Origin of the sequence: Streptomyces sp. NPDC046900, assembly GCF_040644975.1 — a bacterium.
Taxonomy (GTDB): domain Bacteria; phylum Actinomycetota; class Actinomycetes; order Streptomycetales; family Streptomycetaceae; genus Streptomyces.
Genome location: NZ_JBEYXD010000033.1, coordinates 1 through 57,671, shown reverse-complemented (window position 1 = coordinate 57,671; position 57,671 = coordinate 1). Strand labels below are relative to the sequence as shown.

Sequence of the window (57,671 nt, the reverse complement as noted above, 5' to 3'; positions counted from 1 at the left end):
GACGGCAGAACGGGGGTCCCATGCGCGAGGCTCTGACAGCCGCGGCGACCCGCCGCGTGGCTCGCCCGGCTCCGCTGCGCCAGGCGGTCTACGACGCCCTGACCGAACTGATCATCAACGGTTCGCTCAAGCCGGGACAGCATCTCGTCGAGGCCGAACTCGCCGAACACCTCGGCGTCAGCCGCCAGCCCGTTCGCGAAGCCCTTCAGCGCCTGCAGACCAGCGGCTGGGTCGATCTGCGCCCCGCGCAGGGCGCCTTCGTCCACTCCCCCACCCCTGAAGAAGCCACCGAGCTCCTCAGCGTCCGCTCGGTGCTGGAGACCCACTCCGCCGAACTCGCCGCCCAGCACGCGAAGCCCAAGGACGTCGAGCAGCTCTGGGCACTGCAGCAGGCCGGCGTCGACGCCCTCGCCGAGGACGACGTCGAACGGCTCGTCGCGGCCAACACCGCCCTGCACGCCCACATCACCTCCGTAGCCGGCAACTCCGTGCTCACCGAGTTGATCGCGCAGGTCGGCCAGAAGGTGCGGTGGTACTACACCCCCATCGCCAAGCCCCGCGGCAAGGACGCGTGGAACGAGCACGCCCAGCTCATCCAGGCCATCGCCGACGGCGATCCCGACCGCGCCTGCCAGATCATGCGGCAGCACACCCGCCGTACCGTCGCCGAGTACCGGAACGCGATCGCCGCGGAGACGGACCAGAGCTGACGGGCCGCCAGACGGACGGCTTCCACCCACCCGCGTCCCGCCGAGCGGCCCGGTCCCGGCCGGTCGACAAGTCGGCGTCCCTGCGTCAGGCAAGAGAATCCGTGGCGAGACGAGCGGGCCCGAAGGAGCTGCCGACCGCCACCGGGCCGGTGACTGCGGCGCCCACGGCGGTCTGCAACTCGAGCAGCCACGGCTCGACGATGTCCTGCACGATGTCGAACCCTTCGCCGTCCGGCCCGAGCATCGCATCGGCGGGGATCAGCACCGGGTCGGCGAAGACGGTGGAGGTCCCGCTGCCGTACGGGCCCGCCCCGACCGGACGCGCCGGGACGAACAGGTCGGCGGCGTGCGCGGGGACCACCCACAGGGTCAGCCCGTCCCGCGCGGCGAGCGGCCGTGAGGACCAGATGTAGCTGTCCGCCTCTCCGGCCGCGACCACGTCGTGCTTGCGGGCGCGCAGGGCGACCACGCCACCGGAGCGGGTCGCGGAGGCGTCAGGGGCTCCCGACTGAAGCCGCGTTCGGCGACCTTCGGCCGCGGGCTCGTCCAGAGCGAGGCTGCTGAGGTGGCGCCCGGCGGCGATCTCGCCTCGGAGCCAGCGACTGCCGTACGCCTCGACGACGGCGGCGGCCGCGTAGTGGGACCGGAGCACGGTGGCGGTCGCCGGACAGGCGCGGGCCACCCGCGTCACCACGTCGGCGGCGTCCGCGAGCCCACGCCCACCGCCCCCGAGGTCGGTGGAGACGGTGAGTCCCAGAAGTCCCGCCTGCCCCAGGGCCGTCAGCGAACTGCGCGGGAACCTGCCCTGCGCCCGGACCCTCTCGGCGGAGGGGGCGATGACGGCGTCCAGGAGACGGGAGAGAGTGCTGCGATACGACACGGGGACCCCCTCTGGGAGAAGATTGCATACAGTATGCCGAAGTGTGCTGTGGATGCACCAGAGGGGAACCGGAGCTATTTGTTCGTGGCCTCTCGCGCAGCTCGTGGGCGAGAGGCCCGGCACAGCTGACGCCTGATCAGGACCGTGCGCCGACCTCCCGCAGCGCTCCGGTCTTCACGTCGAAGACGAAGCCGCGTACGTCGTCCGTGTGCAGCAGGAACGGCGACGTGCGCACCCGCTGCATCGACTGCCGTATGTCCTGGTCGACGTCGCGGAAGGCCTCGACCGCCCAGGCGGGCCGCTGGCCGACCTCCATCTCCAGGTCGTGCCGGAAATCCTCGGTCAGGGACTCGAGGCCGCAGCCGGTGTGGTGGATCAGGACGACACTGCGGGTGCCGAGCGCCCGCTGACTGATCGTGAGGGAACGGATCGTGTCGTCGGTGACGACGCCGCCCGCGTTGCGGATGGTGTGGCAGTCGCCCAGTTCGAGGCCGAGCGCGGCGTGCAGATCGAGCCGGGCGTCCATGCAGGCCACCACGGCGACGCCGAGGACCGGCCGGGCACCCATGCCCGGGTCGGCGAATCCGGCGGCGTAGCCCTTATTGGACCGCACGAGGCGGTCGATGACCGTCTCGTCGCCGGCGGGGCCGGTGGTGGGCTGGGCGGGACGGGATGCTGGTACGAGCATGCTGGCCACCTCAATCCGCTGCGAAATCCGAAGAACCGCTGACCGCCGGGGAGGCGGTCGTGTGTATACGGTATTCAGTAGCCAGTGTTTCGCCAACAGTGATGCAGGCGCTGTGTGGGCGCGCCGACAGTGGTGCGCCCACACAGCGCCCGCCTGGCCGGGACGCGCGCGACCCCAAGCCGCGGGCCGCGTTCCTCAGCCCCGGCTGCCGACGAACAGGCTCTGCACGCTGCGGCCGATCGGACCGCGTTCGTCATGGAGTGCGGCTTCGGCCATGCCTATCCCGTCCTCATCGATGCTGGTGCGGGCGTCGAGACAGACCCATTCGCCGATGGGGTGGCGGTGCAGGTGGACTGTCAGGTCGGGGTTGATGAACACCTGCGACGCGAAGTCGAGCACGTTGCTCAGCCCGTTGCCGGAGTCCGCCGCCACCAGGACGCGGTCCAGCGGCGTGATCGCCTCCCCCGCCACCAACGGGACCCGCATACGCATCCAGCAGGTCGCCGGCCCGAGCGCGAGGAAGGAACCCGCCGCGAACCGCGTCTCCATGGCCGTGTGGTAGCCGATGTCCCACGGCACCGGGAAGAACGCCTCGGGACTGGACTCCTCAGGGGCGCGGACGACAGGAACGTCCTTCGTCGGGGTCACGGAACCGGGAGCGGTCCGGATGCGCAGTGCCCTCGCCCGCATCACCTCGTCCCCGCCGTCCGGGGTCAGGGACGCCTCGACCAGTTCCACGCTCCGGCCCTCCCTGAGGACCCGCGTGGTCACCGACAGCGGGCGCAAGGGCACCGGCCGCAGGATCTCGAAGGTGATCCGGGCCAGGCGCATGTCTTCGCGGGACCCGGGGCGGGACTGGACAGCCCTCCCGAGCAGTGCGGCGGGCGGCCCCGCGTGCTGGCTGTGCTCGTCCCAGGGGCCCCGGGCGCACGCGGTGGGGACGAAGCGATCCTCCGCCACCCGTTCGAAGAATGCCTCGACGTCACTGACGGGCATGGCCACGGCTTCCCTTCCTTCCGGCAGGCGAGGCCGTCATGTTACCCGTCGGTACTGTGCAGGTCCCGGCGGCGGGACCTCTGCTCCACAACTGCGCGTCTCAGCTCCTGACGGCCCGCTCCCACTGCTGGAGGACCGTCTGCTGCGACTTCTCCAGCTGCGCGTCCGTGGGGAACTGCGGCGTCCCCTCGACCGTCGGCAGCCTCGCGGCGGCGGCCGTGTCCAGGGTGCCGCTGCGCCGCATGGCGTCCATCAGCACGGGGCGGGCGTATCCGGCGAGCCGGAGATTCTGGCCTTCGGTGCTGAAGAGGTACTCCAGCCACAGCCGGGCGGCCGCGGGGTGCGGGGCGTCCTTGTTGATCGCCTCCGCGTAGTACAGGGCGAAGGTGGCGTCCAAGGGGATCGAGACCCGCCAGTCGATGCCCTTGTCCCGGAACTGATCGGCGTAACCGAGGTTGAGGAAGTCCCATCCGACACCGATGGGCGTCCGACGCGTCTCGACCCCGGTCGACGTGGCCTCGGCGGGGTTGAAGTTGCCCCTCTTGTGGAGGTCGCCGAAGAAGTCGACACCTGGCTCGATGTCGCCGAACGACCCCTTGTTCGCGAGGGCGGCCGCATAGACGTCGGCGAAGCCGGAACCGGCCCGGGTGGGATCGCCGGAGAGCGCGACCTTGCCCCTGTACTCGGGCTTCACCAGATCGGCGAAGGTACGGGGGCACGTCCGGATCCGGTTGGCGTCGCAGCCGATGGAGACGTAGCCCCCGTAGTTGTTGGTCCAGCGGGCCTGCGGGTCCTTCTGGTTGGCGGGGATCGAGTCGTACGCGGCGACCTTGTACCGCGCGAGCAGGTTGTCCCTCGCTGCCGCCCGCGCGAAGGTGTCCCCCAAGTCCAGCACGTCCGGGGCGTCCGGCCGGCCCTTGGACTTCTTCATCGCGTCGATCTCGTCCTGGCTGTGGCCCTCCGGAATGGCGACCGTGACCCTGATTCCGTACTTCTTCTCGAAACCGTCGATCAGACCGCCGTTGTTGGCCCAGTTCCGGGCAAGGGTGATCCCGTTGAGCGCGCCCTCGCGCTTCGCGGCGGCGACCAGCGCGTTCATGCCTCCCATGTCCGCGGCGGAGGTGGCCGCCGACGGCTTCCTCGGCACGGCGTGCGGAGGGCCACCGCAGGCACTCAGGCCCAGGGCCACGAGCGCGAGACCACCGATGACGGCCACTGCTCGAACAGAACGTGCGGCCACGACAGCTGGAGCAGTGGCGGGGTCGTGAGACCGATCGGTTATCGGTGCGGGGTCCACGTCCATGGGGCGTTCTCTCCGGTGTCCCCCCGGCATCTCTGCAGGTCAGTGTTAGTGGACGGACACGGAAGGAGGAGCGGAGGGCCTCAATTCCTGACTCCTTCCTAACGCGGTCCTGACGTAGTCCTTATGCAGGCCCGAGCGCACAGAGGAGCAGAAGGAGAAGCACTCCTACGTGGACGGGGTGGCGATGCAGGCCGCTCTCGCGTCCCCCGAGGCAGCCGGAGCGGAGACTCACTGAGGACGAGCCGCGCCCAACGACGAAGGTCCTGGCAGGCGGTGACACGGCCAGGAGCCGCCGCGCTCCCGACGCCGAACCCGCAGCTGCGCGGTGGGCAGCGCCACGGCCGAAAGGTGGACGAGCACGCGACGCCCCGGGGCGCCGTCGGTGGCATGACACCTGCTCGCGGCGTAGCGTCGCCCTCATCATGGGGCTCTTGAAGCGGCTCAGGCAGGACGGACTCGAGCTCCTCGCGCTGGACTCCCTGAGCGCAAGCCCCGACCAGTGAGACTCGCCCTGCTGATCATCTCCAGATCCCGTCCAGGGCGAGGGCGGCGTCGGCAAGCCCCCGATCACGAGGGGGCTCCGTGGCCGGGCACGGGCCGAGACCTCGGAAGGAGGATCCGGCATGCATCTCGCCTCCAACGTGGTCCGCAGCGCCCGCGTTCACCCCGATCGCCCCGTGCTGCGTCTCGGTGACGACACCACCTCCTATCGCACGCTCGACCAGAGCACCGCCCGTATGGCCGGACTGCTTCGCGACCGCGGCGTGAAACCTGGCGATCGAGTCGCGATCATGCTCCCCAACACCCCCGAGTTCGCGATCGTCTACTACGGCATACTCCGGGCCGGCGGCATCGTCGTTCCGATGAACCCCCTGCTCAAGTCCCGGGAGGTCGCCTACTACCTCGGCGACTCGGGTGCCCGGCTGCTGTTCGCCTGGCACACCTCCGCCGACGAGGCGAGGGCCGGTGCGCAGCAGACCGGGGCCGAAGCGGTCACCGTCGATCCCGCCGGATTCGACCACCTGCTTGCCTCGGGCACCCCCGCCGAGGACCTCACCGACCGGGAGAACGACACGGCGGTGATTCTCTACACCTCGGGGACGACCGGTCAGCCGAAGGGGGCCGAGCTGACCCACGCCAACCTGACCCGCAACTGCGACATCGTGGCCACCGAGCTGCTCCTGCTCACCCCCGACGACGTGATTTTCGGTGGGTTGCCGCTCTTCCACGCGTTCGGGCAGACCTGCACTCTCAACGCCGCCGTCGCCTCCGGTGCGTGCGTCACGCTGCTGCCGCGCTTCGACGCCGAGAAGGCACTGGGCATCCTCGCCGGGCACGGAGTGACGGCCTTCGTCGGGGTGCCGACGATATTCAGCAGGCTGTTGCGACAGCCCGGCCGGGACGCCTACGACGTCTCCCGGCTGCGGTACTGCTTCTCCGGCGGCGCGGCGATGCCGGCCCAGGTGCTGCGCGACTTCCAGGCCGCGTTCGACTGCGTCGTGCTCGAAGGGTACGGACTGTCCGAGACCTCGCCCGTCGCCTCGCTCAACAACCCGGAGGCCGGGCCCAAGCCCGGTTCGGTCGGCACTCCGATCCGGGGCGTCCAGATGCGGGTGGTCGACAACAACGACCAGGAGGTACCACTCGGGGAATCGGGCGAGATCGCGATTCGCGGGCACAACGTGATGAAGCGGTACTGGCAACGCCCCGAGGAGACCGCCGCCGCGGTCCGGGACGGCTGGTTCCACACAGGCGACATCGGCCGGGTCGACCAGGACGGATATTTCTGGATCGTCGGCCGGAAGAAGGACATCATCATTCGTGGCGGCTACAACGTGTACCCGCGCGAGGTCGAAGCCGTCCTGTACCAGCATCCGGCGGTGGCCGATGCCGCGGTGGTCGGTCTGCCCAGTCCTGATCTCGGTGAGGAGGTCGGCGCGGCGGTCGTCCTCAAGCCGGGCGCCCGGGCCACACCGGACGAGCTGCGTGATTACGTCAAGCGGCAGGTCGCCGCGTACAAGTATCCGCGGAAGGTATGGATCGCGGACACCCTGCCGAAAGGGCCCACAGGCAAGATCCTCAAGCGGGAGATCGTTCCGCCGGCCGAGCCGGACGGGCGGTGAGCCGGCGTCGCGGGGAGAGGCACCGGGCCGGTGGACCGGCAGTGGTTCGCCGCGTCGTCCGCACGGCTCGCCCGCGCGGCGGCCGGCGGCCGCGAGGGCCCGGAATTGTTTGGGGCCCTCACACGCTGATGTAGGCAGAAGTACGGGTTGCCGATCGTGCGCGAGCCGGGCAGCCCGAGTGACCGAGGCGAAAGATATTGGAGGGGCCGAAATGGCAGCGCAGACGCAGAGGGCCGTGCTGGCGGGCGGATGCTTCTGGGGGATGCAGGACCTCGTCCGCCGGCTCCCGGGCGTGACGGCGACCCGGGTCGGTTACACCGGCGGGGACGTGCCGAACGCGACGTACCGTAACCACGGGACGCACGCCGAGGCCATCGAGATCCTTTTCGACCCCGAGAAGACCGACTACCGCGCGATCTTGGAGTTCTTCTTCCAGATCCACGACCCGAGCACCAAGAACCGCCAGGGCAACGACATCGGTCTCAGCTACCGCTCGGCGATCTACTACGTGGACGACGAGCAGAAGCGGGTCGCCGAGGACACCATCGCGGACGTGGACGCCTCCGGACTGTGGCCGGGCAAGGTCGTCACCGAGGTCGAGCCGGTCGGCCCCTTCTGGGAGGCCGAGCCCGAGCACCAGGACTACCTGGAGCGTTACCCGGAGGGCTACACCTGCCACTTCCCGCGCCCGGGATGGCGACTGCCCGCTCGCACGGAGAGCTGACCGCGCGAGCCGGCCGGGGCGCCGAGGGCTCGTCCCTCGGCCCTGGGTCCCTGGATGAACGCGCTCCCGTGTGGAAGCTGCTTCGCCGACCACGCGGGGTCTTGAACGCGGGCGCCCGGTCGGGTGCCCGTGCACAGCTGATGATCGCCTCGGGCTCAAGGCGCGACAGGTCGTGCCCTGTCCCCAGGGTCTCTGTGAGCCGGCGCCCGGTCGGGCGCCGGCCACCCGCGCATGCCAGGCACGGCAGACGCCTCGTTTCGGACCATGGCGTACGACATCGCGCAGGCCGGTGTCGATGTGAGGGACGGGGCCCACGTCGAGGAGTGGCCACGAGCGGCGGAGCCGGCCGAGAAGTGCGCGTACCGCTCAGCCGGCCGAAGGCCGTGTGGCCGCGTCGCCTCGCACGCCCGACGCAGCGCCGAACCCCGAGGGCATCCGGGGCAGGCGCTCCAGGGGCGTGAGGTCGACCTGGCGCGCGGTGGCCACCAGCGCGCGCACCGTCACCGACTCGGGCTCCCGACGGCAGGTCACGAGGCCGATCTCGACTGCTCGCGAGGGCTCGGCCATGGGGACCGCACGCACCCCGGGCGGCACACCGAGTGCGTGGACGAAGGCCAGCGGGACGATCCCGGCCCAGCGCCCGGGGACCACGTGGGCGATCAGCGAGGCGAACGAGTCGGTCTCCACCCTTGCCACCGGTTCGGCCCCGACGTCGGCGAAGAGGGCGTCGAGGGTACGCCTGCCTCGCATGGCAGGCGTGAGCAGACACAGCGGAAGCGCCGCCGCCTCGGCCCAGGACACCGTCCCGACGCCGATCGGGGCCCAGGACGCATCGCTGAGCAGGACGTACTTCTCCTGGTACAGCGACACCACCTGGAACGCGGCTCGTACCTCGTCGTCCAGGTAGGTCAGGGCCGCGTCGACGGAGAAGTCCCTGAGCCTCGTCAGAATCTCTCTCGACGTCAGGTCCGCCATGACATGCGCGGTGAGCAGCGGGTGCCGGGTGCACAGCGGATCCACCAGGCGCGGTACGGCGGTGGCGGCGCTGGGCACGGTGGCTATCCGGATCCGGCCGTCGAGGCCCGTCCGCATCGCGGCGACCTCGTCCTGCAGAGCATCCCGGTCGGCCAGGATCTGACGCGCCCAGACGACGACGCGTTCACCCTCGGCGGTCAGGCCGTCGAAGCGGCGTCCCCGTTGGATGAGCGGGACCTCAAGTTCCTCTTCCAGCTTGCGGATGGCCTCGGACAGGGAGGGCTGGGACACCCCGCAACTCTGTGCGGCGTGGGCGAAGTGCCGCTCCCGCGCAAGAGCGACCAGGTATTCGAGCTGCCGGAAGAGCACGGGCTGAACACCTCTCGCCATGTGAGATCCCGGTCGGGCTCATTGTGGCATCTCAGTCCGGCGGCCGATCGACGCATGCGCAGCACCCGTCGGCGCGCGGTCACCCGGCCCATGCCGCCGGCTCCAGACGCACCACGATGCCCTTGGAAGTGGGGCAGTTGCTGATGTCGGCGACGCTGTCCAGGGGGACCAGCACATTGGTCTCCGGGTAGTAGGCGGCGGCCGAACCGCGGGAGGTGGGGTAGGGCACCAGCCGGAACGACTCGGCCCGGCGCTCGCACCCGTCGTGCCACACACTGACCAGGTCCACCATCTGCATTCCGCTCAGGCCCAGTGCGCTGATGTCCTCGGGATGGACCAGGACCACCCGGCGGCCGTTGTGGATACCGCGGTAGCGGTCGTTCATCGCGTACGGGATGGTGTTCCACTGGTCGTGCGACCGCATGGACTGCAAGATGAGATACCCCTCGGGCGGCCGCGGCATCTCGAAGTCGTTGCAGGTGAAGACGGCCTTGCCGGTCGGGGTGCGGAAGGTCAGTGAGTTGACCGGGTTGGGCAGCTGGAAGCCGTCGGGCCCGGCGACGCGCTCGTTGAAGTCCTCGAATCCCGGGATGACACGCGAGATGCGGTCCCGGACGGTGCCGTAGTCCGCCTCGAAGTCCTCCCAGGGGATCTCCGGGGAGTGGCCGAGGGTGCTGCGGGCCAGCCTCGAGATGATCGCCACTTCGCTCAGCAGGTCGTCGGAGGCCGGGGCGAGCCGTCCTCGGGAGGCATGGACCATGCTCATAGAGTCCTCGACCGTGATGAACTGCTCACCGCCGGCCTGGATGTCGCGATCACTGCGGCCCAGGGTGGGCAGGATCAGCGCGGTCTCGCCGCAGACGGTGTGGGAGCGGTTGAGCTTGGTGGAGATGTGGGCCGTCAGCCGGCACCGGCGCATGGCCTGTTCGGTCACCTCGCTGTCCGGGGTTGCCCGGACGAAGTTGCCGGCCACGCCCAGGAAGAACGTCGCTTTGCCGTCGCGCATGGCACGAATGGCGTTGACGGAGTCGTAGCCGTGCTTCGTGGGCGGGGTGAAGCCGAACTCCCGTCCCAGCACGTCGAGGAAGGTCTGCGGCATCTGCTCCCACACCCCCATGGTGCGGTCGCCCTGGACGTTGCTGTGACCGCGCACGGGACACACACCGGCTCCGGGTTTGCCGAGGTTGCCGCGCAGCATGAGGAAGTTGACGATCTCACGGATGGTGGGCACGCCGTGCTTCTGCTGGGTGACGCCCATCGCCCAGCAGACGATGACGCTCTTGGCCTTCAGCACCCGTTCGTGGACTTCCTCGATCTCCTCGCGGGTGAGACCGGTGGCCGCGAGCACATCCTCCCAGGAGGTCTTGCGCGCGTGCTCGGCGAAGGCTTCGAAGCCGCTGCAGTTCTTCTCGATGAAGTCGTGGTCCAGTACGGCGCCAGGGGCGGCGTCCTCGGCCTCGAGCAGCAGCGAGTTGAGGGCCTGGAAGAGGGCAAGGTCGCCGCCGGCGCGGATGTGGAGGAACTGGTCCGCGATGACCGTGCCCCGGCCGACCACACCGCGGGGCCGCTGCGGGTGCTTGAACCGCATCAGCCCGGCTTCGGGAAGCGTGTTGACGGCGACGACGCTCCCGCCGTTGCGCTTGGTCTCCTCCAGGGCCGACAGCATGCGCGGGTGGTTCGTACCGGGGTTCTGACCGACGACGAAGATCAGATCGGCCTGGTGGATGTCGTCCAGACTCACGCTGCCCTTGCCGATGCCGAGGGTCTCCATCAGCGCCGAACCGCTGGACTCGTGGCACATGTTGCTGCAGTCCGGCAGGTTGTTGGTGCCGTAGGCGCGAGCGAAGAGCTGGAGCAGGAAGGCCGCCTCGTTGTTGAGCCGGCCGGAGGTGTAGAACAGCGCCTCGTCCGGAGAGCCCAGGCCGCGCAGCTCCTCGGCCATCAGGGAGAGGGCGGCGTCCCACTCGATGGGCTCGTAGTGTTCCGATCCGGGCCGCTTGACCATCGGCTCGGTCAGCCGGCCCTGCTGGTTGAGCCAGTAGTCGGACTTACGGCCCAGTTCCTCGACGGTGTACTGCTCGAAGAACTCACGCCGCACGCGCCGCGAGGTCGCCTCGTCGTTGATGTGCTTGGCGCCGTTCTCGCAGTACTCGTTCATGTGCCGCTTGCCGGGCTCCGGCCAGGCGCAGCCGGGGCAGTCGATGCCCTTGGCCTGGTTGATGTTCAGCAGGGTCAGCATCGTCCTGCGGGGCGACGTCTGGCTCAGCGAGTACTGCAGGGCGTGGGCGACCGCGGGGACGCCGGTCGCCCAGGTCTTGGGCGGCGTGATCTCCAAGCGATCGTCAGTGGGGTCTTCCAAAGCACCCATGATGCGGCCTGCCTTTCCTGCTTCCGACGCCGCAGAAACCGACGTGAATGCATTTCTCCGGAGAAACTAAACCCGCTCCGGAAACACCGTCAAAGAGGCCTTCCCTTTCCCCTGATAGGCGCCGCCGATGAAGCCGCATTTCGTCCGTGAAGCCGCGTAGACCTCACCACCGCACGCTTTCTTGACTTTCTCGCCGGAAAGACTCCAGGCTCTTTGTTCATGGAGAGCCGCTCACCGATTTCCGCCGCACCGCACGCCGCAGCCACCGCTCCGGACGGGCACGGCGGCGCACGCCGCGTCGACAGGTTCGACCGGGTCCACCGATCTGCGGCTCTCCATGACCGACCGGTGCAACCCCCGGTGGAGGTGCTCCCGCTTCCCCGATGAGCCCCGCCCCAGCCGCGTCCGGCCCCGCCGGGCAGGCCTCGGGCGGCGACATCGGGCAGCCCGGCAGGCGAGGAGACATGCACCGCGAACGGGACAACCATGCCGGCAGGTAATGGAAGCGAGGACGACCAGGGCAGCGACCTGCGGTCTCCGTCACACCGCGTCCACCGCAAGCGGCCGGCTTTCGGCAAAAGGTGCACGTCAAAGACGTTCAATTCCCTGGTTTTATGGATCGCAAGAAACTGAGGCATTGGACTCATGTCTGGTTCCCGCCGACTCTGGTCACATCGGACGACGGAGACCAGAGGAAGCCGATCATGGCAACGAAGTGGAACGGCGCGGAGCGACAGCTGGAGACGAAGGCCCGGGGGCGTGCCGTGCTGGCCGATCCCCGCCTGAACCGGGGAACCGCGTTCACTCAGGAGGAGCGGCGGGAGCTGGGCCTGGTGGGCTTGATTCCGCCGCAGGTGCTGACCCAGGACCAGCAGGCGGCCCGCGCCTACCAGCAGTACGAGGCGCAGCCGACCGACCTGGCCAAGAACGTCTACCTCACGGCACTGCACGACCGTAACCAGGTGCTCTTCCACCGGCTGCTCAGCGACCACCTCGCCGAGATGCTGCCCGTCGTCTACACCCCCACCGTCGGCACCGCCATCGAGCGCTACAGCTACGAGTACCGCCGCCCCGCCGGCGTCTATCTGTCGGTCGACGCGCCCGAGGACATCGAGGGTGCGCTGAAGGCCACGGGGCTCGGTCCGGACGACCTGGACCTCATCGTGGCCACCGACGGCGAGGCGATCCTCGGCATCGGCGACTGGGGCGTGGGCGGCATCGACATCGCGGTCGGCAAGCTCGCCGTCTACACCGCCGCCGCAGGCATCCACCCGAACCGCACCCTGGCGGTCATGCTGGACGTCGGCACCGACCGCAAGGAACTCCTCGAAGACCCGCTGTACCTGGGCAACCGGCACGAACGCGTCGACCGGGCCACCTACGACGCCTTCATCGACGCCTACGTCACCGCCGCGACGAAGCTGTTCCCGGGCGCCATGCTGCACTGGGAGGACTTCGGCCCGGCCAACGCCCGCCGCATCCTGGACCGCTACCGGGAGAAGGGCCTCACCTTCAACGACGACGTCCAGGGCACCGGCGCCGTCAACCTCGCCGCAGTGCTCGCCGGCGTCAGGGCCGGCGGTGTCCCGCTGCGCGACCACCGCATCGTCGTCTTCGGCGCCGGAACCGCCGGCATCGGCATCGCCGACCAGCTCCACGACGCGCTCGTCACCGAAGGCCTCTCATCACAGCAGGCCGCCTCCCGTATCTGGGCCGTCGACCGGCACGGCCTGCTCACCCAGGGCCAGGACGGCATGCGCGACTTCCAGATCCGTTACGCCCGCCACTCCGCCGAGGTCGCCGACTGGCAACGGGACGACGCGGTGGGCGGCATCCCGCTGGCCGAGGTCGTCAGGCAGGTGCGCCCGACCATCCTGATCGGCACCTCCGGACAGGGCGGCGCCTTCACCGAAGAGATCGTGCGCACCATGGCCGCGCACACCCGCCGCCCGATCATCCTGCCCATGTCCAACCCGACCCGGCTGGCCGAGGCCGTCCCCGGCGACCTGCTCGCCTGGACCGACGGCCGCGCGTTGATCGCCACCGGCAGCCCCTTCGCCGCGGTCGAGCACGAGGGCGTGACCTACCGGATCGGGCAGGCCAACAACGCACTCGTCTTCCCCGGCCTGGGCCTGGGCGTCATCGTCGCCGGCGCCGACCGCGTCACCGACCGGATGCTGGTCGCGGCCGCCCACGCCGTCGCCCGGCGGACCGACGCCACCGCCCCCGGCGCCCCGATCCTCCCCCTCATCGACGAGCTGCACGAGACCTCGGTCGCCGTGGCGGTCGCCGTGGCCCGGGCCGCAGCCCACGACGGCGTGGCCCGCGAAACGGTCGACGACACGATCGAGGAGCGCGTCCGCGCCGCCATGTGGCAGCCGGTCTACCCGCCGGTGAAGGCCGTCTGACACTCCGGCCAGAAGACCGTCGGCCTCGCCGTCGTCGGCCTCGTCCCCCCGCCCATCGACCTTCCACCCATCGTCGACCCGGTCGGTTACTCCGTCCCGAAGTGTTCTGCATCCGGTCCCACCCGGGCCCGGGCGCAGGCGTCTTGGTCGCCCGGACGACAAACCGGGTACCCGGGCACCACCCGTCAGCGCACCGTGAAAGGCGGACAGCGGCGTGACACCGCCAGTACGCACGCGCCCCGACCACGAATCGGGATGGCTTGCGCCGACCCGGCTTCGTCGCGCCGTCCGCCCGCTGCTCACCTCGTTGCCCGTCGCTGCGGCGGTGCGCGGGGCCGTCGCACTCGCCCTGCCGCTGCTCGTCGGCGTGTTCACGGGATGGGTGATCCCTTCTGTGATCGCGGCGATCGGTGCCCTGTGGGGCGTGGGCCAGGACGGTTCCGACCCCTACCGGTCGCGCGTCCTGCGGTTCGTCGCGCTGGGCCTGGCCGCGGCAGTCGGCATGACCGCCGGTGAAGTCGCCCTGCGCAGCGGGCAGTCGACGGCCGTGGCGGCCTGCCTGGGCGTGACCGCGCTGGTCGCCGGCGCGTTCAGCCTGCGCGGGCCGGTGGCGTCGGTGGCCGGCATGCATCTCCTGCTCGGCGCCACGATCGGCAGCGGCATCCCGGTGCCGGGACCCTGGTGGCAGGCACCCCTCGCGCTCCTCGCCGGCGTCGGCCTCGTTCTCGTCCTGTCCGCGACCCCGTGGCTGTGGCGGCGCCACCATGTCGAGCAGGCCGCCCTGTTCGCCGTGTACCGCGCGGCGTCCGATGCGCTGGGGGCGGCCGGTACCACCGGTGCCGCTGAGGCCCGGCGGCGGCTCACGGACGCCCTCGACAACGCCCAGCACGTCATGGGCCGCTATCGGACGCCCCGTCGACATCCGGCTTCGGACGCGCGGGTCGACGGTCTGGTCACTGCGTTCCACCTCGCCGTGCGGCTGGCCGAGGCGGTGACCACGCTCCTGTGGGAGGGGCGCGGACTCCCGCCCGTGGTGACGAGCGTGCCCATGCTGATGGCCGTACGCCTGCTGCCGGGCCGCCACGACGGGACCGTACCCGGACTGCCGGACCGCGAGGACGGGACCGTACCCGGACTGCCGGACCGCGAGGACGGGACCGTACCCGGACTGCCGGACCGCGAGGCGGACTCGCCGGGCCTGCGTGCCCTCGCGCACGTGTACGCGACGGCCGACGGCGAACGGATCGACGACGCGACCCTGCATGTCGCGGCCTCTCCACGCCCGGGCCGGTCGGTACACCTGCGGTACGCCGTCCTGCTCGCGGGCTGCGTGCTCGCCGCGCAACTGTGCGCCGAACTGCTCCACGGACCGCGCAGCTACTGGCTGCCCATGACCGTCGTCTTCGTCTACAAGCCGGACTTCGGCCCCGTGTTCCGCCGGGCGCTCCACCGCTGTGTCGGCACGGTCGTCGGCGTGGCCGCCATCGGCGCCGTGTCGCTGCCGGCGCACAGCACGTACGCATTGATCGGCGAAGTGGCGTTCTTCGGCGCTCTCATGGCGGTCGGCGTACGCCATCACTACGCGCTCGCCACGACGGGGCTGACCGCCGTCGTCTTCGTCCTCGTCGACCTGCTCGGTGACCACCGGTCGCTGTACGGGCCGCGCATCCTGGACACGGCGCTCGCCGCGGCCATCGTCCTCGTCGTCCATTTCGCCGTCTGGCGCGACTCCGCCACGAGCCGCGCGGACATCCAGACCGAGGCCGCGCTGGCCGCCGCCTCGCGCTACCGCGACCTCTCCCCCGGCGTCACCTCCGCCGAGCGCCAGGCCCTGCGCCGCACCGCCTACCGGCAGTTGGCCGACGCCCGCAGAGCCGCCGGCCACGCCCGCCGCGAACCGGTTCGGCGCGACCGGACTCAGCCGGACTGGGAGGAGAGCATCACGACGGCGGAACAGCTGTGCGACGCCGTGACCGGCCGCTCTCTCGGCGCCGGTCCCTAGTCATGCGCTCACCGCCTGAATACTCCGCAATCAATGTGGTGCGAGAATAAGGGGATGGAACTCCAGGTACTTCGTTCCTTCCAGGCCGTGGCCGAAGGCACGACGGTGACCGAAGCCGCGGCGGAAGCACGCATCACCCAGCCCGCCCTGTCGCGGGCCCTGAACCGGCTGGAGGAGGAGGTCGGCGCGGAGCTCTTCCAGCGCGTCGGCCGCGTACTCCAACTCACCCCTGCGGGAAGGGTGTTCAAGGAGTACGCCGATGCCGTGCTGGACAGCTACGACCGCGGCCTGCGGGCCGTCGCCGAGGTCGTCGATCCCGATGCGGGGATCGTGTCCCTCGCCTTTCTGCACACCCTCGGCACCTGGCTGGTCCCGAGGCTGGTCACCGGTTTCCGCGAGTCCTCCCCCCAGGTCCAGTTCGAGCTCCACCAGAACGACGAGATCAGCCTGGCCCAGCACCTCCTCGACTCCACCGCGGACCTGATCATCACCGGCAAGGACCCTGCCCACCCCCTGATCACCTGGCGCCGCCTGCTGGTCGAACCCCTCTGGCTCGCCGTCCCCGCCCGACACCGCATGGCCCAACGCCACCGGATCCGCCTGGCGGAGGTCGCCGAGGAACCGTTCATCGTGCTCAAGCCCGGCTACGGGTTGCGCAGCGTCACCGAAACCCTGTGCCGCCAGGCCGGCTTCTCCCCGCTCGTCGGCTTCGAGGGCGAGGAGGTCGAGACCCTGCGCGGCCTGGTCGCAGCCGGCCTCGGAGTCTCCCTGATTCCCGCCTCGTCCGGCACCACCGCGCCGGAGGCCAACCCCGACCTGCCCATCCGCTATCTCAAGGTGACCGACGTGCCTGCCACCCGCGACATCGGCATCGCCTGGCTGGCCTCCCGGACCCTTCCACCCGCGCCACGGCGCTTCATGGACCACGCCCTGCAGGCGACGGCCGCCAGTCGCACATCGACCGCGGCCGGCTCATGACGGACTCGGGCAGCGTGGGCGTCGCTGGGCCCCTTGGGATCCGTTGTCAGAGGGATGTGCCAAGGTCTGGGCATGCTCGAGATCGTGGTGGAGACGGAGAGTTGGCAGCGGCACGTGCGTGTGTCCGCCGAGGAACTGGCCGGGCTGGTGCGGCGTATCGGCGGTGAGGGCGACCGGTTCCTGGTGGTCCAGCGGATTCCCGACCTGCCGGATGTGTTCGCTCAGGTCTGGCACAAGACCGGCGGGGACTACACGCTGGAGCACCGCGACGGTGCCGCCGACCGGCATTTCCAGGCGATGGCCGACACGCCTGAGGACGTGATCACCGCGCTGGCCGGCTGGGCCCGTCAGGAGGAGGGCTGGGACGCCGGTTTCGTGTGGTCGTCGCTGGACATGGGCCCCGCCCCGGAGGTGCCGCCGCTCGACCTGGACGCGGACGACCACGAGGAGTTGGAGAGGCGGGTACGCGAGGAGCTGGTCGGCGGTTACACCTCCCGCGCCGAACTGGCCGAGCTCGCCGAGGAGTACCTGGTCACCGATGACCGCCGGCCTGTCTCGCGCGAGCAGGCGACGACGCTGGCCGACCGGATGTGGCTGGAACGCGTCGCCGAACAGGTCACGTGGCAGGGCGAGACCGACCCCGAGCGACTCACCCGAGCGTTCACCGCCCTGGATGAGGCCGGTATCACCGCCCGTGAGAACTTCACCTGCTGCCGCAACTGCGGCCAGTCCGAAATCGGTGGCGAAGGCGGGCCCGACGCCCGGGGCTTCGTCTACTTTCACTCCCAGTGCACCGACTCCGCCGCGGCGGGCCATGGACTGATGCTGCTCTACGGTGGCTTCGACGGCTCGTCCGAGACCACCGCGGCAATAGGCCACGAGATTGTGGCGGCTCTCCAAGCGGTCGGCCTCAATACCGAGTGGGACCGTGACCCTGAGCGGGCCATCACCGTCACCCCCCTGGACTGGCGCCGTCGCCTGGTCGGTCAGGCGGCCGCGCCGCCTGTGCGGCACTGTCGGCCGACGAACCTGACGGCTCCATTGCCCACCGGCAACCCGCCGCGGAACGTCCCCGGCAGGAGTCAGCCGCGGGAGTCCGGTTCAGCCGGCCTCGCTGTGAGATGTCGCATGACGCCCATCCGCATGCTCGTCGAGGATGAGCAGGACCAGCCACAGGGCCAGAAGACCGGCGGGAACCCACACCGCACGCGTGCCTCATGTATCTCACTCATGGAAAGCGACCGTACGTCGCCGAGCGCCCGATGGTAGGCGCGCCGGTTGACGCTCGAATGACCGGTTTGACTTGCTGTGCGCGCGTGGGAGCCTGGAGAGGCCTGAACCGGCAGGGCGAGCACCGGACGCGGCCAGGCTCGGCCGGACGAAGCCGAGGCCGATGATGCCGGGCACCCGCCGACCTCTTGTGTCACTGACCGTGTGCCGCGCAGCGACTACTCGCGGGCGTTCCTTCTGTGAGAGGACACGCGATGAAGGGCACAGCCGACTTCACGCGGTGGCTCATGGGCCACGTCGAGGAGCTGAACCGTTTGGGGGATCTCGCTCGCTCCATCGCGAGTGACCCCCGCTGGCCCACGGGGGCGAGTCTCGAGACGTACCGGGACTATCTGGAGGACGGTGGAGCGCCTCCGGAGCTGATCGACACTTTGCGTAAGGCCTGGGCAGAGTTCCAGTCCCTGCCTCAGTGAGGACGCCGAAGGCAGGGCAGTTCTGTGAGTGCAGCGCACCAAGCCGACCATCGTCCGACTCGGCGGTGGCACACCACCGCCCTGAAGTGGTGAGCGGACATGCTCGGCATCCCGCGCCGGAGCACGCGGCCGACGGCTCGTCTCTTCCCCGCCCGCCTGGGAAGGGACCAGTGGCAGGGGATGTGGCGGCTCGGTCCTTTCCACTGGCACGAACTCGCGTACGGCAGGGCTCTTCGGGTCGCGGTGGGTGTGGCGGTGCCGCTCGTCGCGGGCGCGCTGACCGGGCGCCTGGACTATGGGGCCTTCGCGTCGCTGGGCGCCCTGCCCGCGGGGTTCGCCTCGTTCCAGGGGATGGCCCGCACGCGTGTCCTCGCTGTCGCGGCGGCCAGCGCGGGGATGGCGGTGTCCACGTTCGTGGGCGGCTTCGTCGCGGAATCGGCCCCCTGGTTGCTGGTGCCCGTGGTGGCGCTGTGGGGCTATGTGACCGGGCTGGCTGTCTCTCTGGGGCAGTGGGTGAGCGTCGCGGTCCTCCAGTGGCCTGTGGCACTGCTGGTCGCGGTCGGCATCCCGCAGAGTGCTTCGGGGTCCGCGCTGCGAGCCGGTCTGGTGCTGGCCGGGGGGCTGTTCCAATGCGCGCTGGTCGCCGTCTCCTGGACGGTGCGGCCCGGCGCCGTCGAGCGGGCCGCACTCGCCGAGTCCTACCGCAGCCTGTCCGCCTACGCCGCCTGCCTGGCGGCCGGCCAGGCAGGACCACCGCCACCAGCCGCGTTCGCGGCCACCGGGGTCGTCGCCGACCCCAATCCGCTGCTCCCGGAGGCCGTACGTGCCAATGCGCTCAACCTGCTGGAGCAGGCCGAGCGCATTCGCGCCTCGCTCGCGGCGCTGGCCGCGTACACGGCCGACGCCCCTCGTGGGGCCGCCGCCCGCCGCTTTGCCGCCCGCACCGCCCGGGCCCTTGACGGCATCGCCGACGCTCTGGACGCCAGACCGGAAGACCGTGCCCCACCGGTACGGATGCCGGACAGAGAATCCACCGCGGCGGCCGCCGCCGGCGACAGTGGCTGGCAGTGGGCTGCCGAGGCGCTCCTGGGTCAGCTGCGGGCCGTGGACCGCATCCTGGATCAGGCGGGTACGGAGAACGTACCCGCCTCGCACCCTGGATCCGGGTCGCAGGGACGGCCCGCTCCCGGGAGGAGCGTGGAGTGGACCGCTCTGACGGTGCGGGCCAACCTCACTGCCGCCGGTGAGACGGGGCGACACGCGCTCCGCCTGGCGGCAGTGACCGGCCTGGCCGAGCTCGTGGTCCAGGCCGGCGGTCTCTACGAGGGCAGATGGGTAGTCCTGACGATCTTTCTGGTGCTCAAGCCGGACTTCGCCTCGACGCTGTCCCGGAGCGTTCACAGAGCGGTGGGCACGGCCGTCGGAGCCGGTCTGGGCGCGGCCGCGGTGACGCTGGCACGCCCCGAGGACAGCGGGCTGATCGTCGCGGCCACCATCGCCGTCGCGGCGGCCTACGCGTTGTTCGACGTGAACTACCTGCTCTTCAGTGTCTCCCTCACCGTCTTCATCGTGGTCCTGCTCGACATCCTCGGGCTGCCGGCGGATGCCACCGCCACCGCCCGCCTGGCCAACACCGCTGTCGGGGCGGCGTTCGCGATCATCGCCTACACGCTGTGGCCCACCTGGGAGGGTCTCTCGGCGCAGCAGAAGTTCGCCCGACTGCTGACCTCCCACAGCCGGTACGCCATCTGTCTGCTCCAGCAGCTCGCCCACCCCGCACAGCTCGACCCCGCCAAGCTCCACGTCTTGCAGACGGCGGCCCGCCGTGCCCGCACCGACGCCGAGGCGTCCACGGTGCGCTTGGCGGCCGAGCCTCCGCAGCCGCCCCTGACCCCGGCCGTAGCCCGGACCCTGGTCGCCGTGGTCATGCGCCTGGCGCATGCGGAGCTCGCCTTGCACGCCTTGGTCGTCCAGCGCGCCGCGGCCGTCCAAGGCGAACAGCGCGAGGACGACGGCCGCCGCACGTCGCTGGACGCCCTGGGCGCCGCCCTCGGTACGACGCTGGAGACGCTGGCCGGGTCGCTGGTCACCCTCGACGCGCCGCGCGGCCTTCCTCCCCTGCGCAGGCTTCAGGCGGCACTGCGCGACCAGCCACTGCCGGTCGGTCATCAGACCGTCGTCCTCACGGACTGTCTGGTCGACGCCACGGACACGCTCACCGATGTGGTGCGCCGGCTGGTCGAGGATCAAGCGGCCCAAGGGCGAGGCCGCGCACCGTAGACGAGCGAAGTCGCGCGACCGCTGCCCGGTGGCTAGCGTCAACTACATCGTCACTGAAGTGACGGGCTTGCACAACGGGCATCACTGGCGGTGACGCTGCGTTTGCGTCCAGCCCCGCGCCGCTGACGCGATAGTGGGGCAGGGACCGTTGACTGGGCCCCGCGTCTCCACAACTCCCACGCTCGGGCGCGGATGTTGCGGGAGCCGTTCCAGTCCGCGTGCGCAACGACGCCGCAGGACCGGCACGCGAACCAGGCCTGTGAGACCCGGTTCGCTTTGTCGATATGCCCGCACTCAGCGCAAGTACGGGAGGTGTACGCCGGATCGACGTAGACGACCGGTACACCCGCCTTGCGGGCCTTGTATGCGATGAACTGCCCGAGTTGGTGGAACGCCCAGGAGTGCAGGGTGGCCCGTTGGGGCTTGTGAAGCCGTACCCGGCCGCGGATGCCCGTCAGGTCTTCCAGAGCGATCCCGCGACCGGTGCTCCCCCACTGCCACAAGGGCGTGGGAGGTGCCCCCAGCCTCGACCACCACATGTTTCGCGATCTTATGGTTGATGTCCCTGACCCGCCGCGATTCCTTACTTCGAAGGCGACCTGACCGGCCCAGGTCGCCGCCTCGTTGCAGGCGCGCAGAGTTGCCTCAAGTGCCGCCGCCTGCACGGGCGTCGGCAGCAACTTCACCTGCACCACCAGCTTCACACCCGCGACGCTACCCAGCGATCACGGGAAAATCCCCTGCCCGGTGGACGTGCTGACACAGACACGCTGCACGCGTGACGTCGCGCCTCCGGGGAATGTCCGGTGCCGGACGCTCCGTGCACCGCGGGGCCGGGCTATGGACACGGGTCGGGTGGCGAATGGTCCTGGGTCGGCGCGGGGACAGGGGCGTGACCGGGCAGGAGGTCCTCGGTACGAGGCTCGTCCCACAGCGCTGCGGGGATCGGCACATCGAGCATGGCGAGGGTGTCGCGGACCTCGTCGGCGGAACGGGCGCCTGTGAGGACGCCGGCCACGGCCGTGAGCCGGGGGAAGCGGCACGGCCGTACGGGCACGCGACGAGGACCGCGATCGTGAAGGTCGCGGTCCTCGTCCGCGTTCCGTCCGTCATCGAACGTCACCCGGCCATCACTGCGAGTTCCACCTGGGCAGACGCCAGTGCCCGCGGCTCCAATTTACTAACAATAGATTGAGCAGCCCAGACTGATAAGTCTATTGTTAGTACCTGTGAACGTGGATACAGAAGTCGGCCGTGATCTCGGCCATGGCCTGAGCGACACCGCCCGACTCGCGTCCGACCTACGGCTCGCTGTGAGCCGCGTGACGCGGCGACTGCGACAGGCTCACGCCGTGGGGGACGTCTCGCTCTCCGCCGTGTCGGTGCTCGCGCGACTCTCCTCCGACGGCCCCGACTCCCCGACCTCCCTCGCCGAGATGGAGCGTGTACGTCCGCAGGCGATGGCGAGCACGCTCGCCCTCCTGGAGCAGCGTGGCTTTGTTCGCCGTTCCCCCGACGCGACGGACGGGCGACGGAGCATCGTGGCGATCACCGAGGAAGGACAAGCCATGCTGGCGGAGCGACGCTCCGAGTCCGTGCACCGCCTCTCGGCCGCGCTCGACGAGTGCACCGCCGAGGAGCGCGCCACGCTCGCGTCCGCCCTGCCGCTTCTCGACCGACTGGCGGAGCGACTGTGACCGTGCGCAGCACCCCTGACGGCAACCAGCACGGGAGCCGTCCCGGAGGCGGCCGTCCATCCATGCTGAGTGCCCTGCGATCCGCGGGCCGGAAGGACGCATCGGCCGGCCCGAACTACAAGTGGGTCGCCCTGTCCAACACCACGCTCGGCGTGCTGATCGCGACGATGGACGCCTCCATCGTGATCATCTCGCTGCCGGCGATCTTCCGCGGCATCGGCCTGGACCCGCTCGCGCCGGGCAACATCGGCTACCTGCTCTGGATGATCCTGGGCTACCTGCTGGTCTCGGCCGTACTCGTGGTCGTCCTCGGCCGGCTCGGCGACATGTTCGGCCGGGTACGGATCTACAACATCGGCTTCCTCATCTTCGCCTGCGCCTCCGTCGCACTGTCCCTGGACCCCTTCCGCGCGGGGGCGGGCGCCCTGTGGCTGATCCTGTGGCGGATCGTGCAGGCGTTCGGCGGTTCGATGCTGACCGCCAACTCGGCCGCCATCCTCACCGACGCCTTCCCGGCCCGCCAGCGCGGCATGGCCCTCGGCATCAACCAGATAACCTCGCTCGCGGGCCAGTTCCTCGGCCTCCTCGCGGGCGGACTGCTCGCCGCCGTCGACTGGCGTGCCGTGTTCTGGGTGAGCGTCCCGGTCAGCATCGCCGGCACCATCTGGTCGTACCTGAGCCTGCGGGAGACCGCGGCGGGCCGGCGTGGCCACATCGACTGGCTCGGCAACCTCACCTTCGCGGCAGGCGCCGGAATCCTGCTGGCCGGCATCACCTACGGGATCCAGCCCTATGGATCGAGCGCCACCGGCTGGGGAAACCCGTGGGTTCTCAGCGGCCTGATCGGCGGTGCCGTTCTGCTGCTGGTCTTCTGCTACGTCGAGACGCACATCGCCGAACCCATGTTCAACCTGGCCCTGTTCAAGCTGCGCGCGTTCGCGGCGGGCAATGTGGCCGCCCTGCTGACGGCGATCGCGCGCGGCGGGCTTCAGTTCATGCTCATCATCTGGCTGCAGGGCATCTGGCTGCCGCTGCACGGCTACGCGTTCGAGGACACCCCGTTGTGGGCCGGCATCTTCATGCTGCCGCTGACGCTGGGCTTCCTGATCGCGGGTCCCCTGTCCGGCTATCTGTCGGACAGATTCGGCGCCCGCATGTTCTCCACGGCCGGTCTGATCATTGTCGCGGCGTCCTTCTTCGGACTGCTGGTGTTGCCGATCAACTTCGACTACGGGGCGTTCGCCGCACTGCTCCTGCTCAACGGGCTGGGTCAGGGCATGTTCTCCTCGCCGAACACGTCCTCCATCATGGGCAGCGTGCCCGCGGAGTACCGGGGTGTCGCGTCCGGTATGCGCTCCACCTTCCAGAACTCCGGTACCGCCCTGTCCATCGGTGTGTTCTTCTCCCTGATGGTCTCCGGCCTGGCCTCGTCGCTGCCGGCGGCACTGAGCAACGGACTCAAGGCGCACGGAGTCCCGGCCGACGCGGCCGCGCATGCCGCGTCACTGCCACCGGTCAGCACGCTCTTCGCCACGTTCCTCGGCAACAACCCCATCGAGCACTTGCTCACATCCGACCCGAGCGTCCACCTCTCCGGGGCCCAGCGCGCCGCCCTGATGGGCCACACCTTCTTCCCGCAACTGGTCTCCGGCCCGTTCCACCACGGGCTGACCATCGTCTTCAGCGTCGCCGCGGGCATGGCCCTCGTCTCCGCCCTCGCCTCGGCCCTGCGCGGCAGCCACCGTCCCGCCTACGACACCCCGCACAGCGGCAGACAACCCGCCACGACCGGCCCCCAAGAGACTGCGCAGCACTCCCGCAACACACCCTGACAGCGACCGACCTGCCACACGCCCCGACCCCGGCCCGGCGCTCCGTCGCCGCGCCGGGGTTTTCCTTCAAGCCCAAGGCCGCCGGAGGGAACACGAAAGACGGCTCGGCTATGCCGCCTGAGGCTGTTGAAATTTCCGTTCGACCTTCCGAACCATCAACCTTGGGCCCACGACCGTGACGGTTTCGGGCAGGAAGGTGATGACGATATTCTGACCTGCCCGTGGATTCATCTTCAGACTCGCGAAGCTGAGATCACCCGTGGCTGACGGAGAATAATTGCGATACCCGTCGTGACTGGACTCCACATGATAGTCAAGCTGGGCAAGTATCAGATCAAGGTCGTGTACGACTTGGCCGCGCCGCGCCTCGGGGACGCTCATCCTGACGGTTATCGCAGAAAGCACCGGCGCCATGGCCAGCCCGAACATCGCGCCGAAGAGGAAACCCAGCGGTAGCGCCGTTGCGACATCACCTCCCATGATCACGGTACTGAGAACCGTGAATCCCAAAGCGCTGATAATGCCCACTCGAACCCACGTGTCGACGAACCCTCTGGGTTCCACGAAACCACCCCCCGAACGTAGGACCACCGACCGTTGACACCCGCCACACATTTCCCCATCCCAGGGGGGCGCTATCCCAACTCCGCGAATGGAGACTCGCGTCGAGCCCTGCAAATGGGAAGGATGCAGTGGCTCATGTACCTCACTTGCCGTAGGGATCCTGGGCGGCACCTCGTGCACGCCCGTCGCGGTCGGCCTCAGAGTGCTCCGCACCACGCCACTCACGCACGGGCACACGCCCCTGACCGCCGCGGAGTTCGTCAACCCGCCAGACATTTCCTCACCCTGCGGAGGCGGGTTAGAGTCCGGTGGTGAGTTCGAACCTGCCTGACGCCCGTATCGACGCCGCCGCACGCGCCTGGGGCGCCGCCCTGCGGCGCATCGCCGTCGCCGAACCGTGCATCCGTCAGGAGGCGGGGGCGAACGAGACGTACATGGTCGTCACCGGGAGCCCGACCTACAGTCTCAACGGCGTCTACGCCTTCGACCGCACGCCGGACGCAGCGCAGATAGAGCGTCTCGCGGCCCGCGCGGCCGACGCGGCCCGGTCCTTCCCCGGGACGCTGCCGTGGAGCGTGCAGGTGCGTTCGGACCCCGACGACCGCGTCCGCGACGTGGCCCTGAGGCATGGACTCACCAAGCAGAGTCAAGAGCCCTTCATGGTGAGGGACCTGACGAGCGCCCCTCCGGTCCTCGGTGACGCCGGCGCGATGACGGTGCGCGCCGTCTCGGGAGCGGAGCAGGACCTCTACGTACGTGCCCTCGCCGACGGCTTCGGAGTCCCCAAGGAGCTGTTCGCGCCGCTGTTCACTCCCCCGGTGCTGGACGCCGCACCGGACGTCACCGCCTACGTCGGCGAGGTGCAGGGAGAGGTGGTCAGCACAGCGATGACCGTTCTCACGGAGGGGCACGTCGGGATCTTCAACATCTCCACCAGTCCGGACCACCGTCGGTGCGGTTACGGCGGGCGCATCACGGAGGAGGCGGTCGCCCGGGGACATGCCGCCGGAGCCTCAACCGCCTATCTGCGGTCCAGCGACATGGGCCTCCCGGTCTACGCCTCGCTCGGCTTCACCGTGGCGGAGCACTGGACCTACTTCACGGACTAGCGGTCGCCGCACGACAAGGACGCCGGCGCCACCGTCCTCAGGCCTCGAGGTGCGGCACAAGGGAGTTCGGCGAGTCGCCGCGTGGGTTCTGCCGTCCGACCGGATCGTTCTGGCGCGCCGGGCGCAGCACAAGGGCCTGCTGCGGAGCGGAACCGCAGGTGAACGAGCGGCGCTCCCGGTCCCTTTGGAGCCGCCGCTGGAACTCCCTCGTCTCGTCACACGGCTCTCATCGCACGGCGATCCGGCGCCCCGTGATCGTGAGCGGATTGATCCGGATCCACATGTCGCGCTGTCCACCCGCCCAAGGCTCGCTGTAAGCCCGCTCTTTCAGCAGCTGTACGCAGTCCGGGTCCATCACGGCGCTGGCAGGTCCGCGTACGAGGACACTCCAGCCCTGGCTCAACGCTGCGTCGATGTGGTCGACCTCGAAGGCCACCTCACAGCCCATGGCCTGCGCAAGCGCCGTGCCGGGATGAGTCCTGAAGGCGATCACGCCCTCGACCACGCTGTAGTTCACGGGGAGGATCAGCGGTCCCGACGGGCTTGGCACCGCGAGCCTGCCCACGCCGTGGGTCGAGACCAGGTCCCGGCACTCCTGTGGGCTCAGTTCGGTGAACTTCGGGTGCCGGCCCGCCTGTCCGAGGCCGGGGGGCAGGTCCACGTCGCCGCCGGTGAGTTCCCGGACGGTGGTCTCGAGCGCTCCGGCCAGTCTGAGGAGCGCGGCGGCACCGGGGTTGGCGGTGGGTTGCTCCTCCAGGTGCTGGACGTAGCTGGAAGCCATGCCCGCGCGGCGGGCTGTTTCCTCTCGGGTCAGGCCGAGTTCCACTCGGCGCAGGGCGATCCGGCGTCCGAGGTCGCCGGTAGGCAGGCCCCTCACCGGGTTCGATGATGACTGTGCGGACATGGTCCTCATCTCCTCTCGGGAATCGCGGGGCTCTCGGGGATCTCGGGGATTGCGCAGCCAGTCGTCGGCGATGCTGTGTCGTGACTGCTCGTCGGGTGGCAGGTCGGAGTCGTCGCTGCGGTGGGTGAGCTGGTCGATCACCGCGACGACGCCGTCGATCTGCTTGGTCAAGGAGACGGCGAGTTCCGTCTCGCTCTTGCGTTCCAGCCGGCCGGCGAGGGTGACCACGCCCTCGGCCACGGATACGTCGATGGTTTTGGGGGCCAGCCGCAGTGCGCGGACCAGCACTTCCCCGGTCACCTCGTCGCGGATCTCCGTGTCGGGCCGCAGGAACACCCGCAGGAGGTCCCGGCGCGTGACGATGCCGACAAGACGGTTCTCCTCGTCGAGCACGGGCAGTCGCTCCACATGCCGCTGGACCATGATCCGCGCGGCCTCGGCGATGGTCTCGTCGGCGTGCACGGTCACGGGCGGTTCGGTCATCAGCTGACCGGCGGTGAAAGCCCTGGACTTGGCAGCCCTCCTCCGGCCCGCGGCCGTCGACTCGGCCGGCGCGGAACGGCGCTTCGGCTCGTCCGTGCCGAGGGCTTGCGCCTGTCGGGTCACCAAGTCCGTCTCGGAGATCACTCCGATGACCTTCTCGTCGTCGTCCACAACCGGGAGTCCGCTGATCCGGCCGTCCGCGAGCAGCCGCGCGACTTCCTTGAGGGGAGTGGCGTACTCGGCGCAGATGACATCACTGGTCATCACGGAACCCACCTTGTTGTGCTTCATGACCGATCCCTCCTCAGCGGAGCCGGCGCAGGTACGGGTCCAGGGGCCTGCGCGACAGCAGGCGAACGCGTGCGTCGAGCACGGTGACTCCGTCCGGGGTGGCAAGGACGGGATGGAAGTCGGCCTCCGCCAGTTGGGGCAGGTCACTCGCCATTCGGGACACACGAAGGAGCAGCCGTTCCAGGCCCACCAGGTCGACGGGGCCGGCACCGTGCGCGCCCGACAGGAGGGGGGCGCAGCGCGGTGCCGTGATCAGGTCGTGGACGCCGTGGTCGGTGAGGGGGGCGAGCCGTGCGGCGTGGTCGGCGAGCACCTCCCTCGCGGTACCGCCCAGTCCGAAGAACACGAGTGGGCCGAAGACCTCGTCCTGAACGACGCCGGCGCACAGTTCGGTGCCGCGGGCCGCGAGCGGCTGGACCGCCACGCCCGTCATCCGTCTCGCGAACCGCGTCTCGAAGTCCCCGAAGGCGGCGCGTACTTGGAAGTCGCCCTGGAGATCGAGGTGGACGGCGTGCTGCTCGCTCTTGTGCAGCAGACCGGGCCAGTGGGCCTTGATGACGACCCGCCCGTCGGGGCCGCGCGGCCGTGCGGCGGCGAGGACGGCGTCGTCCTCCGTCTCGGCCCAGGCCCATGGAAGCTGCGGAATGCCATGGCACGCCGGCACGTCGGCGCAGGTGCGCGGTTCCAGCCAGCCCCCGTCCGGGCGGGTGGCGAGACAGGCGTCGGCGATCTCGTGGGCATCCGGGGTGTCGACTCCCTCGAGGTCCGGGACGGTGACCATGGGGCGGTCGAGCCAGGACGCCCGGCGAGCGGCATGGGCCAGCGCCCGTGCCACCGCCTGCGGGTCCGCGTACGAAGGGATCGTGCCGCCCTGTACGGCGGGCAGCAGCTTCACCGGCAGGTCCTGTGCGAGGCATACGGTGACGACCGGTCGCTCCGGGTGCGCGGGGCCTCCGGTCAGTGCCCGGCACAGGTCGTCACCGGTGGCCCCGGCGACCGCCGGTCCGGGACGGTCCGTGGCACACGCGCGGTCGGCCGCCATGGCGGCGGACCGTGCGCTCGCCACGAAGAACCGCAACCGGAGGTTGTCTGGGGACATCTCCGTGCAGAACTCCCGCAGCTGCTGCTGATCATCTGGCTGTACGGGGCGGATGCACGCGGTGGTGCCGTCCACGAGCAGGGCGTGGACAGGGCGTCGGGCAAGTGTGGTGTCCGTCATCGCGGACCTCCTCCCAAGCCTCTCGACGCTTCGAGCATCCAGCGGCCGAGAAGGTGATCACATGGGCTGTCCGGAGGCAGCACAGGGGCCGTTCGGCCCTAAATCAGCCCTGCGGCCCAGCGCCCTCGCACGGGTGCCCGGAGAGTCCGACGTGCGAGCCGGCCGCCGTGGAACCGGCTGTGGAGGGGCGGTACACGAGGAGTCGGTACGACGGCGCCGGGCCCCGTGCCGCGCCCGGCCAAGGGACTGAGCAGGATCCTCGGCTGTCCGGCACGCCGCGTTCCATCGTGTCCATGTCCCTCAGGGAGCCGACCGGATCACGACCGGTCCCGGCGGGGCTACGGCGTCTCCCTTTCCGGAGTGTCGTCCAGGTCGTACTCGAGCCGGTTGACGACATCCACCACGCCGTCGACCTCCTCGCACAACTGTAGGGCCACAGGGAGCAGACTCTTGCGCTCCACCCTGCCGCTCAGCGTGACCCTGCCGTCGTCGACCTCCACGGTCAGCGACGAGGGAGGCAACCCCAGCGCCTGGACGATGACTTCCTCCAGGATCTCCTTCTGGATCACGCGATCCTGACGGAGGAACAGCTGCAGCAGATCGCTGCGACTGATCACGCCGATCAGGCGGCCGTCGTCGTCCACCACGGGCAGACGCTTGACCTTCAGCTTCTCCATCGTCTGTGCGGCACGGGCCACGTTCCACTCCGGCTCCGCGACCACGGCCGGGCTGGTCATCAGTTCCCCGGCGGTGCTGCCGACGCCGGCGGAGGTCTGCTTGCGCAGCAGGTCCGCTTCGGACACCACTCCGACGGGTCGGCCGTCGTCGTCGACCACGGGGACAGCGGTGATGTCGTACTCGTCGAGGGTCCGTGCGATCTCCTTGAAGCTCGTGCCCGGTCGCACGCTCACGGCGGTGGAGGTCATCAGATCGCCCACGCTGCGGTGACCCATGGCTCCGCGTCCCCTTTCCGGTCCCTCTTGCTGTCCCTGCACGTCTTGCTCCGGGCGCGTGTCCCGGCTCGGGCGGATGTGGGCCCGCCCGAGCCGGGATCCGCCGGATACGGGATCACGCGCGGTGCGTGACCTCGATGTGCTTGGCCGCTGCCTTCTCACGTCCGAGGCCCACGCTGACGGTGAGCATGCCGTTGGTGTAGTCGGCCTCGACGTCGTCCTCGTTGGCGCCCGGCGGCAGCGTCACGCTGCGGCTCATGGAGCCGTAGCGGATCTCGCTGCGGTTCTTCTCCGCTTCGCGTTCGGTGCGCTCGGCCTTGAAGGTCAGCACACCTTCGCTGAGGGTGACGTCGATGTCGTCGGGCAGGACGCCGGGAAGCTCCGCCCGCATGACATACCGGTCGCCCTCCGTGTAGTCCTCGATGCGGACCGCGTAGAGGTCACCCATCGTGGGCATCGCGAAACGCGCCGGAAAGGCCTCAAACCAATCGGGGATCTCCGGGAACGGGAACCTCTGCCTGCGTGCAAGTGTCGCCATGGCCGTCTCCAGAACTGCGATTGCGGCTGTTGACTCTTCCAGTCCACCACGTGCCGCTTCTCTTCGCTGAGGCCGACCAGCCCATGCCGAGGGTCCCCCATTCCGTGGGCATCCCGGGGCTCGGGACGGGCGAGGGTGATGCGGCGTCCGCAGGCACCGGTCCGTACGGCAAAGGCGACGGAACTCGCAGAGCCGGTCAGCCCATGCGTTCGCGCGAGCATTCGCCGAAACTGGTGACGGGACGACGGAGCGCCCGGGCCCGACGCGTACGCACCGCTCACGTGCCACGGCACCCATGGACACGGTTCATGACGGCTCGCTCAGGAGACGACGATGACCCAACCCCGTGATCACCGGCCGATCGTGGTCGGTGTCGATCCCGACTCCACGAAGCGGATGGCACTGGCCTGGGCTGCGGACGAGGCCGCACGGCGGCGGGTGCCGCTGCGTCTGGTCCATGCCGAGGGAATGCCGACCGTGGAGTTCCGGAAGTGGCACGTGCCGCCTTCCTGGGAGGCGTGGAACGAGGTGATGCACGAGGCCGGGGAACAGAAGCTCAAGGACGCGGTGGCCTTCGCCGAGGCCCGGCAACCACGGGTCGAGGTGTCCGGACTGCTGGCCGAGGGGGACCCGGCGTGGGTCCTGCGGGAGCAGGGCCAGGACGCCACGGCCGTCGTCCTGGGCTCGCAGCACCTCAGCCGGGTGAGAGAGGTGTTCGGCTCGGCCTCGGTCTCCCTGCCCGTCATGGCCCATTCCCCCTGCCCCGTGGTGGTCGTCCCCGAGCCGGAGCACAGCAACCAGCAGCCCGCGTACTTCGTCGTCGGCGTGGACGGCAGCGAGCATTCCGCGGCCGCCGTCGAGTTCGCCTTCGAGGAGGCGGCCCTGCGCGACGCGGCCCTGCGCGCCTTGTACGTGTGGCAACCGGGGCTGCTGGGGATGCTCGACGAACAGGCGGCGCAGCAGGAATGCCGCCGTCTGCTCTCCGAGATCGTCGCCGGCCGCGGTGCGGCGTACCCGAACGTGGAACTGCACCAGGAGCTGATCAGCGGCCATCCCGTGAAGGTGCTGACCGAGGAGTCCGCAGACGCGCTGGGACTGGTGGTGGGAACCCGGGGCCGCGGTGGCTTCGCCGGCATGCTGCTCGGCTCGGTGAGCCAGGGCGTGCTGCACCACGCTCAGTGCCCGGTCATCACCGTGCCGGTCACGTCGGCGTGAGCCGACTGGAACCGTGCTCCGACGTCGTGAAACGCGGCGCCGAACCCCCGACCCGGCGGGGAGGCACCGGCATGATGAGCCGCACGCCTCGGAGGGTTACTTCTCCCGGGCGCCGTGAGTCGTAGGTTCGTCTCGCTGCGGTCCCCCGTCCGCGGCGGACTCCTCACTGACACCCCGAACCCTCGGTTCGTCCCGCTGCGGCCCTCCGTGCGCGGCGGACTCCTCTCCGACACCGTGAGTCGCCGGTTCGTCCCGCTGCGGTCCCCCGTCCACGGCGGACTCCTCACTGACACCGTGAGTCGCCGGTTCGTCCCGCTGCGGTCCCCCGTCCACGGCGGACTCCTCGCGGTCCGCAGGTGTGCCGGCATCGGGCCGGTGCCCCTTGCCCGGATCACGGATCCGTGGGGGCACGCTCCGGAGGGGATCGGAGGCAGCGCCCGGTGCGCCACCGCCCGTCTGCCCTCGTTCCCGCTGTTCCTCCCGGAGGACGTCGAGTACGGCGGAGCCGTCGATGGTCTCCCGGATGACGAGCAGGTCGGCCAGCCGGTCCAGGGCCCGGCGGTGCTCCCGTAGCAGCCCCGTGGCCCGCTCCTCGGCCTCACGCAGCAGGCGTGCGGCCTCCTGGTCGATGACCCGCTGGGTCTGTTCCGAGTACGCCTGCCGCGCGGAATCCTCCGCGGTCTCCCCCAGGTAGCGCGGGGTGGCGGAGGCGTATCCGACAGGTCCGAGCGCCGACGACAGTCCGAAGTCCCGCACCATGCGGGTGGCTATCTGGGTGGCCCCGGCCAGGTCATTGGCGGCTCCGCTCGACCCCTCGCCGAAGACGACCAGCTCGGCCGCCCGGCCGCCGAGCCGGACCGCCAGCAGATCGGTCAGATAGCCCTCGCTGTACAGACGGCGCTCCGCCTCGGGCAGCTGCTCGGTCACCCCCAGCGTCATGCCCGTCGGCAGGACGGTGACCTTCGCGACCGGGTCGGCGTGCTCGCACAGGGCGGCGACCAGGGCATGCCCCGACTCGTGGACGGCGACCGCATGGCGCTCTTCGGGCAGTAGTGCGTTGGACGCCTCGCGACGCCCGAGCAGAACGCGGTCGCGGGCGGCATCCAGGTCGTTCGGCTCGATCAGGACGCGGTCGGCGCGGACGGCGTTGATGGCGGCCTCATTGACCAGGTTGGCGAGGTCCGCGCCGGAGAAGCCCGGAGTGGCCCGGGCGACGATGTCGAGGTCGACGTCGTCGGCGAGGGTCTTGCCGCGGGCGTGCACCCGGAGGATGGCGGCGCGCTCGGCCTGATTGGGCAGCGGGACGGTGACCTGACGATCGAAGCGGCCAGGACGGAGCAGCGCGGGATCGAGAGCCTCGGGCCGGTTGGTGGCGGCGAGGACGACGATGCCGGTGGACTGGTCGAAGCCGTCCATCTCGGCCAGCAACTGGTTGAGAGTCTGCTCGCGCTCGTCGTTGCCACCGATGTTCCCGCTCCCGGCGCGGCGCGAGCCGACGGCGTCGAGCTCGTCGATGAAGACGATGGAGGGCGCGCGCTTACGGGCATCGTCGAACAGGTCCCGCACCCTAGACGCACCCACCCCGACGAACATCTCGACGAAGCCGGAGCCGGTCACCGACAGGAACGGCACGTCGGCCTCTCCGGCGACGGCGCGGGCGAAGAGCGTCTTTCCGGTGCCGGGCGGCCCCACCATGATCACTCCGCGCGGGCCCTTGGCACCGGCCGCCGCGTAGCGCGACGGGTTGCGAAGGAAGTCGACGACCTCGCTGATCTCCTGCTTGACGCCGTCGTAGCCGGCCACGTCGTCGAACCTCGTGGTGGGCCGCTCCGCCTCGATGATCTTCGCCCGGGAACGGCCGATGGCGCTGAGGCCTCCGGTCATCGAACGCGCGGCGCGGCGTCCGAGCCACCAGAAGAGACCGATGATCAGCAGCAGCGGCAGGAAGTCGACGAAGATCGACCCGACCGGGCTGCCGCTCTTGCTCTGGGAGGCGGTGATCTGCACGTGCTCGGCCTGCAGTTGCTGTTGGAGCGGTCCCGTCCCCAGCGCCGTGGGGATCTGGGTGGTGAACTTCGTGCCGTTCTTCAGGGTGCCGGTGACCGATCCCTTGTCGTTGATGTCGACGGTCTGCACCTGGCCCGTGCCGACCTTGGAGACGAAGTTGCTGTAGGACAGCTGAGACGGCGGAGTCCCCGAGGGCGCGCGGACGAGCATGAGGATGAGCAGGAAGACCACCCAGAACAGCGGAAGGACCCACCACCGCCAGCCCGATCGCGGCGGCTGGGTAGGCGGCTTCGGCGGCTCCCGCGGGGGTCCGGACTTGGCGGGCGGCGTGAGATGCCGGTGCGGCATCCGCAATCGTGTGATCACAGTGCACCGCCTCCTCCGACGGGCCTGATGTCATGTCACGTTGCTCGACCGGTCCGCTGCACCAGCAGCCGGTTCCCTTCACGGTGCCGGCCCGCGCTCTGTGAGGCCGGGCGTTCTTCTCGCGGCGCTGCCAGTCGGCGCCGGTACTCTTCCTCGTCGATCTTCCCACTGGCGAGCGTTCGGCGAGCACCTGCTCGGGCGGCATCCCCGTGGGCTTGCGCGGGTGCCCGGAGCCGGTTCATCGTGCGGACCAGCAGCGCGATGAGGGGGAACGAGCACCGCCCAGATCAGGATCGCGCTCACCGACGCGACGAGCCAACCCCATCCGGTCCCTGAACAGTGGATCGGTGCACCCGGACGCCAGATTTTCGCCGCGGTGCCCTGTGGCAGGGCGTCGACCAGCGTGGACACCCGCTGCGAAGCGCGCTCGACCTCGGTGGCAACGATGCCGTCCACGTCAGGAACCGATTACCGAGCGTGGCGGGTACCGGAGGGCCCTCCCCGTGGAACCGACCGGCCCTGTCGTGCCGGCCGTCAGGCAGGAGGCGGCCCGACGGGGTGACGGCTCCGCTCGGCTACGACTGGCGGAGCCGGGTGATGGACTTTTGCTCGACGTAGCCGGTGAGTCCGGCCTTGCCGCACTCGTGGCCGAGGCCGCTGGCCTTGTAGCCGCCGAAGGGGCCGTCGAAGCTGATGGGCGAGCCGTTCAGGGCGACGATTCCGGTGCGCAGCTTACGGGCGACGGCCAGGGCGCGCTCCGGGTCGCACCGGCTCCACCCGTGCCGGCCGGCGCATCGCCTCCATCGCGGGCGAGCACCTCAAGCGCGTCAGCCTGGAGCTGGGCGGCAAGTCCGCGGCTTTGATCCTGGAGGACGCCGACCTGGAAGCCGCCGTACAGGGGCTGCGCTTCGGCTCCCTGGCGAACAACGGCGAGGCGTGCATCCTGCAGACCCGCATCCTGGCCCCCCGCAGCCGCTACGAGGAGGTCGTCGCCGCGCTCAAGGACATGGTCGAATCCCTGAAGGCGGCGACCCCTCCGCCCCCGACACCTTCATCGGCCGATGATCCGCCCCGACCAGCAGCAGCGCGTCATCGACTACATCAACATAGGCATGGCCGAGGGCGCCCGCCTGGTCACCGGCGGCCCGCACATCCCCGAGGGCCTGGAGAAGGGCAACTACGTCACCCCGACCCTCTTCGCCGACGTCGACAACTCCATGCGCATCGCCCAGGAGGAGATCTTCGGCCCGGTCCTGGCCGTCATCGCCTACGACGACGAGGACGACGCCGTTCGTATCGCCAATGACTCCGACTACGGCCTCTCCGGCGGCGTCTGGTCCGCCGGGGGCCGGAGGGGTGGACGGCCGAGGCTGGGGGCCACGAGCCGCCGCCGTCGGCGCCAGGAGCGCGGTCGCGCGCGAATTCGGAGGCTGCTTGTTCCCGTCCGCGGGCGGGATGACCATTACGCGGCCGGGTAGTCCGTGGAGCGGCTGACCGCGGCCCATGAGTCGGCCTCGGCGAGGCGGGCCTGCTCCGCGCTGACCGCGATGCCCAGGGCGTCGCTACCGAGCAGAAGCCGGCGCGGGGGCTCCTGCGCATCCACGGCGGTGATGACGGCCCGGGCCATTCGGGCGGGGTCGCCGGGCTCGCTGCCGCTGTAGGCGGCAAACCGCTCCAGCCATGCGCCGACCGTCTGCCGGTAGTCGGGAGCGATGGGCCCGGACGGCTCCGCGGCGCCGGCGGCCCAGCCGGTGCGGATACCGCCCGGCTCCACGATGATCACCTTGACGCCGAACGGGGCCACCTCGTTCGCCAGTACCTCCGAAAAACCTTCGACCCCGAACTTCGCCGTCTGGTAGGCGCTGAGCCCCGGTGTGCCGCCGATCCGGCCGCCGATGGAAGAGATCTGGACGATGTGCCCGGACCGCCGGCCACGCAGCACGGGCAGTGCGGCTCGGGTCACGTTGATCACACCGAACAGGTTCGCCTCGACCTGCGCCCGGAACTCGTCCTCCGGGAAGTCCTCGATCGAACCGCTGGTGGCATAACCGGCGTTGTTCACGACGACGTCGACGGTGCCGAATCGCTCCACCGCGGCCGCGACCACGTCCCGAGCCTCGGTCGGCGAGGTGACGTCCAGCGCCACGGTCTCCAGCCGCTCCGGGTACTCCGCCTTCAGCTCGGCCAGCGCCTGCGGCCTGCGCGAAGTCGCGGCGACTCGATCGCCGGCCTTCAGAGCCTCGAGAACCAGGGCCCTGCCGAGGCCCTGGGAACCACCGGTGATCAGCCAAGTCCGCGTCATGGCGTACTCCTTCATCATCTGGTCATGTCTTGCCGTCCTTCAGGACGCAACTTCACTGTAGGTATTTTCAAGGGAAATGCAACACTGATGTTGCAGTACTTGAATAAGACGCATCTCACGATCCGATGATGGTGCTGTAAACACCACGACGCGATAGAATCACCGGATCATGAGAGCCGATGCCGCACGCAACCTGAGCACCGTCCTCCGCACCGGGGCCCGCCTCCTGGCGGAGGACCCGAGCACATCGATGGCAGCCATTGCCGCCGCGGCGGGTGTCGACCGCACCACCGTCCACCGCCGCTTCGCGAATCGGGAAGCGCTGCTGCACGCCGTCTTTCAGGCCAAACTCGACTCGGCCGAGCGGGTCCTGGACGAGGCGCGACTGACCGAGGCACCGGTGCCCGTCGCCCTCCACCGCTATGTGGAGGGGATCATCCCCGTCAGCCGCGAGTGGCCTCTCGACACGCGCCGCATGATGCAGAAGGACCCCGAAGCACGGGCTCGCCGCGAAACGCAGAGTGAGCGTCTGAACGTCTTCGTCCGGCGTGCTGTGGATGAGGGCTACCTGCGCGCCGACGTCGACGCGGCCTGGACGCGAGCGGTCCTCGACCAACTCGTCGACAGCATCGCCCACCAGTTCCCGTCGGTGGATCCCCCACAGGCGGCCGACCGAGTCGCGGACACCTTCCTGCGCGGCTTCGGCACGGCCTGACCCTGCTTGGTGGTCGACAGGAAACCGAGCAGGGTCCCGGGCCCGTCCGGGGCACGGCGGACGTTGTTGTCCGGCCGCATCCTGGCTCGGGGCACATCGTTGTTCGGCCGCGTCCTGACTCGATGGCCACAGCCTCGGTGGCCCACGACGGCGGTGAAGCGGTCAGTCGTCGGCGAACCCTGCGCAGACGAGGGCAGCGGGGCGCTGCGTCGGCGGGCACGACCCTGGACGTGCTGCGGACCGCGGACCCGCGTGCCCGTCCGGTAGCGGCACCGGTGCCGAGGCCTCTCCTGACCTGACCGCGACGGCTCGGTTTCATGAAGCCCGGCTGCACATCACGGCTTCTTCGTCCTCGTCGCTCTCACACGAGCGGTCCCCGTCCGAACTTCGCACGTGGTCCACCGCGTGGGACAGCGCCCGGCGGACGACCTCGGGCAACGGCCCGCCGGCCGGCCACTGCACCAGGCAGCGGGCCACCTCCCGCAGCTTGACGTTGGTGTGCTGCGAGATGTGTTTCAGTACCTCCCACCCCTGATCGGGGCGCAGGCCACCGACGGTGATGACCACACCGATCGCCTGGTCGACGAGAGCATGCGAGTCCGCGGCACGGCGGAGTTGCTCCACCTCCAGCTGCAGGGCCGTGACCCGGTCCGCGTGCTCGTCGTGCCCGATCATGTCCCACAGCCTGCGCGCAGCGGGCTGCCGGGAACAGCCATCAGGCGAACAGCCTCGCCACCTGTTGTCCAAAGAACGAAAAATACCTGCTCAGCCGGTACATGACGGAGACGGCCGCGGGCAACTGACATCCATGGAGACGCTGACCTTCGACAGCGACGACCTGGCGGCGACCGAGGACTTCCTGAGCCAGGCCTACGCCAAGATGCGCATCGGCAGCAGTACACCCGGCCCCAGTCGCGCCCGCATTCGCGGACCGGCATCGCCTCGGTGAGCGTCGACGACATCGACCTCGACTTCGAGATGAGCTACTCGGTGACGCCGCTCGGCAGGAACTGTCTGTGCGTGGTCCACGACGGTACCGTGCAGGACCACACCTTCCAGGGAGTCGAGGACGCCTTCGGCCCCGGCGACGTGGCTCTGTTCGCACCGCCCGACCTGCTGTACTCCGGGCGGATCTGCAACGCGCGTTACAACATCACGATGCTCGATCCCGTCCTGCTGACCCAGGTGGCAGGCTCCGCCGGACCGCACGACGACCGGCCGGTCCGGCTGACCGGGCACCGGCCGCGCTCCGCAGCGGCCGCCCGGCAACTGGCCCACTCCATCGGCTATCTGCGTGACCACGTCCTTGCCGATCCGGCCGTCGCGGACCAGCCGCTGGTGGCCTCCACCGCCGCCCAGCACCTGGCGGCGAGCGTGCTGTCCGCGTTTCCCAGCACAGCGCTCACCGAGGAGGCGGACACCGACAGGGGCGACGCGCACCCGGCGATGCTGCGTCGCGCTCTCGCCTACATCGACGACCACGCCGACCAGCCGATCACCGTGGCCCAGATCGCCGCGGCCGCTCGTGTCACCGTACGGGCCCTGCAGTACGCCTTCCGGCGTCATCTGGACACCACCCCGCTCGCCCATCTGCGCCGGGTGCGGCTGGCGCAGGTTCATCGGGACCTGGGGGCCGCCGATCCCACCGGTGGTGCCACGGTCACCGAGATCGCCGCCCGCTGGGGCTTCTATCACCCGGGCCGCTTCGCCTCCCTCGACCGGACCGCCTATCGCCGCGCTCCTCACCAGACGCTGAACGGCGGCAGCTGAGCCGGCCGGATGCGCGTTCGCGCCGGGACGCGAAGAGGTGGGCCGCCGGAACGAGGCCACCTCCGCACACGACGACGGGACGCTGACTGCCCGTCAACAGACGCTGGGCGACGGCCCAGGCCGCAAGGCCGTGTCGTCCGGACCGACCCCAAACAGTGTCCTTGGGTGCTCGGCCGAGACATCTGACGTACGAGGGACCGTCCCGACGGGCTCAGGCCTCGTCCGGCTGGCACCGCGGGCACCACACCGTGCCGCGGCCTGCCATGCGGGTGCGGCGCAGATGGGCGCCGCAGCGAGGGCACATCGGGTCGGGGTCGTCGCGGTGGCCGGTGAGCCATGAATCGCGCGGTGGGACGCAGCCGGCGGTGACCGCGGAGCGCAGTGTGCGTCGCATGCCGGTGTACAGGTCCCGGCGTTCGATCTCCGTCAGATCGCCGGCCCGGGTGCCCGGGTGCAGCCGGGCACGCCACAGGATCTCGTCGGCGAGCAGATTGCCGAGACCGGCCAGGACGGACTGGTCGGTCAGCGTGGTTTTGAGGTGGCCACGACGTGAGGAGAGCGCGTCCTCGAACTCCTCACGGTCCACGGTCAGCGCATCGGGCCCCTGGCGCTCCAGTAGCCGGGCGACGCCGGAGTCGTCGTCGGCCAGCCACAGGCCCTGGAGCTTGCGCTGGTCGCGGAAGCGGAGCTGGCGGTCGCCGCTGAGGGTGAACAGGACACGGTCGTGTGGCTCGACCGCGTCGTCGGGACGGGCGCAGAGCAGTCGGCCGGTCATGCCGAAGTGCAGGAGGAGGGTGGGGCCGCCGGTATGGGCGAGCAGCCACTTGCCACGCCGCTCCGGCTCGGTGAACCGGCGGCCCTCCAGCGCGTCGCGCAGCCGCCGTACGCCCACCCCGTGCAGGACACCCGTGTCGCGCACGTCGACGCGACGGATGGCTCTGCCCTTCGCGCAGGACTCGAGCACCTGGCGGAACCCATCGACGTCCGGTAGCTCAGGCACGGCAGACATCCTCACGCCGGGCGAGGACACTCGGTGCGTGATGAGGGAAAGCCGTCCAAGTCGAAGCGGATCCGGCCGCGGACGCCTGCTTCTGCCTCAGGGCCACGGCAACCTCCTCGATGCGCTGCACTGATGCCGACGGCGGTACGGCGCGGGACGTCGAAGGCGTAGCGCGGCCGTGAGCCTCCGCGTGACCTGGTGGGGACCCCTGAAGCCCGCTACTCGTTGGGCCGCGCCGCGCTGATGTCGCCGAGCACCGAACGGGGATCGCGTTCGATCGCCATGTCGCCGAGAGAGACGATGCCGACCGGATGGTCGCCCTCGACGACAGGGATGCGACGGACGGAGTGCTCACGCATCATCCCGACAGCACGGTCGAGTTCATCGTCCGGGCCGATGGTGACCAGATCATCACTGCACGCGTTCGCCACGGTCGTCTGCTCCGGGTCTACGCCCTGCGCGAGGGCCCCTACCACCAGGTCGCGATCGCTCACCAGTCCGCGCAGGTGATCCTTCTCCGTGACCAGGACGGCGCCGATGTTCTGGTCACGCATCAACCGGGCCACGTTGGCCACGGAGGCCTGCGGTTCCACGGTCACCGGTGCGGTGGTCATGATGTCGCGCACGTGCTGGGTCATGGTCGATCTCCTTCCCCGGCTCGGCGGTGCCGTTCACCGCCCTTCGCCGCCGGGTACCCACCGAGCGAGGCTGGGCACAGGAGAGCACGGCCGTTCTGCCGCCGAACCTGGCCTGTGTCTTTCACGGAGCCGTCACCGTCGCAGCGCTCCGGCTCCGGCTCCGGACATGAGCCTGGCGGCAGTCTTCAGCGCTGCCAGAGGAAGGCAGCCGCGCTACAGGGGCGGCAGTGAAAGACGTAGCCGCGACCACCTCCGCCGAAGTTGGCGGAGGTCGCGAAGTCGGCCCCCTCTTCGAGTTCGGCCGTGAAGGTCATACGGGCGCTGCAGGAGGGACAGTCGGGAGTCTCGTCATCCTGGATCCAGTCGGGTTCGCCACCCAGCCGGCCCAGGACCGGCTCCGCGGTGGGGACGTCGACTGGGTGGGGGCGCAGGGCGGTGACCGCACCGAGCAGGGTCTCACCCTCGGTGGGAACGGTGGCCGGCGCGAGTCGACCACTGAACACAAAGGCGCGGTTGGCTCCGGCGGTGGCATCCCAGTCGTCGCACATGCCGGGGTCGTTCTGGCAGAAGAACACCGCGACCGCCCCGAGATCGAGGGGCAGATGAGCGAGGAACTGCATGGGCCCGCCACACTCGCGGCAGTTCGGCCAGACGAATCCGTCCGGGACGAGTGGAACTCCTCCCGTGCGCAGTTCGGGAGCGTCAGCTACGGCTTCCCCGCCGTGGATCAGCAGCATGGCCAAAGCCTAAGTGGAGCCTCCCGCACCCCAGCCGGGGGCCGGGCAGCGTAAGCGCGGAACGGCCCGGTCGGCCCGACGGCGAGAGCGCGACGCGGCTGTGGCGGTACAGGGCGACCCGGCCGGACAGCTCGGATGGGCGCGTGAGGAGGGCAGGTCGGCACCTGCCGGGCTGGTGACAGGGTCAGTTTTCGGTGCCGTATGGGCAACGCAGCCAGACCCGTACGGCCTGGACGGGACTGGAAGGCACGCTACGGGCGGTCGGACCGCGTCAGGCCGGCCTGGTGAGGGCGGCCGCCAGGTGGGCCATGCCGTACTCAAAGGCGCGGTCCACATCGCCGCCGAGGTTGAAGGCGTCGGCCAGTTCCATGCTGATGAAGCCGTGCGCCCAGGCGGTGATCATGCGGGCCGCCTCCAGGGCTTCGGCGGGGCCGACCAGTTCGGCGGCTATCTGCAGGACGGGGGCCGCCGCGCGGGCCAGGCGGGCGGGGTCGGGCCTGGTGGGGCCCGGGGAGCTCGTGAAGATCAGATGGTAGGCGGCCGGGCGGGCGTGGGCGAAGGCGCGGAAGGCGCGGAGCAGATCGGCCAGGGTCTCGCGAGGGTCCGGGGCCGTCGGGACGGCGTGGAGGTGTTCTTCCAGGTCGAGAAGGGTGGCCTCGGTGACGAGGAGGACGAGGGCGTCACGGTTGCGGACCCGCTTGTAGAGCGAGGGGGCGCGCACGCCGACCCGGTCGGCGACCGCCTGCATGGTCAGCTGAGCGAGCCCTTGCGACTCCAGGATGTCGCGGGCTGCCTCGACGATGGCTTCGAGCGAGGTGCGTTCGGGCGTCGGCATGCGAACTCCTTCCGGCCGGTGCGATGTCGTCTTCATCATAGCTATGGACCATAGCCATGATGGCTATGTATCGTAGCCATCATCGCAGCTCGGCGAGGAGAAGGATCATGAAGCTCGATCAGCACCTGCATCGCATCGGGAACGACATAGTGGCGGTCTATCTGGTCGTCACCGACGACGGCGTGACGGTCGTCGACGCCGGGTTGGCCGGCCACTGGCGGGAGCTGATCGCCGAACTCGCCGCCCTGGGCCGGACCCTGGCCGACATCCGCGGCGTCGTACTCACCCATGGCGACACCGACCACCTCGGCTTCGCGGAACGGCTCCGCCGCGACCACGGAATCCCGGTCTTCGTCCACAGCGCCGACGCCGCGCGCGCCCGGGGCGAGGTCAAGCCCAAGCCCAGCTGGGGGCACGCCAGACTCGGCGCTGTGGCCGGCTTTCTCTGGTACGCGGGCCGCAAGGGCGGCCTGCGCACGACGTACCTGACCGAGGTGTCGGAGGTGAACGACGGCGACGTGCTCGACCTGCCGGGCGCGCCCCGCATCATGGGGTTGCCGGGGCACTCGCCGGGCAGCATCGCCGTTCATGTGCCCGACGTCGACGCGGTGTTCGTCGGCGACGGCCTCACGACCCGGCACGTACTCACCGGACAGCGCGGGCCGCAGCCGGCGCCGTTCACCGATGACCGGGAGCAGGCGCTGGCGTCGCTCGACCGGCTCGGGGAGATACGGGCGAAGTGGGTGCTGCCGGGGCACGGCACGCCCTGGAACGGTGGCGTGCAGGAGGCGGTCCGCCAGGTCCGGGCCGCGGCACAACCGGAGTAGCAGCGTCCGGGCGTGGAGCTGAACCCGCGCCACGCTCGTCCGGACGAAGTGGAACCGACGGGCCCGGGGCTTCTCGGCGTGCACAGGGGACATGCCGAGGCGCCGGCCGTCGGCCGTCGGCGACCATCGGGCGGGCCGACGGGAGCTTGGCGCCCAAGGACCGTTCCTGGTCAGTGAGCAGGAGTGAGTCTTGTACCCGATCCTGGTCAACTGGCGCATCCCGAACGGTGGTGGATGCACTGGTCTCCAGGTTTGCCGGAGCCGGGCGCCATGACAACCAGGGAGAACCCCAGGTGGGGACATGGGAGGATCCAGGGCGAGCTGGCCCGGCTCGGCCACCCCATCGCCGCCTGGACGGTCTGGGACCGTAGCATCCGGCGTGAGGCCCTCGAGCACGTCCTCATCATGGGCGAGGCTCACGCCCGACAGGTCCTGGCTACCTACAAAAGCACTACAACGCGCATCGGCCTCATCGGGCCCGCGGTCAGCTGCCACCCGACTCGGTCCAACAGCCCGCCACCGTGCACGACTTCGATACGCGCAGACTCCTGCGCACCCGCGTCCTCGGCGGCGTCATCAACGAGTACCGCTACGCGACCTGCCCCACAGGCGTGCGGGCTGTCTTGCGGGTTGTCCGTCATGACGCCTGCTCGAAGGCGAGGTCGCTGGCCAGCACCGCGGCGCCGGTCACACCGGCGCGCGGCCCCAGCTCGGACAGCACAACGGGCAGGTTCCTGGTCGCAAGCGGCAGCGACCGGTGGTACACAACGCTGCGGATCTCGGCGAGCAGGATGTGTCCGAGCTGGGCGAGCCCGCCACCGATCACGATCATCGAGGGGTTGGCGAAGCTGACCAAGCCGGCAAGTACGCTGCCGACGTGGTGCCCACCGTCGCGGATGAGCCGGATGCACGTCACGTCGCCCTCGGACGCGCCTTCGGCCACATCCTTTGCGCTGACCGCGTCGAAGGCGGCAAGCCGCTCGGCCAGTGCCGGGGACCTGTGCGAGCGCGCCGCCGCGGTCGCCTCGCGGGCGAGTGCGGCGCCGCTGAACAGCGCTTCGAGGCAGCCGACGTTGCCGCAGGAACAGACCGGCCCGTGCGCGTCGACCTGGATGTGCCCGATGTCGCCGGCGCAGCCGTCGGTCCCGCGGTAGACGTTTCCGTCCTGGAAGATGCCGCACCCGACTCCGGTTCCGATCTTGACGAACAGGAAGTCGTTGACCGAGTGCGCGGCGCCGCCATGGCGCTCACCTATCGCCATGATGTTCACGTCGTTGTCGACGACCGCGGGGCAGCTGTGCTTACGGGTGAGGTACTCGCGCACGGGGAATCGGTCCCAGCCCGGCATGATCGGCGGCGACACCGGCACACCGTCGCGGAAGCTCACCGGGCCGGGCACTCCGATGCCGATCGCGGTCAGCCGCTCGTACGCCCCCTCCGTGCGGGCTTTTGCGAGCAACTCGTCGGCCCGGTGGAGGATCGCCTTCGGTCCCGAGCGGAGGTCGGCGGACTCCTGGTACGCCGCGACCTGTTCCAGCCGGCCGTTGGTCACCTCGACGTCGATCGAGGTGGCGCCCAGGTCGATGGAGGCGAAGCGCAGATCCGGGTTCAGTTCGACGAGCGTCGACCGGCGACCGCCTCGGGACGTGGCGGGCCCGGCCTCGGCGGCGTAGCCCGCCGCGATCAGACGCTCCAGTTCGGCGAGCAGCCGCCGCCGGGGTACCTCAAGGCGGTCGGCCAGCTCGGCACGCGACAACGCGCCTTCATCGCGTAGCAGCCGCAGCAGCTCGACATGCAGCGGTTGTGGGCTTCGCATCGGGGTCACCTCTGACGCGTTCATATCAGCGCAACATGCTGTGCCATGGCTTCCACCATAATGACTTTCGCCAAGAGTGGTCCATACCTTTGGGTGTTACTTATGGAACTTTTGTTCTTTCACGCAAAAGTCCGGGGCGGGTGCGGCGGCCAGTGCCCCGCCCGTGCCGCGGCGGCCACCGCGGCACGGGACGGGAAGCGGCCGGGTGTCAGCCGCGCAGTGCCGCCATGCCGGCCGCACTGATCCTGGAGAACCGCAGGGACTGGCCCGGGTCCGAGTTGCCGCCCGGGGCGTTGTCCTGCTCGTAGTTCGCGTTGTAGTGCCCCTTGGCGCCGACGCCCTCGTAGAAGGTGGTGTAGTCGATGTCGCTGCGGGGGTCACCGAACGGGATGAAGTTGTAGCCGTTGCCGACGCCGGGCGCCTCGCCGGTGGCGTCGCCGTCCTTGGCGTGGAACAGCTGGTAGCGCTGCGGCTGCTTGGCGACCTGGGCGGCCGGGTCGAAGATGTCCTCGACGCGGTTGCCCTCCCAGTCGTAGCGCCAGCGCCACTGGTGCTGGGCGACGTGCGCCCAGTACACGTCCATCTCGATGACGCACAGGGCCGGGTCGGTGACGTCGAGGTAGTGCTGCATGAGGCGCTTGCCCGACTCCCCCCGCACCTGGGTGGGCGCGATGGGCTTGCCGGTCACGCGGTCCTGGGTCACGGTGACCATGGGGCCGTCCTGCAGGAAGTTGTACGCCGGCGAGTGGTTGTGGGTGTAGAGGTGGATGCCCCACTGCCGGCTGATCGTGTTCAGCGCCTCCCATTTCTCGCCGGCGACGGTCCACGGCTCGATGTTGCGGTTGCCCGAGTTCGTCGGGTCATTGCCCGTGCCCATGAACGGTGTGCCCAGGATCGCCGCGAACTCGAGTTCGGTCTGCAGCCGCTCGTAGTCCTGTGCGGCCATGGTGCCGCCGGCGCTGTTCGGGCCGTTCCACGTGTTGGGGATGAACCCGTGGTTGCCGATCGCCTCCAGGCCGTAGGCGTCGAGGAAGCCGCGCAGGGTGCGTGCGTACGCCAGGTACGCCGCCCGCGACTGCGGTGTGGTGACGCCGCCGGGCGCGGGGTTGGGCACGTCGCCGCCAGGGTTCGCGGCGTTCTGGCCGTAGCCGGCGAACTCGATCTGCTTGAAACCGCAGTTCGCCAGGAACTCGAACAGCTCCGCCCAGCCGCCGGGCAGCGGCACCAGCGGGCCGAGGTCGGTGGGGTCCTGCGGGAAGTTGGGGCCGCCCAGGTAGCCCATGGTGGGTGCGACGCCGAGCGCTCTGCTCGCCGCGATGCCGACCCGGGTGGGCACGTCGCGCTGGCTGTAGGTGATCGTGCCCAGCTTGCCGGCGGGGATGAGCCGCCCGTTGGCCGCGCTCGCCTGGGCCGGTGTGAACACGGATGCGGGGCCGATCGGGCTGAACGCCGCGGCTACCGCCGCGCCCGTGCCGGCCATGAACCGGCGTCGGCTGAACTTGCTGTTGAAGGCCATCGTGGTCCCTCTTTTCGAAGTGGCTGTACCAGATCAGGGCCGGGAGCGCCGCAGTGAGCGTGCGGCGCCCCCGGCCGCGGGGTGGTGCTAGGAAGCGCTCACTCCTTGTCCGCCGAACTCGGCCCAGTTGAGGTTGAACAGGTTGGCGCCGGTCTGGCCGCCCGTGACCGACCGGAACACGAGGTAGATCTTGTGTTTGCCGCCAGGGTCGGTGATCGGGAACTTCTGGCTCTCCCAGGCCGCCGTAGCACCGGTCGACGTGAGGTTCGCCTTGGTGAGAACCGGCCCGGTCACCGAGTCGAGGTGGACCTCTACGGCGGCCATCGGGCTACCCGCCGGCACCTGCGTCGACGTACTCGCCACCCGGAACGTCAGCGAGTCGATGCTGTGCAGGTCGAACGGTCCGTTCAGACCGATCCAGTCGCCGTCGCCGAGGCTGCCGCGGTGCTGGCTGCCGCCGGCCGGGTCGTTCGTCGTGGCGACGTTGGTACCGGACTCCTCCAGGGCGACCTCGGCCTCCTGGCGCTTTTGCCGGATCTGGTTCTGAGCGACTGTCGTCAGCGCCGGAACGCCGCCGGCTCCGCCCTTATCGGTGTACGAGGCGCTGATGACACCGAACACGTTGCCCCCGTGGGACACGTCGTTGGCATCGGTCGCCAGCACACCCGTGCAGCCGTGGGCGCTCTGCTCGGCGTGGCCGTGGGTGTCGTGGCCGAGGACGAACGTCACCTCGACCTTGCTGCAGTCGATCGTCCCGTCCTCGGGATCGGTGACCGTCACCGAGAACGGGATGCTCTCGCCGAAGGAGAACAGGCCGCCGTCGACCGGCGTGTTGACGGTCACGGTGGGCGCGGTGTTGCCGACCGTGATGGTCGTGTTCGCCGAGGCGGACTTGCCGCTGGAGTCGAGCACCGTCAGCTTCGCGGTGTACTGTCCCGGCGTCGTGTAGGTGTAGTTCGGGTCGGGGTCGATCGAGTCGACGGTTCCGTCACCGTTGAAGTCCCACTCGAACCGGATCGAGTCGCCCGCGTCGGGATCCCGTGAACCAGCGCTGGAGAACTGCACGTTCAGCGGTGCGGAGCCGTTCGTCGGCGTCGCCGCGAGCACCGGGATCGGTGCGCGCTTGCCCTTGACGTAGTCCCACCGGTACAGGCCGGCGTCGGCGTTGCTGTTGAAGAAGCCGTCGCCGTAGCCGAGCAGGTAGAAGTGCCCCTTCCCGTCGAACTGCATGTCCATCGGGTTGTCGCACTCGAACGGCTTGTTCGTGTCCGGGACCCGCCTGGTGTTCAGACCGGCGCAGTCGAGCAGGTCGTTGATCTTGAACACCCTGCCCTTCGAGTCCAGGCGGACCTCCTTGAGGGTGTCCCGGGTGAACTCGCCCATGAAGACCGCGTTGTCGTAGTACGGCGGCAGCTTCGTCTGATCCGGGTTGTCCGGGTCGAAGTGGTACTTGGCCGCGCCCTGCGGGCCGACACCGCCGGTACCCAGCTCAGGGAACAGCCGCGGGCAGCTGGTGGCACCCGAGCCGTTGTAGTAGGCGAGACACGGCGTACCGATCGGGTTGTCCGCCCGGTTCTCGGGCGTGTACGAGTACCAGATGTCCGGGTTGGTGATCGGCGGACCGTACTCGAGGCCGGGCTCGACGGTGGGTCCGCCGTTGAGGTTCCACCGGGAGTTGTTCTGCGGGCCGTGCTCGGGGTTGTTGCACTCGAACGGCTGCGCAGGACTGTCCAGCGGCGTGGAGGTGTTGAAGTTCCAGCGGTAGTACGGCAGATCCGGCTTCACGCACAGCGGCCAGCCGTAGTTCGCCGGCTTGCGCACGATCTCCACTCGGCCGGTACCGGCCGGCCCGCGGAAGTTCTGCGGAGTCTGCGAGTCGGGCGAGTAGTCGGTGATGTAGGCGACGTCGTTCTCGTCGACCTGGACCCGGAACGGGTTGCGGAAGCCCATCCCGTAGATCTCCGGACGGGTCTTCTCCTTGCCGACCGGGAAGAGGTTGCCCGAGGGCACCGTGTAGGCACCGCCGAACTTGTTCTGGTCGCCGGCGGCGATGTCGCCGTCCTTGACCGTGATGCGCAGGAGCTTGCCGCGCAGGTCATTGGTGTTCTGCGCCGAGCGGCGGGCGTCGACGAACGGGGCGTTGTACTGCCCGGTCGTGGTCATCATGTCGTTGAAGGGAGCGAAGCCCCCGGAGTTGCCGCCGCCGGACGGGGTGTCGTCGCCGGTGACCATCCACAGGTTGTTGTGCTTGTCGAAGTCGATGTCGCCCGCGACGTGGCAGCAGGCGCCGCGGTTGACCGGAACCCGCATGATCTCCTGCTCAGAGGCGACATCGAGGTGCGCCGGTGTGTCCCCGGTGGCGTCGACGAACTTGAAGCGGGAGAGCTGGAAGTACCCGACCCAGGGATCCCAGACCGACGGTGAGGCCCCGGTGGTCGGCGCGTCCGCCGTCGGAGTCGTCTGCGTGACGACCTCACCCGTCGACAGCTTCACGTCCTTCACGGTGGGAGGCGCGTAGTAGAGGTAGACCCAGTGGTTGGTCTTGAAGTCGTTGTCGATCCCCGGCCCGTACATGCCGTCTTCGCTGTTCTGGTAGACCGGGATCTGGGCCAACACGGTGGTCTTGTTCGACTCGGGGTCGTGCAGCCGGACGCTGCCGCGGCGGTCGGTCTGGAGGGTCCGACCGTCGGGAAGGACGTCGAAGCCGATCGGCTCGCCCAGGTTCGGCGGGGCTGCTACGGCCGTCTGCTGGTAGTTGGACAGCACCGTCGCGCCGCAGTCGGAGTACACCGGGTCGGCCTGCCCGGCCGCCCACTTGATCGCGCCACCGAGGTGCGAGCGCATGTCGCCCTCGCGGAAGCTGCCCGCGGTGTTGCCGAGCGCGGTGTAGAAGGAGCGGCCTCCCTCAAAGTCCTTGCACCAGGTGACCGGGTGGTCGGCCCCCATCGTGCCGCCCTTGATGCCGGTGAGCGTCTCACCCGACGGCTGCTGCTTGAAGGTGTCCTCGACGACGGTGGCAAGGACATGGCTCTTGCCGCGCACATTGGACTTGAAGTTGTACCAGGCGTCGGAACGGGTCCAGTACTCCGGCAGGTTCTTGGACGCCTCGTGGACGCGGTCTGCGACCTTGATGGTGCCGGGCTGCACGTCGGTCCGGCCGGATGCCCGGGTGCCGAGGACGTCGGACAGGAATTTCCAGTCGGGCTGGGCTTCGATCGCCGAGCCGATGGCGACGAGGCCGCCGCCCGCGCGGTAGTACGCCTCGAAGGCGTCCTGCTGGGCGGTGGTGAGCACGTCGCCGTTGGTGTTGAGGAAGACGACGGCACGGTACTGCTTGAGGTGCTCCTCGTCGAACTTGCGGGCGTCGTCGGTCACTTGAACCGCGAACCGGAGCTGATCGCCCAGCTGCCTTATGGCGTCCACACCGGCGTTGGTCACCGACGGGTGTGCCTCCGTGGATTTCGTGAAGACCAGGACTCTGTACTGATTGCCGGAGCTCTCCGGCGCCGCAGCGTCCAGTGGGGACGCCGCGGCCGGGACGGACGCCGATGCCAAACCGATCAGCATGCTGCCCAAGAGTGCGAGCAGCGCGCCGAACACGGTGAGGCGGCGGCGAAAGGCTATGCGCATGGAACCTCCTCAGGGGTACGCCAGACCAACGGGCCGTCGCGAGGAGACGGCCCGGCCAGGAAGGGTGCGGTATGCGCCGGAATGTTCAGAAAAAGGCGGACAGGTGACCGATCGCAGCGGTGCGAGCGGGACGGGGACGGCGTGACGGCAGGTGCGTGTGCTACGTCGAGCTGCGCATCAGTGCCCACCGGGATCACTGGTGAGCGACTGGCTCGGTCTCCGAGTTCTTGAGCGGATCGTATAGCCACGATTGCGCCAAAGAAAGACTCTGTTACGCGAAAGTTTCAGGCAACAGGTCCGAACTTTTGCCCAGACAAGTCAAAGTCCGCTGACGAAGAGAAGAACGCCGTTGCCCAGCCAGCGATCTCCGACGGCACATCACCGACGTACTGGCGATCAAGCCCGGCAATCGCCGCCGCCCGCCAGTACCAAGCACGCAGCAGACGCCTCCGCGTACCCGCAAACACGTTGAGCACGTAGACGGGACTGCGGTCCGGCTAGTAGGACTCCATTAGCGTGGGATGTCTTGCTGGCTGCTGTCTGATCCGGGATCGGGGCAGGGGCTGGTGGCAGGTGGTACACACGCCGGTCCAGCAGTTCAGCAGGTCTTGGAGGGCATCGAGGATCTGGTAGAGGGTGAGGCCGGTGTGCGGGCTTTTGGGGCCATCCGCTGCTCGGTGAGGAAGACGTGGGCGGCGGTGACCAGGGTGACGTGGTGGTGCCAGCCGGCCCAGGAGCGGCCCTCGAAGTGGTCCAGACCCAGGCCGTGCTTGAGCTCCCGGTAGTCGTGCTCAATCCGCCGAGCTCACTGCACCTATGAATGGGTATCAGGTAGGTGATGTGCCGGTAATCGGGCGTGAGGGGCTGTTGCGGCTGGTCGTGGTGGTCGAGCGGCTGCGGGCCCGGCAAGGTGAAGAGGAGAGCGAGTCGTCGTGGACGACGCAGGGGGCGGCTGCCCCAGAGCCTGACCCCTCAGGGCCTGGACGAGGGGGTCTGGGCGGGGCTGCCGGAGGTGAACCGGCTGCTGGCGGTGCGGTGGCTCGCGGTGTTGGCGGGCCGGGCTCTGTCGGAGGCGGCAGCTGCACCGTCGGTGAGCGGTAAGGCGGGCCGCGAAACTCGCCTGGATCGGCTGCCACCGACCCCCGCCTGCACCGCGCCTGGCGCCTGAAGGAGGCCCTGCGGGCAGTGTTCTCCCTGGCCAAGTCCCGCCCCACCGCCGCCCTGCGGGCACTGGACCGGTGGATCGGCTGGGCCCGCCGCTGCCGCATCGACGTCTTCGTCGACCTCCAGCGCCGTGTCCGCCGCCATTACCAGGCGATCCGCGCCGCGCTGACCACCGGCATGAGCAACGGACTGATCGAGTCCACCAACACCAAGACCCGCCTGATCATCCGCAGAGACTTCGGCTTCCACTCCGCCGACGCCATCATCGCCCTGGCCATGCTCACCCTCGCCGGCCCCCGCCCCCAACTCCCCGGACGCCAACCCGCCTCAGCATGACCCACACATCAGGCAGGAGAGCCCCTTTGTCTGCGTCTCCCGATGGGCTCCCCTGGCCAAGTCCAGCGCCGCCGTCTGACATCCACGGCTGACTGTGAGGACGGTGATGGCGCCGTCCGAGGGGTCTGACCCGCCATCTGACCGACGCATGCTGTCCTGTTGATGATTTGTCGGCCGCTTCGGGCGGTGCCGTCCTGCGCACGGCCGGTCGGGCGTTTGTGACCTCATAGCGCCTCTGTGTGTCAAGCGGCCTGTGCGAGGTGGTTCCGTTGATCTCGTTTCATGATCCGGTAGACCACGTTGGAAAGCCGTCGTTTCAGGGCCCGACGGGCCTCCGCTGGTGTCTTTCCTTCCGCGATCTTGCGCAGGTAGTACTCCTGCCCGCGCCCGCCGTCGTGGATCTGACATACGGCGACGATGTGCAAGACCGAGTTGAGCGCACGGTTGCCGCCGGTGTTGAGCCGATGGCGGACGTTGTTGCCGCTGGAGGCGTCCAGGGGTGCGCTGCCGGTGTAGCTGGCGAAGTGGTGCTCGGTCGGGAAGCGGCTGACGTCTCCGACATGGCCGATGACCTTGGCGGCCAGCACGGTGCCCAGGCCTGGCAAGGTCGTCAGCGTGGTGTGGGTCGTGGCGAGCGCGTCCCGCATCTCAGCCTCGTTGTCCTTGACCTGCCGGTCCAGGCGCCGCAGGTCGGCCAACAGGTCGCGGGCTATGTCGCGGCGGCAGGCGTCGGTGGCCGTCACGGGCCGGATGGCCTTCACGGCGACAGCGGCTTTGCCGGCGGACAGTCCGGTGGGTGCACCTCCGGGCGGGAGATCGCGCAGGACGGCGTGGAGCCGGTTCAGGACGCGGGTGCGTTCGTGGACCAGGTCGTCGTGCCGTTCGGTCAGCAGCCGCAGAATCGTGGTCTGGTCCTCGGCAACGACGATCCGCAGGTCGTGGCGGAACAGGGCGACTTGGGCGACGTGGAGAGCGTCTTTCGCATCGGTCTTGCGGTCGCCGCCGGTGGCCGGGAGTCGGGCCCGTGCCGACCGGCACCCTGGACGCTACGGCTGCAGACCGGGCGTCTGGGCTCGATTGAACAAGTCAGGAGCCCGGCCAAAGGTCCCATCACAGCCTTGTCCTCCCGCCCGCCCGGCGCGTGCCATCCCTCATGCGCCGCACGGAAGGACAGCGTCATCAGCATGGCAGACGAGACAGCGGTGGTCGGCGGTGTCGACACCCACACCGACTTCCACCAGGCCGCCGTGATCGACTCCATCGGCCGGCACCTGGCCACCCAGGCCTTTTCCACCACACCAGACGGCTATCCTGTCAGCCGCACTGAGGCCACGGCCAGGACTGGCCCCGTGCCAGCAGTCGCCTTGGGCCCGGTCGCGGCCGGGACAACTCAGCCCAGGTAGAAGTCCCTGCGGGCGGCCACGAACTCCTCGATCGACTGGGCAGGGACGCCCGTCACGCGCTTGACGTCGTCGGCCGTGCGGTCGTAGCGGTTGTCCCGGTGCAGCTGGGCCATGGTGGCGACGTGCTGTTGAAGGTGCGGTGGCATCCCCAGCTTCGGGAGCTGGGCCTCCCAACGCTCCAGCGGCATGTCCGCATAGGACACCGGACGGCCGAGCGCCGAAGAGAACTCTGCGGCCAGCTCCGTCATGTCGACCGAGCGCGGCCCGGTCAGTTCGTACACCTGCCCGATATGCGGAGTCGGATCCCGCAGCACGGTGGCGATGACCCGGGCGACGTCATCTACGGCGACCGGTGAGGTGCGTCCAGTGCCGAACGGCAGCGCGATCGTGCCGCTCTCCTGAATCGAACGCGCTGCCATCGTGGTGAACAGGGGAGTATCCAGGAACGCCGTCGGCCGGATGTGCACCACGGGCAGTCCCGACCAATTGAAGACCTGCTCAGCCAGCCAGTGCAGGCGCTGCTGGTGCGACTCCTCGGTGCTGATGGCGGTCATCTGCGACACCGTCATCTGCGACAGGTCGACCAGGGCCTCCAGATTCCCGTGCTCCTTGGCAACGGAGGCCACCACGGTTGCCGCGAGTAGATGGTCCGACGACACGCGCATCGCGAAGTACATTCGGGTCACGCCCTGCAGCGCGGCCGCTACCGTCTCGGGACGGGTCAGGTCGCCGATGACGACCTCCGCACCGAGTGCCCGCAACTCGGCCGAGCGCTCGTCCTCGCGGCGGACCATGAAACGCACCGGCACGTCCTGAGCACGCAGTTGCTCGAAGGCCGCGCGGCCCACGCCGCCGGCACCAGGGATGAGAACAAGGTTGTCGGCAATCATTAGTCGATCCTCTCGGAGTGATGGAATAACTGAGTTGAGGTGTGGTCAGGGCGTCAGCGGGGCTGTCGGCGAGCAGCCACAGCGCGGTCTCGATGACGGGAGTGTCCGCGGCGGCACTGCGGGAACGTCCCCACCGGACGGTCGCCTACGGTGTCTCGCGGGATGGTTCTGACAGCCGCTCGGCTCAGGCGGTCTGGCGCCGGGACGTATCGCGGCCGGCGGCCACTGCGGCGGTTTTGCCCGGCAGGAAGACCAGCACGACGACCGCGCCGACCAGGGCGACGGCTGCGGATCCTGCCGCGGTGATGTGCATGGCGTGGATAAAGGCGTCGTGCGCGGGCTGCACGAGGGGCCGGCCGGCCGGTCCCAGCTTCTCGGCGAGGGCCAGGGTCGCCTGGACGGATTCACCTGCCACGTGCCGGTCGGAGGCGGGCAGTACGCCCAGGTGGCCGTCGATGCCGTTGCGGTAGGTAGTGGACAGCAGCGACCCCAGCACGGCGACGCCCATGGCCCCGCCGACCTGCCGGAAGGTGTTGTTGACCGCGGATCCGGAGCCGGCCTTCTCCCGCGGCAACGACGACATGATCATGACGGTGGCGGGCGGCATCACATGGGCCATCCCCGTGCCCATCAGGAAGAACAGCACCTCCAGTACCCAGATGGGGGTGTCCTGGCCGAGCAGCAGGAAGCCGGCGAAGGCCACGGCGGTCAGGACGAGGCCGGAGGCGCACACGGCTCGGGCACCGAAGCGGTTGACGACCAGCCGGGCCCGCGGGGCGAAGAACATCTGGGAGACGGCCAGTGGCAGCACGAGCAGACCGGACTGCAGGACGCTGTAGCCACGCACGCTCTGGTTGTAGAAGACGCTGAAGAACGTGACGCCCATGAGAGCGAAGAAGACCAGGCCGATGGCGGCAACCGAGGCGGAGAACCGCCGGTTGCGGAAGTAGGTGACGTCGAGAGCCGGATGGTCACTGCGGGCCTCGTACACCACGAAGCCGGCAAGGACCGCCAAGCCGCCCAGGATCGTCGCCCACGCCTGGGGCCGGGTGAAGTCGCCAAGCTGGCCGCCCTTGATGATGCCGTAGACCAGCACCGCCAGACCGATGATCGACAGCAGCACACCGAGCGGGTCGAGCCTGCCGGGCCTGGGGTCCTTGGAGTCGGGGACGATCGCCACCATCGCAGCCATCGCGGCGACCACGATCGGCACATTGACCAGGAAGACCGAGCCCCACCAGAAGTGCTCCAGCAGAACGCCGCCGGCGATCGGACCGGCGGCTATGGCGAAACCGACCACACCGGTCCAGATGCCGATGGCCTTGGGCTGCTCCTCGGGCTCGAAGACGTTCATGATGATCGCGAGAGTGGCGGGCAGGATGAAGGCACCGCCGAAGCCCATCACGGCGCGGAAGGTGATGAGCTGCCCGGAGGAGTCCGACAGCGCGGACAGTACCGATCCCACACCGAACACGGCCATGCCGAAGAGCAGCACCTTCTTACGGCCGAGCCGGTCACCCAGCAGGCCCGCGGTAAAGAGCAGCCCGGCGAAGACAAGCGTGTAGGAGTTGACCGCCCACTCCAGCTGGCTCTGGGTGGAGCCGAGTCCGGTGGGAGCGGGCTGGGCGATGGTCTTCATCGCCACGTTGAGGATCGAATTGTCCAGCATCACCACCAGGAGACTGAACGCGAGCACGGTCAGGATGGCCCAGCGCCGACGATGGACCACCTCGGAAACCCTTCGCCGCTGGGCGGATGGCGTGGGCGCCGCGGGCGTCGAGGAGTCGGCGGGTGTGGGTGGTGATGCCACAGGGGTCTCCCGTGCTGTCGATGATTCTGCGATTGCCGGACGGAGGCCGTCGGACTCGGACGGCGGGAGGCGGCGCCAGGCCCTGCCTGATCTGCGGTCGCCTCACCGGCAAAATAGATGTCGCAGTCAGACTAAACGCGAGATAGAATAGATTGCAAGCAACAGCTATCGAGGAGAGTGATCCCGTGGGCCGCGTGTCCAAGGCGCAAGCGCAGGAGAACCGGCAGCACGTCGTGGCCACCGCCTCCCGGATGTTCCGCGAAAAAGGCACCGCGGTCAGCATCGCCGACCTGATGAAGGCCTCCGGGCTCACCCACGGCGCGTTCTACAAGCAGTTCGCCTCCAAGGAGGACCTGGTCGACGAGGCCATCGCCCACGCCTTCGAGAATCCGGAGCCACACGCGTCCGCGGGCATCGAAGGGCCCACCGGGGACCACGAGGCCGCCCGCCGGACGATGATCGAGCAGTACCTCTCGATCTGGCATCGTGATCACGTCGGGGAGGGGTGCCCTGTCTCCGGCTTCGCTGCCGACCTGGGGCGCGAGCCCGACCAGGCCGCCCGTTCCCAGAGCATCTACATCGGCGGGGTACGGAACCGCGCCGCCCGGCTCGCCACCGTCGACGACGACGGTCTGACCCAGCTCTGCACCATGGTCGGAGCCCTGGTCCTCGCCCGCGCCACCCGGGGCAACCCGCTCTCCGAAGAACTGCTGCAGGCCGCGCGCACAGTTCTCACCAAGAGCGGCGCCGGGCAATACGAACCGCAGCGCTGCGCGGACTGACGGAAGCCAGCTGGCGGTACAGGCCGCCTCCCGGGCAGAAAACCCGCATTGACAACCTCGGCGCGGAGGTCGAGTCCATCGAGCAGGTCAACGCAGCCCCTGACGAGACGAAGTGCGCCTGACAGGCCCCACTCTGGGCTCGCCTGCGGCGGCTCGGAACCGTGCCCGTATCAGAAGCTCCTCACTGGCTATGTCGGTTCGGGAGCAGGCAGCGCCGCCAAGGCCGCTCACAGTCGGCGACTCGGTGGCCGCTCATTCGCGGGATCTCGGGGAGTGGACGGTAGCGCAGATAGTCCGACTCGATGCCGATTCACAGACAGCGGCCGTACTCGAGTTGGACTGGTCCGGCCCCGAGCCGTCGTCCGTGGCCGACCTCGGCGACGTCGCCCCGCTTAGGCTCACCGACCACTCATGGAACGGGGCGCTGTCCTTGTGCAACCACGCATGGGTCCTGCCCCGCAGCCACAAGGTCGTCGGAGCGATGCCCCTGCTCCATGACAGACCGGCGAACTCCTGGGCCTCCGAATGGAACCTGGGCGACCAGCTCGCCCGGCAGCGGCGGTGGGATAGCGGCGTCCGGGAGGACCCGGTCATAGCCTGGAAGGCGGAGTACACCGGAGAGACGGTCAATGAATTCCTCAGCCAGTCGGCAGCACCAAGATCAGAGGTCACGCAGCTGACGATCAGGGATATCGACTCCCTCGACTGCGCTCAGCTCGTCCAGCGTTTCCCTGGGGTGGCCCGGCTACATCTACACGGACGCCTTGGCCTCCTCTCCGCCGCGGGCGAGCTGAACCGGCTGGCCTCTCTCCAGGGGATCCGCATCATCGACCTGTTCGGCATGACCAGAGAAGACCGTCTTCAACCGCAGTGCCTGGCGGAGCTGGAATCAGTGGACCTCTACAGCATCCCCGCCGAAATACGCCTCGGCCATGCGCAACATCTGGCGACCCGAAATCCCAGCAGGCACCTACGTGTCCACCCTCCGGGTCCGCAAGCCCGAGTGGGTCGAGGAGAACCGGAGCAACCCGTTGCGCGACTGGGACGGCCGCGAACAGATCAGCGCCACCACCTACAAGAGGGCCGTCACCCAGTACAAGACGACGCGGAAGGCGATCCTCCAAGTGTTCGCCGCAGAACCCGCAGACATCCGACTGACACGCGCCGAGGAGATCGGGCGTGCCTACGGAGAGGCTTTTAACCAGCTTGACCGGCGATCGGGCTTCATCGAGAACGTAGAGAGCGAAGAACTCTTCGCCGCCCTCGACCACATCGTGAACGAGGCCGAAGCACTTTACGGCCCCGGCCTCGAAGACGCCCGCGACAGCCTCATCTCGGGAGCGGAGTCCGTCCGAGATTGGTAGCGAGGCATCCATCGCCCTGCTGACGCCCGTCGGTTCTCGCCCTGTTTTGCGCCGACCTTTTCGGGCACCAACTGACACCAACAACTGTCGATGGGGGGCGATCTCTGGGAGTTGTGCCCTGACGATCTTGTGGCCGAACTCAACGGCTAGGCGGACCACGCACGGATCACTGCGCTGATGAAGCGCTACAGGGCACAGAAGCGATAGGGCGCCCCCGGAGCGTCGACGACGAATGCGCGCACCACAGTTGCACCAGATCAGGCGAGAAACAGCGGGGAACCACAGGGAAAGCATCATCGTCTGCCAAGGCTGCCTGTAAAACATTCGCCCAGGCCCAACGTCGATCGTTTAGGCGGCTCGGCTGGGGTGTGAGTGTTCTGCCGATGTTGCGTCAGGTCGTGTGAGCTGAAGGATTGTCATGCCTGCGGGC

Annotated in this window: 41 protein-coding genes and 10 pseudogenes; 22 read left to right on the top strand and 29 right to left on the bottom strand. The window is 69.4% G+C overall.

Features of this window, described 5'->3' with window-relative positions; translation table 11 throughout:
- Positions 1 to 20 precede the first annotated feature (20 nt).
- Complete coding sequence (locus ABZ904_RS27805) at positions 21 to 710, top strand: GntR family transcriptional regulator (protein WP_359407497.1); 690 nt, start codon at positions 21 to 23, stop codon at positions 708 to 710.
- A gap of 85 nt (positions 711 to 795) precedes the next feature.
- Here ABZ904_RS27805 and ABZ904_RS27800 read toward each other — a convergent pair whose 3' ends face one another.
- From ABZ904_RS27800 to ABZ904_RS27785, 4 genes are all read right to left on the bottom strand, one after another.
- The gene (locus tag ABZ904_RS27800) at positions 796 to 1,590 is read right to left on the bottom strand and encodes an acyl-CoA dehydrogenase family protein (RefSeq protein WP_361001725.1); all 795 of its coding nucleotides are present in this window, start codon (positions 1,588 to 1,590) and stop codon (positions 796 to 798) included.
- 136 nt (positions 1,591 to 1,726) lie between these two features.
- Complete coding sequence (locus ABZ904_RS27795; protein WP_361001728.1) at positions 1,727 to 2,278, bottom strand: carbonic anhydrase; 552 nt, start codon at positions 2,276 to 2,278, stop codon at positions 1,727 to 1,729.
- Positions 2,279 to 2,473: 195 nt separating this feature from the next.
- Positions 2,474 to 3,274, bottom strand: coding sequence for a thioesterase family protein (locus ABZ904_RS27790; protein WP_359407536.1), 801 nt, complete (start codon positions 3,272 to 3,274; stop codon positions 2,474 to 2,476).
- Between the two features lie 100 nt (positions 3,275 to 3,374).
- Complete coding sequence (locus ABZ904_RS27785; RefSeq protein WP_361826070.1) at positions 3,375 to 4,490, bottom strand: extracellular solute-binding protein; 1,116 nt, start codon at positions 4,488 to 4,490, stop codon at positions 3,375 to 3,377.
- Between the two features lie 710 nt (positions 4,491 to 5,200).
- Between ABZ904_RS27785 and ABZ904_RS27780 the strand changes: the two genes are divergently transcribed.
- Together ABZ904_RS27780 and msrA are read left to right on the top strand one after the other, a co-directional pair.
- Complete coding sequence (locus ABZ904_RS27780) at positions 5,201 to 6,700, top strand: long-chain fatty acid--CoA ligase (RefSeq protein ID WP_361001735.1); 1,500 nt, start codon at positions 5,201 to 5,203, stop codon at positions 6,698 to 6,700.
- A gap of 211 nt (positions 6,701 to 6,911) precedes the next feature.
- Entirely contained in the window at positions 6,912 to 7,424 is a 513-nt protein-coding gene (gene msrA / locus ABZ904_RS27775) for a peptide-methionine (S)-S-oxide reductase MsrA (RefSeq protein WP_361001737.1), read from the top strand.
- A 366-nt stretch (positions 7,425 to 7,790) separates the two neighbouring features.
- Here msrA and ABZ904_RS27770 read toward each other — a convergent pair whose 3' ends face one another.
- Positions 7,791 to 8,768: a LysR family transcriptional regulator gene (locus tag ABZ904_RS27770; protein WP_359407539.1), complete on the bottom strand. Its 978-nt coding sequence runs from the start codon at positions 8,766 to 8,768 to the stop codon at positions 7,791 to 7,793.
- Between the two features lie 100 nt (positions 8,769 to 8,868).
- The gene (locus ABZ904_RS27765; protein ID WP_361826065.1) at positions 8,869 to 11,157 is read right to left on the bottom strand and encodes an FdhF/YdeP family oxidoreductase; all 2,289 of its coding nucleotides are present in this window, start codon (positions 11,155 to 11,157) and stop codon (positions 8,869 to 8,871) included.
- 704 nt (positions 11,158 to 11,861) lie between these two features.
- On the opposite strand from ABZ904_RS27765, the gene ABZ904_RS27760 reads away from it, so the two are divergent.
- The 6 genes and pseudogenes from ABZ904_RS27760 to ABZ904_RS27735 all read left to right on the top strand — a co-directional run bounded on the left by ABZ904_RS27760 (position 11,862) and on the right by ABZ904_RS27735 (position 20,528).
- Positions 11,862 to 13,565, top strand: coding sequence for an NAD-dependent malic enzyme (locus ABZ904_RS27760; protein ID WP_361826062.1), 1,704 nt, complete (start codon positions 11,862 to 11,864; stop codon positions 13,563 to 13,565).
- A 214-nt stretch (positions 13,566 to 13,779) separates the two neighbouring features.
- On the top strand, positions 13,780 to 15,567 hold the full coding sequence (locus ABZ904_RS27755) for an FUSC family protein (RefSeq protein WP_361826059.1): 1,788 nt from the start codon (positions 13,780 to 13,782) through the stop codon (positions 15,565 to 15,567).
- A 54-nt stretch (positions 15,568 to 15,621) separates the two neighbouring features.
- Positions 15,622 to 16,545 carry a LysR family transcriptional regulator gene (locus ABZ904_RS27750; RefSeq protein ID WP_361826056.1) on the top strand — a complete coding sequence of 308 codons (924 nt, stop codon included), beginning with the start codon at positions 15,622 to 15,624 and terminating at the stop codon, positions 16,543 to 16,545.
- A 72-nt stretch (positions 16,546 to 16,617) separates the two neighbouring features.
- Positions 16,618 to 17,532, top strand: a pseudogene (locus tag ABZ904_RS27745) (hypothetical protein); the annotation flags it as partial.
- 497 nt (positions 17,533 to 18,029) lie between these two features.
- Positions 18,030 to 18,248, top strand: coding sequence for a YozE family protein (locus ABZ904_RS27740; protein ID WP_359407530.1), 219 nt, complete (start codon positions 18,030 to 18,032; stop codon positions 18,246 to 18,248).
- Between the two features lie 99 nt (positions 18,249 to 18,347).
- Positions 18,348 to 20,528, top strand: a complete 2,181-nt coding sequence (locus ABZ904_RS27735; protein WP_361826053.1) for an FUSC family protein — start codon at positions 18,348 to 18,350, stop codon at positions 20,526 to 20,528.
- Between the two features lie 50 nt (positions 20,529 to 20,578).
- Here the strand turns inward: ABZ904_RS27735 and ABZ904_RS27730 are convergent.
- A pseudogene (locus ABZ904_RS27730) lies at positions 20,579 to 21,119 on the bottom strand (transposase); the annotation flags it as partial.
- Positions 21,120 to 21,366: 247 nt separating this feature from the next.
- A pseudogene (locus ABZ904_RS27725) lies at positions 21,367 to 21,549 on the bottom strand (aldo/keto reductase); the annotation flags it as partial.
- Positions 21,550 to 21,880: 331 nt separating this feature from the next.
- On the opposite strand from ABZ904_RS27725, the gene ABZ904_RS27720 reads away from it, so the two are divergent.
- Together ABZ904_RS27720 and ABZ904_RS27715 are read left to right on the top strand one after the other, a co-directional pair.
- Complete coding sequence (locus ABZ904_RS27720; protein WP_361826050.1) at positions 21,881 to 22,225, top strand: MarR family transcriptional regulator; 345 nt, start codon at positions 21,881 to 21,883, stop codon at positions 22,223 to 22,225.
- 62 nt (positions 22,226 to 22,287) lie between these two features.
- Positions 22,288 to 24,057, top strand: coding sequence for an MFS transporter (locus ABZ904_RS27715; RefSeq protein WP_361826047.1), 1,770 nt, complete (start codon positions 22,288 to 22,290; stop codon positions 24,055 to 24,057).
- Between the two features lie 108 nt (positions 24,058 to 24,165).
- On the opposite strand, the gene ABZ904_RS27710 is transcribed toward ABZ904_RS27715, so the two are convergent.
- Positions 24,166 to 24,585 carry a hypothetical protein gene (locus ABZ904_RS27710; RefSeq protein WP_361826044.1) on the bottom strand — a complete coding sequence of 140 codons (420 nt, stop codon included), beginning with the start codon at positions 24,583 to 24,585 and terminating at the stop codon, positions 24,166 to 24,168.
- 347 nt (positions 24,586 to 24,932) lie between these two features.
- On the opposite strand from ABZ904_RS27710, the gene ABZ904_RS27705 reads away from it, so the two are divergent.
- Positions 24,933 to 25,730 (top strand): GNAT family N-acetyltransferase, encoded by a 798-nt coding sequence (locus ABZ904_RS27705; RefSeq protein WP_361826041.1) that lies wholly within the window; start codon positions 24,933 to 24,935, stop codon positions 25,728 to 25,730.
- Between the two features lie 226 nt (positions 25,731 to 25,956).
- On the opposite strand, the pseudogene ABZ904_RS27700 reads toward ABZ904_RS27705, so the two are convergent.
- The 5 genes and pseudogenes from ABZ904_RS27700 to ABZ904_RS27680 form a co-directional block, all read right to left on the bottom strand.
- Positions 25,957 to 26,574: pseudogene (locus tag ABZ904_RS27700) on the bottom strand (pyridoxamine 5'-phosphate oxidase family protein); the annotation flags it as partial.
- Between the two features lie 111 nt (positions 26,575 to 26,685).
- Positions 26,686 to 27,408, bottom strand: a pseudogene (locus ABZ904_RS27695) (CBS domain-containing protein); the annotation flags it as partial.
- 13 nt (positions 27,409 to 27,421) lie between these two features.
- Positions 27,422 to 28,408: pseudogene (locus ABZ904_RS27690) on the bottom strand (acetate--CoA ligase family protein); the annotation flags it as partial.
- Between the two features lie 557 nt (positions 28,409 to 28,965).
- On the bottom strand, positions 28,966 to 29,580 hold the full coding sequence (locus tag ABZ904_RS27685) for a CBS domain-containing protein (RefSeq protein WP_359403951.1): 615 nt from the start codon (positions 29,578 to 29,580) through the stop codon (positions 28,966 to 28,968).
- 115 nt (positions 29,581 to 29,695) lie between these two features.
- Positions 29,696 to 30,118, bottom strand: coding sequence for an Hsp20/alpha crystallin family protein (locus tag ABZ904_RS27680; protein ID WP_359403948.1), 423 nt, complete (start codon positions 30,116 to 30,118; stop codon positions 29,696 to 29,698).
- 333 nt (positions 30,119 to 30,451) lie between these two features.
- Between ABZ904_RS27680 and ABZ904_RS27675 the strand changes: the two genes are divergently transcribed.
- A complete protein-coding gene (locus ABZ904_RS27675; protein ID WP_360996272.1) occupies positions 30,452 to 31,333 on the top strand; it encodes a universal stress protein in 882 nt (293 codons plus the stop codon).
- Between the two features lie 96 nt (positions 31,334 to 31,429).
- On the opposite strand, the gene ftsH is transcribed toward ABZ904_RS27675, so the two are convergent.
- A complete protein-coding gene (gene ftsH, locus ABZ904_RS27670; protein WP_361826036.1) occupies positions 31,430 to 33,706 on the bottom strand; it encodes an ATP-dependent zinc metalloprotease FtsH in 2,277 nt (758 codons plus the stop codon).
- Positions 33,707 to 34,281: 575 nt separating this feature from the next.
- Positions 34,282 to 34,416, bottom strand: a complete 135-nt coding sequence (locus ABZ904_RS27665) for an aldehyde dehydrogenase family protein (RefSeq protein WP_361826097.1) — start codon at positions 34,414 to 34,416, stop codon at positions 34,282 to 34,284.
- Between the two features lie 48 nt (positions 34,417 to 34,464).
- On the opposite strand from ABZ904_RS27665, the pseudogene ABZ904_RS27660 reads away from it, so the two are divergent.
- Positions 34,465 to 35,049: pseudogene (locus ABZ904_RS27660) on the top strand (aldehyde dehydrogenase family protein); the annotation flags it as partial.
- Positions 35,050 to 35,168: 119 nt separating this feature from the next.
- Here ABZ904_RS27660 and ABZ904_RS27655 read toward each other — a convergent pair.
- Positions 35,169 to 36,008, bottom strand: coding sequence for an oxidoreductase (locus ABZ904_RS27655; RefSeq protein WP_360996278.1), 840 nt, complete (start codon positions 36,006 to 36,008; stop codon positions 35,169 to 35,171).
- 169 nt (positions 36,009 to 36,177) lie between these two features.
- Here ABZ904_RS27655 and ABZ904_RS27650 point away from each other — a divergent pair, with 169 nt between their 5' ends.
- Complete coding sequence (locus ABZ904_RS27650) at positions 36,178 to 36,723, top strand: TetR family transcriptional regulator (protein ID WP_359403934.1); 546 nt, start codon at positions 36,178 to 36,180, stop codon at positions 36,721 to 36,723.
- Between the two features lie 315 nt (positions 36,724 to 37,038).
- Here the strand turns inward: ABZ904_RS27650 and ABZ904_RS27645 are convergent, their stop codons facing one another.
- Positions 37,039 to 37,398, bottom strand: a complete 360-nt coding sequence (locus tag ABZ904_RS27645; protein ID WP_360996281.1) for an ANTAR domain-containing protein — start codon at positions 37,396 to 37,398, stop codon at positions 37,039 to 37,041.
- 133 nt (positions 37,399 to 37,531) lie between these two features.
- On the opposite strand from ABZ904_RS27645, the gene ABZ904_RS27640 reads away from it, so the two are divergent.
- Both ABZ904_RS27640 and ABZ904_RS27635 read left to right on the top strand, forming a co-directional pair.
- Complete coding sequence (locus ABZ904_RS27640) at positions 37,532 to 37,672, top strand: hypothetical protein (RefSeq protein WP_359403928.1); 141 nt, start codon at positions 37,532 to 37,534, stop codon at positions 37,670 to 37,672.
- On the top strand, positions 37,669 to 38,493 hold the full coding sequence (locus ABZ904_RS27635; protein WP_361826031.1) for an AraC family transcriptional regulator: 825 nt from the start codon (positions 37,669 to 37,671) through the stop codon (positions 38,491 to 38,493). The genes ABZ904_RS27640 and ABZ904_RS27635 overlap by 4 nt, the downstream gene beginning before the upstream one ends.
- 211 nt (positions 38,494 to 38,704) lie before the next feature.
- Here the strand turns inward: ABZ904_RS27635 and ABZ904_RS27630 are convergent, their stop codons facing one another.
- The 4 genes from ABZ904_RS27630 to ABZ904_RS27615 all read right to left on the bottom strand — a co-directional run bounded on the left by ABZ904_RS27630 (position 38,705) and on the right by ABZ904_RS27615 (position 41,703).
- Positions 38,705 to 39,493, bottom strand: coding sequence for a DNA-formamidopyrimidine glycosylase family protein (locus ABZ904_RS27630; protein WP_361826028.1), 789 nt, complete (start codon positions 39,491 to 39,493; stop codon positions 38,705 to 38,707).
- A 218-nt stretch (positions 39,494 to 39,711) separates the two neighbouring features.
- Positions 39,712 to 40,131: a CBS domain-containing protein gene (locus tag ABZ904_RS27625; RefSeq protein WP_361826025.1), complete on the bottom strand. Its 420-nt coding sequence runs from the start codon at positions 40,129 to 40,131 to the stop codon at positions 39,712 to 39,714.
- 185 nt (positions 40,132 to 40,316) lie between these two features.
- Complete coding sequence (locus tag ABZ904_RS27620; RefSeq protein WP_361826022.1) at positions 40,317 to 40,868, bottom strand: hypothetical protein; 552 nt, start codon at positions 40,866 to 40,868, stop codon at positions 40,317 to 40,319.
- Between the two features lie 271 nt (positions 40,869 to 41,139).
- The gene (locus ABZ904_RS27615; protein WP_359403914.1) at positions 41,140 to 41,703 is read right to left on the bottom strand and encodes a TetR/AcrR family transcriptional regulator; all 564 of its coding nucleotides are present in this window, start codon (positions 41,701 to 41,703) and stop codon (positions 41,140 to 41,142) included.
- A gap of 107 nt (positions 41,704 to 41,810) precedes the next feature.
- On the opposite strand from ABZ904_RS27615, the gene ABZ904_RS27610 reads away from it, so the two are divergent.
- Positions 41,811 to 42,530, top strand: coding sequence for an MBL fold metallo-hydrolase (locus ABZ904_RS27610; RefSeq protein ID WP_361826019.1), 720 nt, complete (start codon positions 41,811 to 41,813; stop codon positions 42,528 to 42,530).
- A gap of 637 nt (positions 42,531 to 43,167) precedes the next feature.
- Here the strand turns inward: ABZ904_RS27610 and ABZ904_RS27605 are convergent.
- The 4 genes and pseudogenes from ABZ904_RS27605 to ABZ904_RS27590 all read right to left on the bottom strand — a co-directional run.
- Positions 43,168 to 44,346: an ROK family transcriptional regulator gene (locus ABZ904_RS27605; protein ID WP_359403908.1), complete on the bottom strand. Its 1,179-nt coding sequence runs from the start codon at positions 44,344 to 44,346 to the stop codon at positions 43,168 to 43,170.
- Between the two features lie 208 nt (positions 44,347 to 44,554).
- Complete coding sequence (locus ABZ904_RS27600; protein ID WP_359403905.1) at positions 44,555 to 45,862, bottom strand: hypothetical protein; 1,308 nt, start codon at positions 45,860 to 45,862, stop codon at positions 44,555 to 44,557.
- Positions 45,863 to 45,949: 87 nt separating this feature from the next.
- Entirely contained in the window at positions 45,950 to 49,492 is a 3,543-nt protein-coding gene (locus ABZ904_RS27595) for a ThuA domain-containing protein (protein ID WP_360996292.1), read from the bottom strand.
- Positions 49,493 to 50,090: 598 nt separating this feature from the next.
- Positions 50,091 to 50,291: pseudogene (locus ABZ904_RS27590) on the bottom strand (IS701 family transposase); the annotation flags it as partial.
- 301 nt (positions 50,292 to 50,592) lie between these two features.
- Between ABZ904_RS27590 and ABZ904_RS27585 the strand changes: the two are divergent.
- Positions 50,593 to 50,992, top strand: a pseudogene (locus tag ABZ904_RS27585) (transposase); the annotation flags it as partial.
- A gap of 242 nt (positions 50,993 to 51,234) precedes the next feature.
- Here the strand turns inward: ABZ904_RS27585 and ABZ904_RS27580 are convergent.
- Complete coding sequence (locus ABZ904_RS27580) at positions 51,235 to 51,942, bottom strand: transposase (RefSeq protein WP_361826094.1); 708 nt, start codon at positions 51,940 to 51,942, stop codon at positions 51,235 to 51,237.
- A gap of 234 nt (positions 51,943 to 52,176) precedes the next feature.
- Between ABZ904_RS27580 and ABZ904_RS27575 the strand changes: the two are divergent.
- Positions 52,177 to 52,302 (top strand): annotated as a pseudogene (locus ABZ904_RS27575) (IS110 family transposase); the annotation flags it as partial.
- A gap of 80 nt (positions 52,303 to 52,382) precedes the next feature.
- Here ABZ904_RS27575 and ABZ904_RS27570 read toward each other — a convergent pair.
- A complete protein-coding gene (locus ABZ904_RS27570) occupies positions 52,383 to 53,285 on the bottom strand; it encodes an NmrA family NAD(P)-binding protein (RefSeq protein ID WP_359403896.1) in 903 nt (300 codons plus the stop codon).
- Positions 53,286 to 53,469: 184 nt separating this feature from the next.
- The gene (locus tag ABZ904_RS27565) at positions 53,470 to 55,014 is read right to left on the bottom strand and encodes an MFS transporter (protein WP_361826016.1); all 1,545 of its coding nucleotides are present in this window, start codon (positions 55,012 to 55,014) and stop codon (positions 53,470 to 53,472) included.
- A gap of 266 nt (positions 55,015 to 55,280) precedes the next feature.
- Between ABZ904_RS27565 and ABZ904_RS27560 the strand changes: the two genes are divergently transcribed.
- Both ABZ904_RS27560 and ABZ904_RS27555 read left to right on the top strand, forming a co-directional pair.
- Entirely contained in the window at positions 55,281 to 55,877 is a 597-nt protein-coding gene (locus ABZ904_RS27560) for a TetR family transcriptional regulator (protein ID WP_361826014.1), read from the top strand.
- Positions 55,878 to 56,809: 932 nt separating this feature from the next.
- Positions 56,810 to 57,241 carry a hypothetical protein gene (locus tag ABZ904_RS27555; protein ID WP_361826012.1) on the top strand — a complete coding sequence of 144 codons (432 nt, stop codon included), beginning with the start codon at positions 56,810 to 56,812 and terminating at the stop codon, positions 57,239 to 57,241.
- Positions 57,242 to 57,671 lie beyond the last annotated feature (430 nt).

Bases quoted from the DNA above. Each gene is read 5' to 3' on its own strand.
- ABZ904_RS27805 (WP_359407497.1), top strand. From the start codon at position 21: ATGCGCGAGGCTCTGACAGCCGCGGCGACCCGCCGCGTGGCTCGCCCG.
- ABZ904_RS27795 (WP_361001728.1), bottom strand. From the start codon at position 2,278: ATGCTCGTACCAGCATCCCGTCCCGCCCAGCCCACCACCGGCCCCGCC.
- ABZ904_RS27790 (WP_359407536.1), bottom strand. From the start codon at position 3,274: ATGCCCGTCAGTGACGTCGAGGCATTCTTCGAACGGGTGGCGGAGGAT.
- ABZ904_RS27780 (WP_361001735.1), top strand. From the start codon at position 5,201: ATGCATCTCGCCTCCAACGTGGTCCGCAGCGCCCGCGTTCACCCCGAT.
- msrA (WP_361001737.1), top strand. From the start codon at position 6,912: ATGGCAGCGCAGACGCAGAGGGCCGTGCTGGCGGGCGGATGCTTCTGG.
- ABZ904_RS27765 (WP_361826065.1), bottom strand. From the start codon at position 11,157: ATGGGTGCTTTGGAAGACCCCACTGACGATCGCTTGGAGATCACGCCG.
- ABZ904_RS27760 (WP_361826062.1), top strand. From the start codon at position 11,862: ATGGCAACGAAGTGGAACGGCGCGGAGCGACAGCTGGAGACGAAGGCC.
- ABZ904_RS27750 (WP_361826056.1), top strand. From the start codon at position 15,622: ATGGAACTCCAGGTACTTCGTTCCTTCCAGGCCGTGGCCGAAGGCACG.
- ABZ904_RS27740 (WP_359407530.1), top strand. From the start codon at position 18,030: ATGAAGGGCACAGCCGACTTCACGCGGTGGCTCATGGGCCACGTCGAG.
- ABZ904_RS27735 (WP_361826053.1), top strand. From the start codon at position 18,348: ATGCTCGGCATCCCGCGCCGGAGCACGCGGCCGACGGCTCGTCTCTTC.
- ABZ904_RS27715 (WP_361826047.1), top strand. From the start codon at position 22,288: ATGCTGAGTGCCCTGCGATCCGCGGGCCGGAAGGACGCATCGGCCGGC.
- ABZ904_RS27685 (WP_359403951.1), bottom strand. From the start codon at position 29,580: ATGGGTCACCGCAGCGTGGGCGATCTGATGACCTCCACCGCCGTGAGC.
- ABZ904_RS27680 (WP_359403948.1), bottom strand. From the start codon at position 30,118: ATGGCGACACTTGCACGCAGGCAGAGGTTCCCGTTCCCGGAGATCCCC.
- ABZ904_RS27675 (WP_360996272.1), top strand. From the start codon at position 30,452: ATGACCCAACCCCGTGATCACCGGCCGATCGTGGTCGGTGTCGATCCC.
- ABZ904_RS27655 (WP_360996278.1), bottom strand. From the start codon at position 36,008: ATGACGCGGACTTGGCTGATCACCGGTGGTTCCCAGGGCCTCGGCAGG.
- ABZ904_RS27650 (WP_359403934.1), top strand. From the start codon at position 36,178: ATGAGAGCCGATGCCGCACGCAACCTGAGCACCGTCCTCCGCACCGGG.
- ABZ904_RS27645 (WP_360996281.1), bottom strand. From the start codon at position 37,398: ATGATCGGGCACGACGAGCACGCGGACCGGGTCACGGCCCTGCAGCTG.
- ABZ904_RS27640 (WP_359403928.1), top strand. From the start codon at position 37,532: ATGGAGACGCTGACCTTCGACAGCGACGACCTGGCGGCGACCGAGGAC.
- ABZ904_RS27625 (WP_361826025.1), bottom strand. From the start codon at position 40,131: ATGACCCAGCACGTGCGCGACATCATGACCACCGCACCGGTGACCGTG.
- ABZ904_RS27620 (WP_361826022.1), bottom strand. From the start codon at position 40,868: ATGCTGCTGATCCACGGCGGGGAAGCCGTAGCTGACGCTCCCGAACTG.
- ABZ904_RS27615 (WP_359403914.1), bottom strand. From the start codon at position 41,703: ATGCCGACGCCCGAACGCACCTCGCTCGAAGCCATCGTCGAGGCAGCC.
- ABZ904_RS27610 (WP_361826019.1), top strand. From the start codon at position 41,811: ATGAAGCTCGATCAGCACCTGCATCGCATCGGGAACGACATAGTGGCG.
- ABZ904_RS27605 (WP_359403908.1), bottom strand. From the start codon at position 44,346: ATGCGAAGCCCACAACCGCTGCATGTCGAGCTGCTGCGGCTGCTACGC.
- ABZ904_RS27600 (WP_359403905.1), bottom strand. From the start codon at position 45,862: ATGGCCTTCAACAGCAAGTTCAGCCGACGCCGGTTCATGGCCGGCACG.
- ABZ904_RS27595 (WP_360996292.1), bottom strand. From the start codon at position 49,492: ATGCGCATAGCCTTTCGCCGCCGCCTCACCGTGTTCGGCGCGCTGCTC.
- ABZ904_RS27570 (WP_359403896.1), bottom strand. From the start codon at position 53,285: ATGATTGCCGACAACCTTGTTCTCATCCCTGGTGCCGGCGGCGTGGGC.
- ABZ904_RS27555 (WP_361826012.1), top strand. From the start codon at position 56,810: ATGCGCAACATCTGGCGACCCGAAATCCCAGCAGGCACCTACGTGTCC.